This is a genomic window from Nocardia sp. NPDC052001 (genome assembly GCF_040680615.1).
Lineage (GTDB): Bacteria > Actinomycetota > Actinomycetes > Mycobacteriales > Mycobacteriaceae > Nocardia.
This window is the reverse complement of the sequence record NZ_JBFAXC010000003.1, coordinates 1-57671: the sequence shown is the minus strand read 5'-3', so window position 1 is coordinate 57671 and position 57671 is coordinate 1. Positions and strand designations below refer to the sequence as shown.

At 67.5% G+C, this 57671-nt stretch carries 48 protein-coding genes and 1 pseudogene (1 of these 49 running past the window's edge); 26 read left to right on the top strand and 23 right to left on the bottom strand.

The features are described 5' to 3' along the window. The 6 genes from AB0L82_RS15720 to AB0L82_RS15695 all read right to left on the bottom strand — a co-directional run. Positions 1-146 carry the start of an NRDE family protein gene (locus AB0L82_RS15720; protein WP_364636314.1) on the bottom strand. Its footprint begins 691 nt before the window's first position, so the window shows 146 of its 837 coding nt (coding positions 1-146); it begins with the start codon at positions 144-146; the stop codon falls past the left edge of the window. Between the two features lie 257 nt (positions 147-403). Further along, positions 404-1726: a S1 family peptidase gene (locus tag AB0L82_RS15715; protein ID WP_364637894.1), complete on the bottom strand. Its 1323-nt coding sequence runs from the start codon at positions 1724-1726 to the stop codon at positions 404-406. A 215-nt stretch (positions 1727-1941) separates the two neighbouring features. Next, positions 1942-3300, bottom strand: coding sequence for a S1 family peptidase (locus tag AB0L82_RS15710; protein ID WP_364636311.1), 1359 nt, complete (start codon positions 3298-3300; stop codon positions 1942-1944). Positions 3301-3404: 104 nt separating this feature from the next. Then, the gene (locus AB0L82_RS15705; protein WP_364636308.1) at positions 3405-4529 is read right to left on the bottom strand and encodes a hypothetical protein; all 1125 of its coding nucleotides are present in this window, start codon (positions 4527-4529) and stop codon (positions 3405-3407) included. Positions 4530-4574: 45 nt separating this feature from the next. Further along, on the bottom strand, positions 4575-7640 hold the full coding sequence (locus AB0L82_RS15700; RefSeq protein WP_364636305.1) for a LuxR C-terminal-related transcriptional regulator: 3066 nt from the start codon (positions 7638-7640) through the stop codon (positions 4575-4577). A gap of 23 nt (positions 7641-7663) precedes the next feature. After that, positions 7664-9391 carry an Hsp70 family protein gene (locus AB0L82_RS15695; protein ID WP_364636303.1) on the bottom strand — a complete coding sequence of 576 codons (1728 nt, stop codon included), beginning with the start codon at positions 9389-9391 and terminating at the stop codon, positions 7664-7666. Positions 9392-9709: 318 nt separating this feature from the next. Between AB0L82_RS15695 and AB0L82_RS15690 the strand changes: the two genes are divergently transcribed. The 3 genes and pseudogenes from AB0L82_RS15690 to AB0L82_RS15680 form a co-directional block, all read left to right on the top strand. Beyond that, entirely contained in the window at positions 9710-11563 is a 1854-nt protein-coding gene (locus AB0L82_RS15690; RefSeq protein ID WP_364636300.1) for an IniB N-terminal domain-containing protein, read from the top strand. A gap of 169 nt (positions 11564-11732) precedes the next feature. Further along, the gene (locus AB0L82_RS15685) at positions 11733-13529 is read left to right on the top strand and encodes a dynamin family protein (RefSeq protein WP_364637892.1); all 1797 of its coding nucleotides are present in this window, start codon (positions 11733-11735) and stop codon (positions 13527-13529) included. A gap of 225 nt (positions 13530-13754) precedes the next feature. Continuing rightward, positions 13755-15341: pseudogene (locus tag AB0L82_RS15680) on the top strand (dynamin family protein); the annotation flags it as partial. Positions 15342-15371: 30 nt separating this feature from the next. Here AB0L82_RS15680 and AB0L82_RS15675 read toward each other — a convergent pair. Further along, positions 15372-16532, bottom strand: coding sequence for a zinc-binding dehydrogenase (locus AB0L82_RS15675; RefSeq protein ID WP_364636297.1), 1161 nt, complete (start codon positions 16530-16532; stop codon positions 15372-15374). Between the two features lie 123 nt (positions 16533-16655). Next, positions 16656-18359 carry an MFS transporter gene (locus AB0L82_RS15670; protein WP_364636294.1) on the bottom strand — a complete coding sequence of 568 codons (1704 nt, stop codon included), beginning with the start codon at positions 18357-18359 and terminating at the stop codon, positions 16656-16658. A gap of 109 nt (positions 18360-18468) precedes the next feature. On the opposite strand from AB0L82_RS15670, the gene AB0L82_RS15665 reads away from it, so the two are divergent. The 3 genes from AB0L82_RS15665 to AB0L82_RS15655 all read left to right on the top strand — a co-directional run bounded on the left by AB0L82_RS15665 (position 18469) and on the right by AB0L82_RS15655 (position 20901). Continuing rightward, positions 18469-18993 carry a MarR family winged helix-turn-helix transcriptional regulator gene (locus AB0L82_RS15665; RefSeq protein ID WP_364636291.1) on the top strand — a complete coding sequence of 175 codons (525 nt, stop codon included), beginning with the start codon at positions 18469-18471 and terminating at the stop codon, positions 18991-18993. Between the two features lie 65 nt (positions 18994-19058). Next, positions 19059-19931: a haloalkane dehalogenase gene (locus AB0L82_RS15660; RefSeq protein WP_364636288.1), complete on the top strand. Its 873-nt coding sequence runs from the start codon at positions 19059-19061 to the stop codon at positions 19929-19931. Between the two features lie 103 nt (positions 19932-20034). Next, the gene (locus AB0L82_RS15655) at positions 20035-20901 is read left to right on the top strand and encodes an RNA polymerase sigma factor (protein WP_364636285.1); all 867 of its coding nucleotides are present in this window, start codon (positions 20035-20037) and stop codon (positions 20899-20901) included. Between the two features lie 9 nt (positions 20902-20910). On the opposite strand, the gene AB0L82_RS15650 is transcribed toward AB0L82_RS15655, so the two are convergent. Further along, positions 20911-21807, bottom strand: a complete 897-nt coding sequence (locus tag AB0L82_RS15650; protein WP_364636282.1) for an LLM class flavin-dependent oxidoreductase — start codon at positions 21805-21807, stop codon at positions 20911-20913. Positions 21808-21938: 131 nt separating this feature from the next. On the opposite strand from AB0L82_RS15650, the gene AB0L82_RS15645 reads away from it, so the two are divergent. The 7 genes from AB0L82_RS15645 (at position 21939) to AB0L82_RS15615 (ending at position 29785) form a co-directional block, all read left to right on the top strand. After that, positions 21939-23030 carry a DUF1707 domain-containing protein gene (locus AB0L82_RS15645; RefSeq protein ID WP_364636279.1) on the top strand — a complete coding sequence of 364 codons (1092 nt, stop codon included), beginning with the start codon at positions 21939-21941 and terminating at the stop codon, positions 23028-23030. Positions 23031-23037: 7 nt separating this feature from the next. Continuing rightward, positions 23038-23805 (top strand): DUF1707 domain-containing protein, encoded by a 768-nt coding sequence (locus tag AB0L82_RS15640; protein WP_364636276.1) that lies wholly within the window; start codon positions 23038-23040, stop codon positions 23803-23805. A 230-nt stretch (positions 23806-24035) separates the two neighbouring features. Continuing rightward, positions 24036-25874 carry a molecular chaperone DnaK gene (gene dnaK, locus AB0L82_RS15635; RefSeq protein ID WP_364636273.1) on the top strand — a complete coding sequence of 613 codons (1839 nt, stop codon included), beginning with the start codon at positions 24036-24038 and terminating at the stop codon, positions 25872-25874. Next, a complete protein-coding gene (gene grpE, locus AB0L82_RS15630; protein WP_364636270.1) occupies positions 25871-26467 on the top strand; it encodes a nucleotide exchange factor GrpE in 597 nt (198 codons plus the stop codon). The genes dnaK and grpE overlap by 4 nt, the downstream gene beginning before the upstream one ends. A gap of 111 nt (positions 26468-26578) precedes the next feature. Further along, positions 26579-27754: a molecular chaperone DnaJ gene (dnaJ, locus tag AB0L82_RS15625; RefSeq protein WP_364636267.1), complete on the top strand. Its 1176-nt coding sequence runs from the start codon at positions 26579-26581 to the stop codon at positions 27752-27754. After that, entirely contained in the window at positions 27754-28149 is a 396-nt protein-coding gene (locus AB0L82_RS15620; protein ID WP_364636264.1) for a helix-turn-helix domain-containing protein, read from the top strand. The genes dnaJ and AB0L82_RS15620 overlap by 1 nt, the downstream gene beginning before the upstream one ends. Positions 28150-28615: 466 nt before the next feature. Then, a complete protein-coding gene (locus tag AB0L82_RS15615) occupies positions 28616-29785 on the top strand; it encodes a globin domain-containing protein (protein WP_364636261.1) in 1170 nt (389 codons plus the stop codon). 67 nt (positions 29786-29852) lie between these two features. Here AB0L82_RS15615 and AB0L82_RS15610 read toward each other — a convergent pair whose 3' ends face one another. The 3 genes from AB0L82_RS15610 to AB0L82_RS15600 form a co-directional block, all read right to left on the bottom strand. Next, positions 29853-30638: an FAD-binding oxidoreductase gene (locus AB0L82_RS15610; protein ID WP_364636258.1), complete on the bottom strand. Its 786-nt coding sequence runs from the start codon at positions 30636-30638 to the stop codon at positions 29853-29855. Between the two features lie 96 nt (positions 30639-30734). After that, positions 30735-31895, bottom strand: coding sequence for an FAD-binding oxidoreductase (locus AB0L82_RS15605; protein WP_364636255.1), 1161 nt, complete (start codon positions 31893-31895; stop codon positions 30735-30737). Positions 31896-32049: 154 nt separating this feature from the next. Next, positions 32050-33027: an NADP-dependent oxidoreductase gene (locus AB0L82_RS15600; protein ID WP_364636252.1), complete on the bottom strand. Its 978-nt coding sequence runs from the start codon at positions 33025-33027 to the stop codon at positions 32050-32052. 245 nt (positions 33028-33272) lie between these two features. Between AB0L82_RS15600 and clpB the strand changes: the two genes are divergently transcribed. The 7 genes from clpB to AB0L82_RS15565 all read left to right on the top strand — a co-directional run bounded on the left by clpB (position 33273) and on the right by AB0L82_RS15565 (position 41404). Continuing rightward, positions 33273-35828: an ATP-dependent chaperone ClpB gene (gene clpB, locus AB0L82_RS15595; protein ID WP_364636249.1), complete on the top strand. Its 2556-nt coding sequence runs from the start codon at positions 33273-33275 to the stop codon at positions 35826-35828. Between the two features lie 132 nt (positions 35829-35960). Beyond that, complete coding sequence (locus AB0L82_RS15590; protein WP_364636246.1) at positions 35961-36872, top strand: DUF5666 domain-containing protein; 912 nt, start codon at positions 35961-35963, stop codon at positions 36870-36872. Positions 36873-36922: 50 nt separating this feature from the next. Continuing rightward, on the top strand, positions 36923-38017 hold the full coding sequence (locus AB0L82_RS15585) for a hypothetical protein (RefSeq protein ID WP_364636243.1): 1095 nt from the start codon (positions 36923-36925) through the stop codon (positions 38015-38017). Positions 38018-38216: 199 nt separating this feature from the next. After that, the gene (locus AB0L82_RS15580) at positions 38217-39017 is read left to right on the top strand and encodes an SDR family oxidoreductase (protein ID WP_364637890.1); all 801 of its coding nucleotides are present in this window, start codon (positions 38217-38219) and stop codon (positions 39015-39017) included. An 8-nt stretch (positions 39018-39025) separates the two neighbouring features. Continuing rightward, entirely contained in the window at positions 39026-39571 is a 546-nt protein-coding gene (pyrE, locus tag AB0L82_RS15575) for an orotate phosphoribosyltransferase (RefSeq protein ID WP_364636241.1), read from the top strand. Positions 39572-39656: 85 nt separating this feature from the next. After that, entirely contained in the window at positions 39657-40715 is a 1059-nt protein-coding gene (locus AB0L82_RS15570) for a beta-ketoacyl-ACP synthase III (protein ID WP_364636238.1), read from the top strand. Continuing rightward, a complete protein-coding gene (locus tag AB0L82_RS15565; protein ID WP_364636236.1) occupies positions 40715-41404 on the top strand; it encodes a lysoplasmalogenase in 690 nt (229 codons plus the stop codon). The genes AB0L82_RS15570 and AB0L82_RS15565 overlap by 1 nt, the downstream gene beginning before the upstream one ends. A gap of 14 nt (positions 41405-41418) precedes the next feature. Here the strand turns inward: AB0L82_RS15565 and AB0L82_RS15560 are convergent, their stop codons facing one another. The 6 genes from AB0L82_RS15560 to AB0L82_RS15535 form a co-directional block, all read right to left on the bottom strand. Further along, positions 41419-42519 (bottom strand): phosphotransferase, encoded by a 1101-nt coding sequence (locus AB0L82_RS15560; RefSeq protein ID WP_364636233.1) that lies wholly within the window; start codon positions 42517-42519, stop codon positions 41419-41421. A gap of 4 nt (positions 42520-42523) precedes the next feature. After that, a complete protein-coding gene (locus AB0L82_RS15555) occupies positions 42524-43864 on the bottom strand; it encodes a cytosine permease (protein WP_364636231.1) in 1341 nt (446 codons plus the stop codon). Positions 43865-43942: 78 nt separating this feature from the next. Beyond that, positions 43943-44389: a hypothetical protein gene (locus AB0L82_RS15550; RefSeq protein ID WP_364636228.1), complete on the bottom strand. Its 447-nt coding sequence runs from the start codon at positions 44387-44389 to the stop codon at positions 43943-43945. 93 nt (positions 44390-44482) lie between these two features. Next, positions 44483-45085, bottom strand: a complete 603-nt coding sequence (locus AB0L82_RS15545; RefSeq protein WP_364636225.1) for a Uma2 family endonuclease — start codon at positions 45083-45085, stop codon at positions 44483-44485. A 53-nt stretch (positions 45086-45138) separates the two neighbouring features. Continuing rightward, complete coding sequence (locus AB0L82_RS15540) at positions 45139-45798, bottom strand: response regulator transcription factor (protein WP_364636222.1); 660 nt, start codon at positions 45796-45798, stop codon at positions 45139-45141. Between the two features lie 46 nt (positions 45799-45844). Further along, the gene (locus tag AB0L82_RS15535; RefSeq protein WP_364636219.1) at positions 45845-47230 is read right to left on the bottom strand and encodes a sensor domain-containing protein; all 1386 of its coding nucleotides are present in this window, start codon (positions 47228-47230) and stop codon (positions 45845-45847) included. Positions 47231-47322: 92 nt separating this feature from the next. Here AB0L82_RS15535 and AB0L82_RS15530 point away from each other — a divergent pair, with 92 nt between their 5' ends. The 3 genes from AB0L82_RS15530 (at position 47323) to AB0L82_RS15520 (ending at position 49638) form a co-directional block, all read left to right on the top strand. Then, a complete protein-coding gene (locus tag AB0L82_RS15530; RefSeq protein WP_364636216.1) occupies positions 47323-47646 on the top strand; it encodes a DUF4190 domain-containing protein in 324 nt (107 codons plus the stop codon). 58 nt (positions 47647-47704) lie between these two features. Beyond that, positions 47705-48418: an RNA methyltransferase gene (locus tag AB0L82_RS15525; protein WP_364636213.1), complete on the top strand. Its 714-nt coding sequence runs from the start codon at positions 47705-47707 to the stop codon at positions 48416-48418. A 77-nt stretch (positions 48419-48495) separates the two neighbouring features. Beyond that, positions 48496-49638, top strand: a complete 1143-nt coding sequence (locus tag AB0L82_RS15520; RefSeq protein WP_364636210.1) for a glycoside hydrolase family 76 protein — start codon at positions 48496-48498, stop codon at positions 49636-49638. Positions 49639-49643: 5 nt separating this feature from the next. On the opposite strand, the gene AB0L82_RS15515 is transcribed toward AB0L82_RS15520, so the two are convergent. Together AB0L82_RS15515 and AB0L82_RS15510 are read right to left on the bottom strand one after the other, a co-directional pair. Further along, on the bottom strand, positions 49644-50354 hold the full coding sequence (locus AB0L82_RS15515) for a DedA family protein (protein WP_364636207.1): 711 nt from the start codon (positions 50352-50354) through the stop codon (positions 49644-49646). 8 nt (positions 50355-50362) lie between these two features. After that, complete coding sequence (locus tag AB0L82_RS15510; RefSeq protein ID WP_364637888.1) at positions 50363-51052, bottom strand: VTT domain-containing protein; 690 nt, start codon at positions 51050-51052, stop codon at positions 50363-50365. A gap of 174 nt (positions 51053-51226) precedes the next feature. Here AB0L82_RS15510 and fbaA point away from each other — a divergent pair, with 174 nt between their 5' ends. Together fbaA and AB0L82_RS15500 are read left to right on the top strand one after the other, a co-directional pair. Then, positions 51227-52264, top strand: a complete 1038-nt coding sequence (gene fbaA / locus AB0L82_RS15505; RefSeq protein ID WP_364636204.1) for a class II fructose-bisphosphate aldolase — start codon at positions 51227-51229, stop codon at positions 52262-52264. A 101-nt stretch (positions 52265-52365) separates the two neighbouring features. Further along, positions 52366-53484: a BTAD domain-containing putative transcriptional regulator gene (locus AB0L82_RS15500; protein WP_364636201.1), complete on the top strand. Its 1119-nt coding sequence runs from the start codon at positions 52366-52368 to the stop codon at positions 53482-53484. Between the two features lie 13 nt (positions 53485-53497). Here the strand turns inward: AB0L82_RS15500 and AB0L82_RS15495 are convergent, their stop codons facing one another. After that, positions 53498-53773: a hypothetical protein gene (locus AB0L82_RS15495; protein ID WP_364636198.1), complete on the bottom strand. Its 276-nt coding sequence runs from the start codon at positions 53771-53773 to the stop codon at positions 53498-53500. A gap of 176 nt (positions 53774-53949) precedes the next feature. Between AB0L82_RS15495 and AB0L82_RS15490 the strand changes: the two genes are divergently transcribed. Continuing rightward, positions 53950-55416 (top strand): DUF4185 domain-containing protein, encoded by a 1467-nt coding sequence (locus AB0L82_RS15490; RefSeq protein WP_364636195.1) that lies wholly within the window; start codon positions 53950-53952, stop codon positions 55414-55416. Between the two features lie 55 nt (positions 55417-55471). Here AB0L82_RS15490 and AB0L82_RS15485 read toward each other — a convergent pair whose 3' ends face one another. Beyond that, the gene (locus AB0L82_RS15485; protein WP_364636192.1) at positions 55472-56518 is read right to left on the bottom strand and encodes a fused (3R)-hydroxyacyl-ACP dehydratase subunits HadA/HadB; all 1047 of its coding nucleotides are present in this window, start codon (positions 56516-56518) and stop codon (positions 55472-55474) included. Between the two features lie 249 nt (positions 56519-56767). Continuing rightward, positions 56768-57253 carry a nuclear transport factor 2 family protein gene (locus AB0L82_RS15480; RefSeq protein WP_364636189.1) on the bottom strand — a complete coding sequence of 162 codons (486 nt, stop codon included), beginning with the start codon at positions 57251-57253 and terminating at the stop codon, positions 56768-56770. Positions 57254-57671: the final 418 nt, after the last annotated feature.

Genomic DNA, 57671 nt, shown 5'->3' with positions numbered 1-57671 from the left:
CCCAGATCGCGCCCGGCCAGCTGGCCGGGCACTTCGTCCCACCACCGCAGCGATTCGGTTGGGCGCGAGAAGAACTCGTCGCGGTTGGCGGCGACGATCAACCGGTACTCCGGATGCGCCCGCCAGCCCAGCAACACCAAACACATACCTCCCAGCATGCCGGAAGATCGCCAGCGCCACGCCCGCCTTCGGATGCCACAGTCCTGCCACTGCCCGCCCCAGCACTGCCCGTGTGGATCCCAGCCGAAAACGCGCCGGGATGACGGTGGGGGTGCGCCGGGACGACGGGGGAGGCCCGCGCCCTCGTCATCCCGGCATGCTTTTGGCCGGGATCCACACGGCGGCAGTTGAATACGCGAAAAGGGCCGGTAGCGATTGCTACCGGCCCTTCACGTGCTCATGCTCAATTGGTGCGGACGCGCAGTCCCGGGTTGTCCGACAGGACCGTGCTGATCGGCTGGGCGAACAGCTGGGGTGCGTTGCCGGTGATCAGGCCGATCAGATTGGGGATCTCGCAGATCGGGTAGTCGGCGACCGAGGAGGCGCTGGAGATGCCCAGGGCCAGGGTGCCGGTCACGATCGGGCCGCCACTGTCGCCGGGCAGGGCGCAGATATTGGCGGAGAAGCTCTGGGTGAGCTGGTGATCGCCGACCTGCACGGTCTGATCGACCGCGTTCACCACGCCGCAGCTGAAGCCGGTGCGCGAACCCGACTTGCAGACCGGCGCGCCGACGACCGGCACGGCCACGCCCGTGATGGCCACCGGGGCCGCGTTCGGGACGCGAACCAGGTTGTTGGACAGGCGATCTCGCGCGCCGTCGGCGACCGAGATGATGGAGTAGTCCTGCGCGCCCAGAATCGACTTCTGGAAGTTGCCGAGCTGGGTACCGATGTGATCGCTGCCGACCATCTCGAACACGCCCGGCGAGTTGGCGCCACCGGTGGCCGGAATGTTCGGGTTGCAGTGTCCCGCAGAGATATTCACGACATTGTCGTTGCGATCGAGGCCGTTGAAGCCGAGCGAGCAGCGCAGCGACATGCGACCGGCCACCGACGCGTAGGCGTCACCGGCGGCCAGCGGGCCGTTGCCGTTACCGGCGATGGCGCTCGCCTGCGGCAGGTTCGCGTCCTCGCCACCGGTCGGCGGCACGGCCATCACGATGACGCGGGCCGGGTCGACGAAGCTGGGCAGTGCCAGGCCGGGCTGATCGACCCGCACCGCGATGCTGTTGTTCATGGTGTCGACCGCCACGCCGCGCACGGCCTTGGAGACCGCGTCGGGCTGGCCCTCGAGCCACTTCTGGAAGGCGTTCTTCTCGCCGCGCAGGGTGGATTCGCTCTTGGCGACGTCCTTGACGGTGAATCCGGCGTCGGCGGCGGCCTTGCGGGCGGCGTCGATCCCCGGGCCGTCGGCCAGCGCGATGACGGCCTTACCGGCCTCGTCCAGCCAGGAGCCCGCGAAAACCTGCGGGAACTGGCGCTGCGCGGTGGTGGAGAAGGCGGCCACCTGCTGGGCGAGGGTGGCGCGGTTCAGATAGTCCTGCGGGGAGATCTTGAGGTCGCGCGTGATGGCGGCGACCAGCTCCGCGGGCAGATCGGGAGTCGCGGGCTCCGCGTGTGCGCTTACCGCCACCGGTCCGGCGATCAGCAGCGCACTGGCCGCGATCGCTGCTGAACGGACAAGGGACCGTGGCCTGCGGCCCACGGGCGGCGAGGAATTGCGCATACGTGGCAGGAGCATGAGCCGACTATATGGTGTCGGGACCGTTATGCCTACTTATTGCAGCGTGGCTGTGCGGAATTCGCGGGTGTTTCACTCCGACGAGTTCGTGACTTCGCACGCTCGCTAACGCCCTGTCCGGGCAACTCGCTCCCGAGACTCGCCGGGCCGGCGAACACCTGCGTGTCGCGGCCCGGTCCGAGTTCGTCGAGTGTTCAGCTTCAGTTCGTCTTCGGGCTGGTGCGCACCTGAATGCCACTGCCCAGAGCGCCACCGGAATTCGCGTCGATATCCGCCAGGATGGCGCGGACCGGAATGCCGAGCGTCGCGGTTCCACCGTACTGCGCGAGCTGGGTATTCGCCTCGTTGCAATTCGGCGCGTCGGCCGCATTCGATCCGCTGGTGATGCCGAGCGCGAGCGTGCCGGACACGATCGCGCCGCCGCTGTCACCGCCCAGGGTGCAGGCGCTGCTGGCGAAACCGCGGACCGTCTTGGACTGGCCCTCGGAGGTGAACAGCTGCGTCTCCACCCGATCCGCCACCACGAAACCGCAGGTGAACGTGGATGACTGGCCGGACTTGCAGATCGGCGCGCCGGTGATCGGATCTGCGGTGCCGGTGATGGTCAGCGTGGTGCCGTTGGCGCCGCGCACCGAGGGCTGATCCATGCCCGCGCGCACCGCGGTGTCATTCAGCTTGATTACCGAGTAGTCCAGCGCATTGCCGCCGCCGAGTTGTGAACGGACGAAACTCCCCAGCGGTGGGGAGGCCGTCAGATTGCGAATATTGGGCAGATACACATCGGCCGCCTGATTCGACTTGCCGATATTCGGATTGCAGTGCCCGGCACTGATGTTCAGCGCGTTACCGGCGGCATCGACACTGTTGAATCCGAACGAGCAGACATCGACGCTCTGCAATGACGAATCATTGAGCGAGGTGGGCGCGCTGATATAGGTGTCGCCACCCATCGGGCGGCGTTCCACCGGACCACCGCTGTCCGGTGAGAGCACCACCTTGATATTCGCGATCAGGGTGGGCAGATTCAGCAGATGCCCGGCCGGGGTGTTGGCCACGCTGAGCACCAGCTGGCTGTTCAGGAAATCGATCGCGACCGAATTGATGGCGCCGGAGATCTCGCGCGGCAGGCTGGTGATCCAGCTGTTCAGCTGATCCACCGACCCTTCCAGATTGTCGGCGCTGATCGGGGCCAGCCGGGTCTGGTAGCCGTCGGCCGCGACGATCTGGGCGGCGTCGAGGGAGGTCACCGCGAGCACCGGCTTACCGTCGGCCCCCATCCAGGCGCCGGCGAAGTCGTCCGGGCGCTCGGCGCGGAAATCCCTTGCGTAGTTACGCAATTGCTGTGCCTTCGCGGCGCGGTCCAGATACTCGGCCGGCGACATCTTCAGATCGCGCTGGATCGCCTGGACGAGTTCGGCCGGAAGTTTGTCCGCGGCAAGCTGATCGACAGGTTCCGCACTCGCGGGAATCGCTGCGAACAAGGGGCCGACTAGGACGGTCGAGGCGAACGCGACGGTTGCTGCTCGGACCGCGGCGCGGCGCGCCATGAACTTGCGCATGGAGTCCCTTCGTAGTGCACCAGCAGACCGACTATCCCGTTACATGACGGAACATCGGTCAGCGCACCACTTTAGGGCACAAATCACAAAAGGGGGTTACGAACTCATCCCGGAACCTGCGGCCACGGATCCTCGAACACGGGCGGCGTCGGGAACGACCACGTCGGTACCGGCGGGTACTGGTAGTACGGCGGTTTGGTGGTCGTCGTCGGCGGCGGAGTCGTGGGTCGCGTGGTGGTCGGCGTCGGCTCCGGGGTGGTGGTCGGCGGCGGCGTCGTGGTGGGCGGGGGCGCGCTGGTGGTCTGCGAATCGACCGAATCAGCGGGCGGCGGAGGCGCTTCCGACGCGGGCGGTGGTAGCAGCGGCGGAATCGCGCCGGCGGTGGCCGCCGGTTGATTCGCCACCTCACCGCGCGGCGGTCCGGGCGCGGAATCGTCCTGCCGCAGTACCGCGGCGACCCCAAGGCCACCCAGCAGCAAACCGATCACGGCGGCGGCCGCGGCGATGATGTACGGACCGCGACTCGCGCTCTTGCGGGGCCGGACGATCGGCTGTTCGGCGGTGATCGGGCCGACCGACTGCTCCACCGAGGTGGCCGCCGGCATCGCCGCCGAATACGCCTGCAACAGCGGCAGGGCGTTCGGCAGCGCGGGCAGGATATCGGTGACATCGGCGGCGTTCTGGGTGCCCGCGTCCGGATCCGGCGGGGTCAGCCCGGCGGGCGTGGCCAGCACCGCCGCCAGCGCCGCGCGAGCCGCGTTGTGGGCGAACGATTTTCCGGTATCGCCCTCGGGCTGCGGCAGATCGCGCTCACTGACCAGCACCACCGACTTCAGGCCCAGGTAATCCAGGGCCTCGCGCAGCGCCTGCACATTCTCGTCCGGCCAGCCCGTGGGATGGGTCGCGTAGAACTCGGCTGGGCCGTTGAGTTGATCGGCGGCCAGATTGATGAGGCAGAAGGCGGCGGTGGCCATCAGATCCTCGGCGCGATACGCCTCGCCCTCGTCCACCGGCATACCCGCCGGATCGCCGACGGCCGCCACGAAACCACTGATCGCGTGCGAATTCTCCGGTATCGAATCGCCACCGAGGACAGCGTCGCCGTCATCGGACATGTGCAGGATCGACTCGCGCACGATGTAGGTCACCGGGAGTGCGGCGTCATCGCCGGTGACGACAGCGACGACCGATTCGTCGTCTGCTATCCGCAGGCCCACCCCAGTGGCCATGTCCATTACCTCACTAGGTGCGTCCGAGTCCTCTCCGCGCCGAGGTCATACGAGGAGGGAACCGTGACCCATGGCGCGGAGCATTGACAATAACTCCGAACGCGAGCTCGCACCGATCCGACGCCGTATCCGGGCCACATGGTGCTCCACCGTTTTCGCGGAGATATAGAGGCGAGCCCCGATTTCCCGATAGGTCAAGCCCAGAAGTACAAGCTCGGCGACCTCCCGCTCCCGTTCACTCAGGACGGTATCGGTGTGCGGTTCCGGACGCACCGGCGGGGCGGTCGGAACGGGTGTGCGCACCGGTGCCTCCGGGGGCCGCGACTGCGCGCGCACCGTGCGCGCCAGCTTCAACAGGGCGGTCGCGGTGCCCGCGTCGGCCGCCGCGAGGGCCGCCTCGCTCGCCAGTCGCGCCGCATCCCAGCGCAGGCCCAGCCCCGCCAGCCGGGCGACGGCGGCCTGCACCGGCTCCCGCTCCACCTGACCGCGCAGCACCAGCACCCAGGTGCGGCCCGCGTCCGCCAGCGCGGCGGCCTGCGGATCGCCCGCCTCGGCGGCGGTCTTGAGCCGATGTGCGTGCGGCAGCAGCTCATTCGGGCTCTCATGCGCGAGGGCGGCCTGAATCGCGTACCAGTGGAAGGCGTTCGACCACGCGGGCGGATCGCCCAGCCCGCGCAGCAACTCCCCGGCGGCGGTCACCAGCGCGGCGATCCGGGCCTCATCGCGCAATCTGATTCCGGCGAGCCACAATTCACCGATCGGCAGCAGCGCCAGCAGATCCGCGCCCACCTGATCGAACAGCGGATAGGCGGCCCGCCACGCCACCGTCAGTGCGGTGTGATCCCCGGCGCGCCGGGCCAATCCGACGATCACGCCGTGCGCGAGCAGTCGGTCCCGTGCATCGAGCCGCGTCATATCGAGACCGTCAAGCGCGGTGGCCGCGGACTGCTCATCCCCGCCCAGCATCGCCACCCACGCGGCCAGTACCGCACCCTGCGGACTCCGGACCGAACCGCGCAAAGCGTCTGCGGCCCTGCGTGGTTCACCCATGCTCAAACTCAGCAGCACCGCGATGGACACCGCCGAACAGGGCAGAAACCTGTCCCCGCCGTGCTCACCCGGGGCGACCCCGGAATGCGCCGCGTGAATCAGCGCCGAAGCCGCCGCGACGGCCGAACTCCGTGCCGCGTCCACGCCGCGCACCTGTGCGCGCCGCACCGGCGGGGTATCCCGCAACGCCGCGAACCCGGCGGTATCGATCGCCCGCGGCGCGGTGGTCGGCAGTGCGCCGGTCGCGGATCGGCCCGGATACCCTGCCGCCCACTGTGTTTCACCCAGATAGTTGCCGACTCTCGTCCGGTCGAGATGCTCGGTGGCGGCTGCGGGGTTCGCCGCCGGAGAATGACCCGCTTCGGGCCGGTCGTCGCCCACCGGCTGGGCGCCGACCGGGTGTGCCGGGCCGCCGTTGTTCGTCCCTGGACCGAGGTCGTCGCCGGTCACAGCGGGCCAGGGACCGCCGGAATGCGTTGCGACTGCCGGATAACCGGTCATGCGCGGCTGGATGTCGCCGGGGGACGGCGTATCTCGTCGAACGGGCGCGGCCGTCGGCTGGGGCGCGGATGCTCCCGGGGCCGCAGCGGTGGTCGTGCCCGTGCGTGCGGCGAAGGCCGCGGTTACGGCGGGGTCGGGGCGCAGGCTCGGAAGCGGCGGTGCGGGTGCGGGTTTGGGGGATTCGGTCGAACCGGCGAGGGCGTGTGCGATGAGGGCGGCTCGGGCGGTCGCCTCGGTGGGGGGCCAGTTGGCGGCCGAGGCGGACAGGGCGCGGGCGGCGGGGGCGTCACCGGCCAGGTGCTGGACGGTGGCGGCGACGGCCCAGTCCGGGCCGACGCGGTCGGGGCCGAGCCAGGTGTAGAGCTGGGCGGCGCGGGCGGCCAGGCCGCGGCGGGTCCAGACGCCCGCGCAGATGCGGACAGCGGCGGCCAGATCGGCGGGGGAGGAGTTACGGGCCAGAACGGGTTCGGCCAGGCGCAGGGCGGTATCGCAATCGCCGGTGCGGGCGGCGGCGTCGGCCCAGCGCAGGGCGATGGACTCCGGGTTCGCGCCCGCCGCCGCGGCGGCGGCATAGTGGCGGACGGCTTCGTCGCCCGCCTTTTCGGCTGTGGCGCAGAGGAATTCGGCGAGGCGCGGATCGCGGACGCCGGATTCGGCCATCTGCAGGGCGGTGTGATCGCGGAGCAGACCCGCGTCCAGGCGGGCCTGCAGCAGGCGGCGCTGCACCGCCAGCAGGCGGCGGTCGCCGACCAGGGTGCGCAGCGGTGCGATCGCGGGCGCCAGCAGCAGATCCGCGTCGGTGATCAGGGCGCTGGCGCGGGCGCGGTCGACCAGATCCTGTGCGGCCGCGGGGGTTATGTCCAATACCTCGGTGAGTTCGCCGGTGTCCAGACCCGCACCGATCGCCGCCACCACGTAGGCGTCGAGCAGTTCGGGGTCGGCGTCGTCGAGGCGGGCACGCGCCCAGGCCGCGACCGCATCGTCGACGGCCGTCATTCCGGCGTCGAGGCGGGTCGCGCAGGCGGCGATGAGGGCGGCCACCACACCGCCGTGGATACCGGCGGTCTGGCGGTGGATGTGCTGCGCCAGGCCGCGCGGCACCATCATGCCCAATTCCCTTGCGAACGGCGCGATCTCGGTGACGCCCAGGGCGCGCAGATCCACCACGCGGCCGCGCCGCGCGATCAGATCGGTGAGTGCGCGCAACTGGGGATCGTGCGGTCTCGCGCGGGTCGCCAGCACCACCGTGCAGGCACCGGATTCGATTACGGCGCAGAGTGCTTCGTGCTCCGGCGCGCTCAGTCCGAGGACGTCGTCCACCACCAGGGCGGCCGGACTCGGGTCCTCGCGACCGGCCGGCGCGTCGGCCGGGTTGTCGTGCACGGCGACGCCCCGGCCGCGCAGCCGCGCCCGGATGGCGGTCAGCAGGATGGATTTGCCGGTGCCGGAACGGCCGCGGATCAGATAGCACCGGGGCGCGGCGTCAGCGGAGTCCAGCTCGCGGAAGATCTCGCGCGCGCAGGGCAGGGAATCGAGTGCGACTGGGGGATTGGCTATCACGGGGTACCAACTCTCATCCGCCGTCAGTTGGGCAGGATCTTGGGCACGGACGGGACGGTCAGCTGGCCCGGATCGGGGAGCGAGATCGACGGCGGCGCGATCGCCGGAATCGTCGGAAGCTGCTGGGGCGCGGGTTGCGGCGCGGGCGAATTCTGCTGCGCCGGAGCGGGGGCCGCTGCCGCCGGAGCCTCGGCCGTCGTGGTCGGCGCGGGAGCGCCGGGTGCGGTGCTGCCCGGGGTGTTGGCGCGAGCCTGCGTGGTGCCCGGATGCAATGCGGGCACCGCCTGCCCGCCGGTATTCACTACCGTGCCGGGCGCTTCCAACGCGGCCGCCGACGTCGCGGGTGCCTGTGGCACAGGCGATTCCGAAGGCGCGGACTGCGCGCCCGTTCCCATGGCGAGCGTGCCCGTCGCGAGCGCCGCCACCGCGATAGCGGCCGCGCCGATCACCGCGACCCGCCGCCAATGCGCGAAACCGGTCGGCGGTTCCGTTGCCGGAAGCGGCGGTAGTAGCGGAACTCGTTCGTCCACAGAGTCATCGGCCGCGTCGCCGCGAAAAGTATTCGGCTCCAAGCGATTCGAATCGCCCTGGGCCGGGGGGGTATCGGCGAATAGGCCGCCCCGCGGCGTGGCGGGACCTTCCGGGCGCGCTGCGGGAACCCCGTCGGAGTGCCGTGCCGGTGTACCACCGGATCGCGGTGCGCTCGTTTCGTCACTGTCGTGACGAGCGATCAGTTCGGCGATGGCGGGCTGGGCTTCGGTCGCGGTGGTGTCGGCGATCAGGTCGGCGGCGAGCAGGGCCGCGCCGTGCGCGCTCAGGTGCGCGGGATCGGTGGCGGCCGCGACCGGAATGCCGAATTCGGTGGAGAGCACCTCGGTGACCAGGGGGATCGCCGCGCAGCCGCCGGTGAGCAGGATGCCGTCCACATCGTCGATGGTGAGTCCGGCGCGGTGCACGGCCTCGCGGACCAGATCCGTCGAGGTGAGCAGCGGGCCGCGGAACAGATCTTCCACCTCATCGCGGACCAGGCGTACGTCGATCGCTCCGATTCCGGGCAAACGCACCGGAACCATAGTCGCGGTATTTTTGGAGAGCGTTTCCTTCGCCATTCCGCAGCGCACCCGCAAACCGGACAATTCTCGTTCCACGGCCGGGTCGAAAGGATCGAAATCCTTTTCCCCCACCGCGAAAGCCAGCACATAGCGGGTGAGCAGCAGATCGAATTCCGCGCCCGCCACCGCCGTCGAACGCACCGGTTCGCCGAGCATGCCGGACAGTGCGCCGGTACGGGCCAGGGAAACCGTCAAACCCGTTGCGCCCAAGTCGTACACGATCATCGCACCGTCATGGGTGGACTCGTGCACATCCTGCAGCCAGCGCATGGCGGCGGCGGGTTCGGGCACCAGCGCCACGCCATCGAGTCCGGCGGTCTGTAGCGCACTGCGCTGCACCTCCACCGTGTGCTGGGTCCACCAGGCCGGATAGCAGCACACCATGGCCGCGGCGGGGCCGGAGTCGTCCACGGCTCGGCCGACCGCCGCGGCCACGAGATCCGCTGCGCGCACAGCGGATCCGTCTCGCATCCGAATGTCCACCGGATCCCCCACCCGGGCCAGCAGACTCTCCGGAACCTCATGCTCCGCACCGAGGCGACTCGGCCGGACGTGTATTTTTCGCTGTCCCCCGGAAGACGTCACGGCGACCGTATTCGACGACCCGACGGTAATGCCGAGCGCCATCCCCTGACTCATTCGAGATCCCCTGTCGATTCGAAACACGCGACGGGTGAATCGCGTGCTGCTCGAAAGCTGTTCAGTCCGATTTGTACGAAAACGGTGGTGCCGGGCCGGTTGACCCATGGGTGCTGTCGGTTGCTGGGGGATCGTCGTTACCGATTCCCACCCAGGTGTGGGGAAATACCCCTAATGGCCATAAACCCCCTATTGGGGCAACACGCCCAAGTGGGGGGCGACTCCCCGTTTCGGCGTAACGGGTGGCGTTCCTAGCGTGAAAGGCAAGTCGAGCAGGGCGGGCCAACCGGGCCCGCCGCACCCAGGAGACGATTCGCCATGAGCCCCAACGCAATTCTCGAGTTCATCCTCAACCTGCTGCGGGATCACGAAGCCGCCGTCGGTTATTGCGCCAACCCGGCCCAGGCCCTCGCCAACGCCGGACTGGAAAACGTCACCCCCGAGGACATCACCGCCGTGGCACCCATGGTCGCCGAATCCGCACTGGTTGCCGGAGGTTCGCAGCTGTCCGCCATCATCGCCGCGGGCGGCGGCGGCGAGGCCACCGGAACCGGTGCGGGGGGCCTGAATGGTTCGTCCGGCCTGAACGGTTCGGCCGCAGTGAACGGTGGGGCCGCTGTGAACACAGGTGCCGGTGTGAATGGTGCCGCGGGCGTGAACGGTTCGGCCGCCACCGGCACCGCCGTGAATCTCGGCACCGTCGCCGCCACCGATATCTGCCTCACCGGCGACGCCGGATCCGGCCTGGAACTGGGCCTCTCCACCGGCATCGACGCCGCCGTCGACGCGGCCGCCAACCTCGGCACCGGCCTCTCGGCAGGCATCGGCGGCGCGCTCTCCTCGGCGGCCTCCGCCGCCACCGGTCTGGAAGCCAACCTCTCCGGCGTCATCGGCACCCAAGCCGCCGCCGACCTCTCCGGCGCCCTCAACGGCGCGATCGGCACCGGCGCGAACCTCGAACTCGGCCTCCAATCCGCCGTCTCCGCCGCCACCCAGGCCGGCGCGGCCCTCAACGGAGCCGTCACCGGCGCGATCGGCGCGGGCGCGAACCTCGAAACCGGCCTCACCACCGGCGTCGACGCCGCCATCAACAGCGCCCTCGGCGCGGGCGCACAGCTCGGCGGCGGTCTGGGCACAGGACTTTCCACCGGCCTCGGCGCGGCGGCCAACGCTGGCGCGCAACTGGGCGCGGGCCTGGAGACCGGCTTGAACGGGGCGGTCGGCGGCGGTGCACAGCTCGGAACCAACCTGGGAGCAGGACTTTCCGGCGGCATCAACACCGCGATCGGCGCGGCCACCAACGTGGGCGCGCAGGTCGGCGGCGACCTCGGCGCGGGACTGTCCACCGACCTGGGCGCGGCCGTAAGCGCAGGTGCCCAGCTGGGCGCGGGCCTGGAAACCGGATTGAATGGCGCGGTCGGCGGTGGTGCGAATCTCGGCGCCCAGCTCGGAAGTCAGCTCGGCACAGGACTTTCCGGCGGTATCGATACCGCGATCGGCGCGGGTGCGGGTTTGGAGACCGGCCTGAACGGTGCAGCGAACCTGGGCGGGCAACTTGGAAGTGGGCTTGGCACAGGACTTTCCGGCGGGTTGAACTCCGCGCTCGGTGCCGGTGCACAGGCGGGTGCGAATCTCGGTGGCGATCTGTCGGGTGCTGTGCATAACGCCGTCGGAGCGGGTGCGGGGCTCGAGACCGGGCTCAATGGTGCCGTGGATGGCGGGTTGAGTGCCGGTGCGCAGCTTGGAAGCGGTTTGGAGACAGGGCTTTCCGGGGCGCTGAATGGGGCTACCAGCGGTGGGGCGCAGTTGGGGGCCGGGTTGAGCAGTGGTGTCGACTCCGCCGTGGGGGCCGGTGTGCACGGCGGGGGTGACCTCGCGGCGGGGGTGACCAATGGTGTGGGCGCGGGGTTCTCCAGCGGTGTGGGGACCGTCGGCGATCTCGGCGCGCAGGTGGGGAGTGAGCTGGATGCGAGTGTGCACGGTGCGGGGGACGTGGGGATCGGGGCGGGTGCCAATCCTTGGGCGGGGGTGGATGTTTCGCAGGCGTTCGGGGAGGGCGTGCATGCCGGGGGTGTGGATGCCGGGCTGTATGGGGATGGCGGGGTGAATGCCGGGATGGAGCTGGGGACGCATCCGATGGGGGACATCATCGGGGACATGTTGCATTCGTGATCCAGTGGCCGGTGCGACCCGCTGTCGGCGGCGCACCGGTCATTCCGCGCACGGGCAGGCCCTGAGCGGACGGCGATACCTTGGCGGACCGCGCCTTTCACGAGGTGCGGCGATCGGAACTGTGAGGACTGGCGTGACTGGGATCGTGGCGGTGCAGCCGCTGGCCGGAATGTTGGCGGAGGCGATCTCGGTCGCGCGGGAGGCGGGGCGGGGGGATTTGGCCGGGCGGCTGGAGAACGTGGCCGCTCGGGTGCGCGATCCGCGGCGGCGGATCGTGGTGTGCGGGTTGGGGAATCAGGGCAAGAGTCAGTTCGTCAACGCGCTGCTCAACCTGGAGATCTGTGCCGTCGGAGATGATGCGACGACCATGGTGACCACCACGCTCGCCTATGCCGCCGAGGCGAATGCCGCGCTGGTGGTGACCGCCGCCGACGGGGAGGCCATCCGGGTTCCGGTGCCGATCGAGGCCATCGGGGCGGGGGTGTCGCGGTCGCAGTACGCCGAAGGGCGAGCGGTGCTGCGGGTGGAGATCGAAGCGCCGAATCAGCTGCTCGCCGATGGCATCGTGATCGTCGATACGCCGGGCATGGGTGCGCACGGCGGCAGCGGGGCGGCGCTGGGGGCCGCCCCGACCGCGGACGCGGTGCTGATGATCACCGACGCCTCCACCGAATTGACCGATCCGGAAGTGGAATTCCTGCGGCAGGTGCGCGAATTGTGCCCGGCCGTAGCGGTATTGGTCGGCAAGATCGACCTGTACCCGCACTGGCGGCAGGTGTTCGAGGCCAATGCGGAACATCTGCGGCGGGCGGGCATCGAGGTCCCCATGCTCGCGGTGTCCTCGGTATTGCGCACACACGCACTGCGATTGCAGGATGTCCAGCTCGGACTGGAGTCCGGATTCGGCGGGGTATTCCAGTTCCTGCGCGATCACGTGGTGGCCCGGGATCAGGCCGCGCTGCAGCAGACCATCGCCACCGATATCGGCTCCGCGGCAGAGCATTTGGCCCTCGCCCTGGGCAGTGAACTGGTCGCCCTGCGCGACCCGGAGCGCGGTGCGGCCGCGGTCCGCGAATTGCGTTCCGCCAGAACGGCCGCCGAGGAACTGCACAAACGCACCTCGGTATGGCAGCTGACGCTGTCCGACGGCATCACCGACCTGGTCGGCGATGTCGATCACGACCTGCGCGACCGGCTGCGGGATATCTCCCGCACCGCCGAGGAATGGATCGACGACAACGATCCCGGCCGCCACTGGGACCGCATGGAGGAATGGCTCACCGGCACCGTCGGCACCGCCGTCGGCGACAACCTGCTGTGGACCCGCACGCGCGCGGTGAAACTCGCGGAAAAGGTCGGCGCGCATTTCACCGAACTCGGCGCGGTGGATCTGCCCGATGTGCGGGAAACTCTGGACGGCAATGCCTCTCGCGCCGGATCCTGCACACTGTCGGATCTGGAACCCGATCTCGGCCTCGGCCACAAACTCCTGGTGGGTGTGCGCGGCTCCTACGGCGGCGTGATCATGGCGGGCATGGTCGGCACCATGGCCGGACTCGCGCTGATCAACCCGCTGTCCCTCGGGGCCGGAGTTCTGCTGGGCGGTAAGGCTTTCCGTGACGATAAACAGGCCCGCCTGGCCAAACGCCGCGCCGACGCCAAAGTGGCGGTGCGGCGCTACCTCGACGATATCGCCTTCCACACCGGCAAGGAGACCAAGGACCGCCTGCACCGCATTCACCGCCTGCTGCGCGACCATTTCACCGCCATCGCCGACCGCACCCTGCGCTCGCTGGACGAATCCCTGCGCGCCGCCCAGGAAGCCGCCACCCTCGAATCCACCCGCCGCGCCGACCGCATCACCGCCCTGGAACGCCGCCTGCACACCCTCGCCGACCTCCGCCGCCGCGCGAACCTCATCCTCGGCCCCGCACCCACCCCCACAGCACTTCCCCAGGGTTCCTGACCACAATTCGTCTACCGGACCCGGTGCTAACGCCGAGCCCGGTTCCGCCGAAAGGCTGGCGATGCGTGGAGGTGCGAAGTGGTTCGAGAACATGAGCCGGTGCGATATGACGTGGGCACGGCCGGCTACGGGGTCGGAGCCGAGACCCGCGGTCTGCTGGCCGCGGCCCGCCGCGCCTTCGTCCAGCACGGCCGGGTACGCGCCCAGCTCGAGGAATGCGTGCGCCGCCTGGACGAACCCCTGCGGGTAGCCCTGGCCGGACAGCTCAAAGCAGGCAAATCAACCCTGTTGAACGCCCTGGTCGGCCAGGACATCGCCCCTACCGACGCCACCGAATGCACCCGCCTGGTCACCTGGTACCGCAACGGCCCGTCCCCTCGCGTCACCGCCTACGCGACCGATGGCGCGCGAGCCGACGTGGTGGTGCGCCGCGGCCGCGGCGCGGAGGGCCTCCCCGGCGCCCACGGCCTCACCTTCGACCTGTCGGCCCTGCGCTGGAACCCGGGCCAACTCCGCGCCGCCGAGCACCCTGCGCACCAGGGTCAGGCCGGCGAGGTTGGGCACCACACGAACCCGGGCGTGAGCCGTGATTTCGAGCGTCGCGCGAACTCGGGTGCGGGCAGGGAGGTCGATCACCTCGCGGTGGAGTGGCCGTCGGAGGAATTGGCGCAGACCACGATTATCGATACGCCCGGGATCTCGTCGCTGTCGCGGGATGTGTCGGCTCGCACCTCGCATCTGCTCGCGCCCGGTGGGAACGGTGTGGAGCTGCCCAATGCCGACGCGGTGGTGTATCTGCTGCGGCGACTGGACAACTCGGATGTGGAGTTTCTCGAACGGATCAGTACGGCGTCGGCCGCGCAGGGAACGGCCGGGGGTGGGACCAGCGCTCCGCTCGGGGTGATCGGGGTGGTGTCGCGGGCGGATGAGATCGGGGCGGGGCGCATCGACGCGTTGAATTCGGCGCGGGATGTGGCGTCGCGATTCGCGACCGAGTTGGAGCGAACGGGGTTGTGCCAGTCGGTGATTCCGGTGGCCGGGCTGCTGGCGTTCGCGGCCGCCACGCTGCGGCAGCGCGAATATCAGGCGTTCGAGGCATTGGCCGGGGTGCCGACCGATACGCTCGCCGCCGCCCTGCTGTCGGCGGATCGGTTCGCGCGGCCCGATCTACCGCTACCGCTGCCGCCCGAACTGTGCGCCCATCTCGCGGCGAGGTTCGGCCTGTTCGGAATCCGCTTGGCCGTCACGCTGATTCGGCTCGGTGTGCGCGACTCGGCAACGCTCGCGGCCGAACTCACCCAGCGCAGTGGACTCGATGAACTGCGCACCGTGCTGGATGTGCAATTCGCCCAGCGCGCGGAGGAATTGAAGGCGCATTCGGCGCTCACGGCACTGGCTCGAATCCTGGTCGCCAACCCGGGCACCGAGGCCGATGCGCTATTGCCGCGGGTACGGACCCTGTTAGCGGATGTGCATGGATTCACCGAGCTCCGCCTGCTCGGTCATCTGCGCGCCGAGGAACTTCCTTTCGCCCCGGCCGATCTCGCCGAACTGCATCGCCTGATCGGCGGCGCGGGCGTCGCCGCGCACCGCCGCCTCGGCCTGCCGTCGCACACCGACGTCAACACCCAGCGGGAGCGGGCGCTGGCCGCCGTTCAGAAGTGGCGGACCCGAGCCCGCCACCCGCTGGCCGATCAATTCATGGCGAACGCCTGCCTCACCGCCGCCCGCAGCGCCGAGGGCCTGCTGGACATCCTGCACGAGCCCCCGACGACACCGTTCGCCCGAATCACCTTGCCCCGCAACGCATAATTCGGAGGTACCGCACGGGTAAGGGGCGAATCAGGGTGTGGTGGCGGTGCTGCGGGGGTCGATCAGGATTTTGGCGTGGTGGTCCGGAGAAGCGAGCGTGGTGTAGGCCGCGTCCACGCCATCCAGGCCGACCGTGCCGGTGATCAGGGGCGTCGGATCGACCTTGCCGTCGGCGATCATATGCAGGGTGTCGCGGAATTCGCCGGGGTCGTAGCCGAGTACGAAGCGGAGTTCGATCTCCTTGTTGATGGCGGTGGCGGGGTGAATGCGGTCCGATTCCATACAGACGCCGACCACCACGATGCGCGACATGGGCGGGGCGGCCGTCAGCAATTGATCGAGAATGCCGGGGACGCCGACGCATTCGAAGATGACCGGCCCGGCCGGACCCTGATTGAGACTGTGCGCGGCACGAAACACATACCACCACGGGATATTCGGGATGCGGCGCAGCTTTTCCATCGCGTCGAAGCCGAGGTTCAGGATGTCGGAGGCCCCGGTGATGCGGGCCTTCTTCGGCGACGCCGTCCACGGCGAATCCACGCCGGGATCCACCACCACATCCGCACCGCAGGCGGCGGCGAGTTCGCGGCGGCGCGGGGAGAAGTCGCTGGCGATCACCAACCGCACCCCGGACGCCTTCAGCATGGTGATAACGGCCAAACCGATGGGCCCGCAACCGATTACGAACGCCGTCTGCCCCTTGCCGACCCGCCCCTTGCGCACCGCGTGCCATCCCACCGCCATCGGCTCGGTCAGCGCCGCGTGCTCGGCGGACAGACCATTGGGGATGGCGAAGGTCATGGATTCCTGCACCACCGTCTGCTCCGCGTACCCGCCCGGCGCGGACGCGGACAGTCCGGTCAGATGCGGCACCCGCCCGCCGCGCAGGATGGGCAGCGCCACCACCGGCGTCCCCGGCTTCCAGCGCCTGCGGGTGCCCGCTCCGTAATCGACCACCTCGCCGGAGAATTCGTGCCCGAGCACCACCTTCTGATCCGAGCGCATGAAGTGCTGGTAGCCGGTGGCGGCCGCCATATCGGCGAGTTCGTCGCAGTGCGTGCGCGCGTGCAGATCGGATCCGCAGATGCCGCAGCGCAATACGTCGATCACCAGCTGCCCCGGTCCCGGAATGGGTTCCGGTAGCTCCTCGACTCGGAATTCGCCCTTGGTTACCGTGACCGCCCGCATGGTGCACTCCTGTCGAAAGACGTTGTCAGTGCTGAATTCTTCCCGTCGCGGGCGGCGGCGGAAAGGGAACGGCCCGCGAATCCGGCGTTTCCACCGGATTCGCGGGCCGCATCGCCGGCGGGTTCAGACCCCGACCAGCTCGTCGTCCAGGTCGACGATCTCGTGCTGTTCCAGTTTCACGTCCCTGGGCAGTGCCGCGAAACCGAGGCAGACCAGCGCCATCAATCCGATGCCCCAGGCCAGCGTGTATCGGAAGGTGTGCGCGAAGTTGACCGCATTGGCCTCCGCGCCCGCGTCGGCGAGCGTGGTCGCGATGCGTGCGTCACCGCCGGTGCCGCGGCAGCTGTCCGGCACCGCGGACGGATCCACGGCCGCGGACCGATCCCGCACGCAGGCACGGAAGCTCGCGAGAATCTGCTCCTGCGCGGGGCCGGGCAGTCCGGCGGTGCTCAATTCGGTGCGGGTCTGCGCGGTCACCGCATCCACCCCGCGCGCCGAATCATGATCCAGCTGCCCGAAGAAGATGATGCCGACCAGCGCCACACCCAATGCCAAACCCAGCTGCTGACCGGTATTGAGCAGCCCGGAGGCCGCGCCCGCCTCCTGCTCCGGAATCTGGCCGAGCAGCATGTCGATGGTCGGCGCGACCACGATGCCGAAACCGGTGCCGGTCACGATGAGCGGCAGCACCATCTGCCAGGACGCGAAATCACTGCCGTAGTGCGTGGCCAGCCAGCCGTACAGGCCGAAACCGCCCGCGGTGATCAGCCCGCCCGCCATCAGCACCCAGCGCCCGAACTTCGGGGCCAGCACACTCACCGAGGTGCCCGCGCCGATACCCGCGCCGACCGCGAAGAACACCGAGGTGAGCCCGGCCCGCATGGGCGACCAGCCCAGTCCGGCCTGCATGAACAGGGTCCAGATGAGGAAGAACCCGCCCATGCCGATCCAGAACAGCAGCCAGCTGGACAGGCCCACGGTGAACGGGCGGGACCGGAACAGATCGAGGTCGATCAGCGGTGAGCCGACCGTGCGCGCCCGCCGCCGTTCGTAGACCACGAAGGCCGCGAAGGTCACGGCGGCCGCCCCGATCATGATGAATGTCCAAGCGGGCCAATTCTTCTGGCGGCCCTCGGTGAGCGGGTAGACCAGCAGCACCACCGCGCCGATGGCCAGGATCATGCCGGCGATATCCAGGCGCGGCGCATGCGCGGACCGCGAATCCCGCATGACGATGCTCGCCGCGATCAACGCCGCGATGCCGACCGGGATATTCACCAGGAAGATCGGCCGCCAGCCCAGATCGAACAGATTCCACTGCACCAGCAGCCCGCCCAGCGACAGCCCGACCGCCGACGCGGAACCGCCGACACCGCTGTAGATGGCAATCGCCTTGGCGCGCTCATGCTTCGGGAAGGTGACGCGAATGATGGCCAGGATCTGCGGCACCATGAGCCCGGCCATCGCGCCCTGTACGAAGCGCGAGCCGATGAGCAGGGTGGGGTCCGAGGCCAGCCCGCAGGCCGCCGAGGCCAGGGTGAAACCGGCCATGCCGATGAGGAACAGGCGTTTGCGGCCGTAGATATCGCCGAGCCGGCCGCCGGTGATGAGCACCGCGGCGAACGACAGCACGTAGGCGGCGATGATCCATTCGATCTGCGAGTACTCGGCCTCGAGGTCTTTCTGAATGCTCGGGACGGCGACGTTCACGATCGTCACATCGAGCAGGTCCATGAACCCGGCGGCCAGAATGACGGCGAAGGCGATCCAGCGGCGCGGGTCGAGGGTACTTGGGGGATTTTCCAGGGTGGGGGTGTCGGAAGCCACGGCGAGCTCTCTTCGATTGGTGGGTGGTGCGACCCTTCAAACTATGCACATGAAGTGATTATCAAGCAAGAGGGCATTCATATTTTGTGCATTGCTGTATTCTGGCGAGGTGAGCGATGACGCCGGAACCCAGTACCCGCGGCTGTTCGATTCCCCCGCATTCCTGCTGGGGCAGTTGGGCTCCCACTCCGCGTACCGATTCGCCGAACTGCTGACCCCGCTCGGCATCAAACCCCCGCAGTTCGGCACGCTGCGGATTCTCGAGGCCAATGACGGGCGGTCGCAGCAGCAGCTGTGCGAGGCGCTCGGGATTCACCGCAATGTGATGGTCGGACTCGTCGACGACCTGGAGAAACGCGGGCTCGTCGAACGCCGCAGGCATCCCGCGGATCGGCGCGCGCACGCCGTGCACCTGCTTCCGGCGGCCCGGGAACTGCTCGCCGAGGCAACCGCGCTGGCGCGGGGACTGGACGCGGAAATCCTGTCGGCGCTCGATGAAGACGAACGGGCGGTCATGGTGAAGCTGTTACAGCGCGCGGCCGTCGGCAACGGACTGACCCCGGGTATCCACCCCGGTCTCACCGCCGCGCCCGGTACGGCCGCGGCCTGTGAGGTGGATCACTCGGCTCGGTAGTCACAGGCGGCGGCTGTGCGTGTCCAACCAGGTGAAGGCGAAAAACACTCGGAAGGACAACCCTCATGGCCACCGTCGACGTGCTCGACTCGTTCATCAACTACAGCGACACCGGCAGCGGGGCCATCCCCGTGGTGTTCCTGCATGGCAATCCCACCTCGAACTACATCTGGCGCAATGTGATTCCGCATGTCAGCGGCGAAAATCGCGCGCTGGCACCGGATCTCATCGGTATGGGCGCTTCCGGTAAGCCGGACAGCGACTATCGGTTCGCCGATCACGCCCGCTACCTCGACGCCTGGTTCGACGCGCTCGGGCTGGATCAGGTCGTCATCGTCGGCCACGACTGGGGTGGTGCGCTCGGAATGGATTGGGCTGCAAGGCATCCCGGCCGGGTGCGGGGCATCGCGGTGGTCGAGACCTTCCTGCGGCCCATGCTCTGGTCGGAGATGCCGCCCGCGGGCGCGGAACTGTTCCGGCGCTTCCGTTCGCCCGAGGGCGAGGAGATGGTCCTGGAACGCAATATGTTCATCGAATTCAACCTGCCCGCCTCCACCCGCTCGCTGACCCTGGAGGCCCTGGACGCCTACCGCGCGCCCTACCCGACCCCGGCCTCGCGCAAGCCGATGCTGGTGTGGCCGCGCGAATTCCCGCTCGACGGCGAACCCGCCGACGTCGTCGCCGCCATCGAGAACTACGACCGCTGGATGGCGGACACGCCTGCAGTGCCCAAACTCGTCATGGCCGTCCAGGACGGCGTCGGCCTCGGCTCACCCGAGATCATCGACTGGGCCGCAACCACATTCGCCGCCGCCGAGGTGGCGAATATCGGTCCCGCCGGACACCACTGCCCCGAGGACCAGCCCGACGCCATCGGCACGGCCGTCGCCGACTGGATCCGGCGGCACGCCCTCACCACCACCCCGGCGGTAGCCTGAATCCGCCGTGGCAGGGCTGATCACGGGGCGCGCACTCGGCACGCCCCGTGATCCCCACCGGCAACGCTTGCGCCGCGCCGCCGCCCGTTCCAGGCTGACGGTTATGGAGACCGACGAGAGTGCTGTCCAGCAGGGGCCGGATGCGGATGAGCTCGCACTGGTCGCGCGGGCCGTCGCCGGGGATCGGACCGCTGTCGGCGAAGTGGTGCTGCTGCTTCAGGATCCGATCTACCGGCTGGCGCTGCGCATGGTGTGGCGGCCCGCCGACGCCGAGGACGCCACCCAGGAGATCCTGTTGCGGGTGGTCGGGCACCTCGGCACCTGGCGGGGTGAGGCGAAGTTGTTCACGTGGGCGTATCGGATCGGCGTGAATTACCTGCTGAATCTCGAGCGCAAGACGGTCCAGGAGCAGCGACAGGTCAGCCTGGACGCGTTCGGTGAGGATCTGCGAGATGGCCTGTCGGAGGCGGATTACCGCGGCCCCGAGGGCGAATTGCTCACCCACGAGGTGCGGCTGAACTGCACCCAGGCCATGCTGCAATGCCTGGCGCGCGATGAGCGGATCGCCTTCGTACTCTCCGATATCTTCGCGCTGTCCTCCGCCGAGGCGGCCTGGATCACCGACTCCACCCCCGCCGCCTATCGAAAACGCCTGGAGCGAGCCAAGAAACGCATCGGCAACTTCCTCACCGACACCTGCGGCCTGGCCAATCCCCAAGCCCCCTGCCGGTGTTCACGTCGTGTCGACAAGGCTCTCGAACTCGGTCGTATAGATCCCCACCGCCCCGCATTCGCCGGACACCAGGTCACCCCCGGCGGCCGCGACGTGGCCGCCGCCGCCAAGCAGATGTCCACCCTCCGCGATGCCGCCGCCATCCTCGGCGCACACCCGGATTACGCCGCGCCACAGGCGAAGATCGACGCCATCGCCGGACTGATCGATTCGGGTCGCTTCCCCCTCCTGGACTGATCGGGAGGTTCAGGTGGCTGCCTCGAGCAGCTCTCGGGCGGCGGGGACGACCTGGCGGGCGAAGCGGTGGATTTGGTCCACGTCGAAGCCCGGGGGCCAGTAGATGAAGGTGTCGAAGCGGGCGTTCCTGTGCAGGGCCGCAATGATTTCCGCCCATTCGCGGGCGGAGCCCTGGATGGGGTCCCTACCGCGGGGGTGGGGGTTGAGGGAGCGGTCGCTGATGACGCCGGGGAGGGCGGCCATGCGGGTGATGGCGGCCGGATCGCGGTGTGCGGCGCGGGCGGCGGCGTCGATGCGGTCCTGGGCGGCGTGCCAGTGTTCCCAGGGGAGCCAATTGGGCAGCGGCGCAACCCATCCGTCGCCGGTGCGGCCGATCAGGTCGAGGGCGTGCGGGCCCATAGCGCCGATCCAGACGCCGATATCGTGCGCCGGGGCGGGTCCGCCCGCGATGCCCTGGACGGTGTATTCGTCACCTTGGACGGCGACCAGGCGGCCGGGCCGCCATTCCGCGCGGATGATCTCGATACCTTCTTCGAGGGCGCGCAGCGCCGCACGGCCCTTCAGCACCGGACCGCCCATGGCGACGATACCGTCCTCGAAAGCCCCCGCGCCGACGCCCAATTCGAAGCGCCCGCCACTGAGCAGGTCGAAAGTGGCGGCCTGTTTCGCGATCATGGACGGTCGCCGCAGCGGCATATTCGCCACCCCGGGATAGACGGTGATCCGCCTGGTCGAGCTCAGACAGGCCCCAACGACGGCGAAGGTATCGCCGAATTCCGGCGCGTACGGATGATCCTGAATACCGACCAGATCCAGCCCCTCATCCTCGGCAGCCTTGGTCATATCGAGAACGTCTTCCAGAGCCGCCGCGGTGGGCGGGATCGAAATGCCGAAACGCACATCCATCGGGCCTCCTCCGGTCGCAGCGGTCCAAACGTCTAGATCTTGCCCGCCAACCTGCGAAAACCGGGTATTTCGGACATAGCGCGTGTCCAGGTTGCCGCCCTATCCGCTGCCCGGGCGGATACGATCCGCGTGTGAGTGCGAGATCGTCCGATGCGTCGGGTTCCGCCAGCGCCGGGCGATTGCGGGCGCGCGATATCGACCGGGTGAACGCCCGGGCCCGGCTCGACGCCGCCTATGAGGAAGGGCAGCTGGGGGCTGATGAATACGAGCAGCGGTCGCAGCGGGCGCAGGCGGCGCAGACGCTGGAGCAGCTCGCGCGGCTGACGGGGGATCTGCAACCCACGAAGGGGGCGGCGGGGGTGACCGCGCCGCCGACCAAACCGGCCGAGACGAGCCGGTACCCCAACCGCACTCGGGCGCGGGACAGCGATCGTGCGGCAACCTGCCTTTTGCTCGACGCCGGACTCGCCGACGGGCAGCTGAACGAGGCCGACCATCGCGCCCTGACCGAACTGGCCGGGGAGGCAAGGACTCTGGGGGAACTGGCCGACCTCACCTCCGATCTGCAACGGGCCGCGAACGCGCCCGGTCCGGCGCAGCCGCCACGGTCGTATCGCGGGAAGCTGTTCGGGGTGGGCGTGCTCGCGGCCTGCGCGGCGCTGTTCATCGCGGGATTCGCGGCGGTGAATCGGCCCGCGCCGATTCCGGTCGCGCCGCCCGGGGTGAACCTCGGCGTGGTGGAGCCGGTCGTGGTCAAGATCCCGAATCTGCATACGGGAGAAGGGATCGCGGCGTTCTTCGCACTGTACAAGGCCAAGTTCGGTGATCTGTCCGTCGATGAGCTGAACCTGTATCCCGACTACGCGATCTTGAAGCGCATGGTGCCGGGGCAGTCGAATCGCCAGGCGGAGTACGACTATCGGGGCGGATTCCAGCAGCGCTCGACGCCGACCACCCGCAAATCCGACGCCCCGGTCTTCGACCTGGGTGCCGTCGATACGACGGCCATCGGCGCACTGGCCGCCCGGGCGCTCACCGACCTCAATGTCGCCCAGGGGACGATCAGCTATATCGGGTTCGAAACCGATTCGGTGTCCTCCCCGCGCGGGGTGCCGCCTGCCCCGATCATCCGAATCTACGTGGGTAACAAGGCGAGTGAGAGCGGCTTCCTCGAGGCCACCCCGGCGGGTGTGGTCACCCGCACTGCGCCGTTCAAGGGATAGGACGGACATGGCCGACTACCGGAACCAGAGCATGCGCGTCCGCGACGCCGACCGGGTCGACGCCTGCGCGCTGCTGGACAATGCCAAGGCCGAAGGCGAATTGACCGAGGCCGAGCACGCGTCACGCACCGCCGCCGCGATGCAGGCGCGCACCTTCGGCGATCTCGACAAGCTCATCGACGATCTCCAGATTCCGGCGAATCTCGTTGGCACCGCGCTGCTTCGGCCGCAACGCCGAGATGACCTGCGGCGCTGGAAGATCGCCATCGCCGCGCTCTGCGTCGCGACCGTGGTGGGCGCACTCGGCGGCTGCATCGCCCGCAATACCGTCTCGAAGCCCGAGATGCCCGACGCCACCACCGGTGCGGGCCTTGCGAGTTTCGTTGCGGCATACCGGGATCACTTCGGCGACACCACCGTCGATCGAGTGGTGCTCTACCCCGGCTATGTGTCGATTCAGCGACCTTCGGCAAAGGACGGTCGTGCGGACTACTACCGCTACGACGGCACTTTCCACAGCAGCAGTGATACCTCGCGCAGCTCCAGCGTCCAATCGCTGGATCTGTCCACCATCGATCTGCCGAAGCTGGCCGGTCTGATCGCGGGCGGCCCCGCCTCGGCCGGATTGCCCGGCGTTCCGATCTCGCACATCAGCATCGAGCGCAGGACCGGTGAGGATCCGGCCGTCTCCATCTATACGACGCAGGGTTCGCGCAGCGGCTACCTGGTGGTTTCGCCGCAGGGTGAACCGCTCATGGTCAACGTCGCGAAGTAACCTCACTTTCGGGAGATTTCTCCGCTCCCCGGGAATAGATGTCGTGAGTCGCCAGTTGGTGCTGTTCAGACAAGGTTGAGCGCGACGGACTCAAGTTCAACTTGCACCGATCGGATATCGGGTGCAGGATTGAGCCGACCACGCTCAGTGTTGCTGAAGATTCCTGCCCGCCGGACGGGCAGGGATCTCGCCGCTAAGACACATAGGTACGTCAACCAGGAGGAATCACCATGGCTCGTGCGGTCGGTATCGACCTCGGGACCACCAACTCGGTCATCGCCGTTCTCGAAGGCGGTGAGCCGGTAGTCGTCGCCAACTCGGAGGGGTCGCGCACCACTCCGTCCATCGTCGCTTTCGCGAAGAACGGCGAGGTACTCGTGGGTCAGCCCGCGAAGAACCAGGCCGTCACCAACGTCGATCGCACGATTCGGTCCGTCAAGCGCCACATGGGCGAGGACTGGTCCGTCGAGATCGATGGCAAGAAGTACACCCCGCAGGAGATTTCCGCGCGCACGCTCATGAAGCTCAAGCGCGACGCCGAGGCGTACCTCGGTGAGGAGATCACCGACGCGGTCATCACCGTCCCCGCCTACTTCGAGGACGCGCAGCGCCAGGCCACCAAGGAGGCCGGGCAGATCGCGGGCCTGAACGTGCTCCGTATCGTCAACGAGCCCACCGCGGCCGCACTGGCGTACGGCCTGGACAAGGGCGACAAGGAACAGACCATCCTGGTCTTCGACCTCGGTGGCGGCACCTTCGACGTCTCGCTGCTGGAGATCGGCGAGGGCGTCGTCGAGGTCCGCGCGACCTCCGGTGACAACCACCTCGGTGGCGACGACTGGGACGAGCGCGTCGTGACCTGGCTGGTCGACAAGTTCAAGGCGTCTTCGGGCATCGACCTGACCAAGGACAAGATGGCCCTGCAGCGGCTGCGTGAGGCCGCGGAGAAGGCCAAGATCGAACTGTCGTCCTCGCAGTCGACCTCGATCAACCTGCCCTACATCACCGTCGACGCGGACAAGAACCCGCTCTTCCTCGATGAGCAGCTCACCCGCGCCGAGTTCCAGAAGATCACCTCCGATCTGCTGGACCGCACCCGCAAGCCCTTCCAGTCCGTCATCAAGGACGCGGGCATCGCCGTCGGCGACATCGATCACGTTGTCCTCGTTGGTGGTTCGACCCGTATGCCCGCCGTCTCGGAACTGGTCAAGGAGCTGACCGGCGGCCGCGAGCCCAACAAGGGCGTGAACCCGGACGAGGTCGTCGCCGTCGGCGCCGCCCTGCAGGCCGGTGTGCTCAAGGGTGAGGTCAAGGACGTCCTGCTGCTCGATGTCACCCCGCTGTCGCTGGGTATCGAGACCAAGGGCGGCGTGATGACCAAGCTCATCGAGCGCAACACCACCATCCCCACCAAGCGGTCCGAGACCTTCACCACGGCCGACGACAACCAGCCGTCCGTGCAGATCCAGGTCTTCCAGGGTGAGCGCGAAATCGCTTCGCACAACAAGCTGCTCGGTTCCTTCGAGCTGACCGGCATCCCGCCGGCCCCGCGTGGCGTGCCGCAGATCGAGGTCACCTTCGACATCGACGCCAACGGCATCGTGCACGTGACCGCGAAGGACAAGGGCACCGGCAAGGAGAACACGATCAAGATCCAGGACGGCTCCGGCCTGTCCAAGGAGGAGATCGATCGCATGGTCAAGGACGCCGAGGCGCACGCCTCGGAGGACAAGGCCCGTCGCGAAGAGGCCGAGACCCGCAACCAGGCCGAATCGCTGGTGCACCAGACCGAGAAGTTCATCAAGGACAACGAGGACAAGGTCCCCGGCGACATCAAGGAAAAGGTCGAGGCCGCGATCGCCGAGGCGAACGAGGCGCTCAAGGGCACCGATATCGCGGTCATCAAGACCGCGGTGGAGAAGCTCGCGACCGAGTCGCAGGCGCTGGGCCAGGCCATCTACGATGCGAGCGCCGCGGATCAGGCCGCCTCGAGCAATGGCTCGAGCGCGCCGGACTCCGATGACACCGTCGTCGACGCCGAGGTCGTCGAGGAGCCGGAGAAGAAGTGACGAACCCGAACCCGGAACAGGAACCGGTCACGGGTGAGGTAGGCGATGTCGCGGCGGAGGATTTCGCCGCGGCTTCGGCCGCCGACGTGCTGAGCGAGGATTCCCTCGCCGACGCCATCAGCGCCGAACTCGCCGAGCGCACCTCGGATCTGCAGCGGCTCACCGCCGAATACGCCAACTATCGTCGCCGTGTCGAACGGGACCGCAAGGCCACCATCGACAATGCCAAGGCCACGGTCGTCAGCGAATTGCTCGGTGTGCTGGACGATCTGGACCGCGCGCGTGCACACGGCGATCTGGAGGGACCGCTCAAGGCGGTCGCCGACAAGCTCGCCACCGCCCTGCAGAAGCAGGGCCTGGAGGAATTCGGCGCGGCGGGCGATCCTTTCGACCCGACCCTGCACGAAGCCGTCCAGCACGAGGGCTCCGGCCATGAGCCGGTGATCGGCATGGTCATGCGCAAGGGTTACCGCTTCGGCGATCGGGTGCTGCGGCACGCGATGGTCGGGGTCACCGACGCGCCCGAGGATCTGAACGGCCCGGCCGCATCGGATACGACGAACGCCGGCCCCGATGCCGCTGGTACCGAGTAACACACCGATGGCCCCGGCCGGGGCCGTTCGGGCGGTCTCTCGCGAGACCGCGAAGCCGGTGGTCCCGAATGGGACCGCGGCGCCGAGGAATTCGAGAGGAGGAGATGCCCGGTGAACCGGGAGTGGCTCGAGAAGGACTTCTACAAGGAGCTGGGTATCGCCTCCGGCGCCAGCCAGGACGAGATCAAGAAGGCGTACCGCAAACTCGCCCGCGACCTGCATCCGGACAAGAACCCGGGTGACGCCAAGGCCGAGGAGCGGTTCAAGCTGGTCAGCGAGGCGCACGCCGTGCTGTCCGATCCGGAGAAGCGCGAGGAGTACGACGAAGCGCGAAAGCTTTTCGCGGGCGGCGGTTTCGGCCGCGGCGGCTTCACTCCGGGCGCCGGTTACGGTCAGCCCGGCGGCGGGTTCTCACAGGAATTCAACCTGGGTGACATCTTCGGCGGGCAGCAGGCCGGCGCCGGTGACGGCGGACTGGGCGATCTGCTCGGCGGACTGTTCAACCGGGGCGGCACCCGCACCTCATCGCGGCCGCGGCGCGGCAGCGATGTGGAAACCGAGACGACACTGGGCTTCCGCGAGGCCGCCCAGGGCGTGACGGTTCCGCTGCGCATGACCAGTCCGGCCGCCTGCACCACCTGCCACGGCAGCGGCGCCAAGCCGGGCACCAGCCCGCGCGTATGCCCGCACTGCAATGGCGCGGGTGTGGTCAGCCGCAATCAGGGCGCGTTCGGATTCAGCGAACCGTGCGAGGACTGCCGGGGCACCGGATCGATCATCGATGATCCGTGCGTCGACTGCCACGGCACCGGTATCCAGAATCGGACCCGCACCATCACCGTGCGCATTCCCCCGGGCGTGCGCGATGGGCAGCGGATTCGGCTGGCGGGTCAGGGTGAGGCGGGTCTGCGGGGCGCACCGCCCGGCGATCTGTTCGTCACCGTGCACGTCAGTCAGGACAAGGTCTTCGGCCGCAATGCCGACGATCTGACCCTGGTGCTGCCGGTCAGTTACAGCGAACTCGTTTTGGGTACAACGGTTTCCGTGCCAACACTGGAGGGACGCGTCGGCGTCAAGGTGCCCCCGGGCACCGCCGACGGCCGCACCCTGCGCGTACGCGGGCGGGGTGTGCCCAAGCGCGACGGCGGGGCGGGCGATCTGCTCGTCACCGTCAAGGTCGCCATCCCGCAGAAGCTGGACGACAATGCCGCCGAAGCGCTCCGGCGCTATGCGGAGGCGGAGAAGACCAGTGGATTCGATCCGCGTGCAGGCTGGGCAGGTGCGTGATGAGTTCCGATCCGAAGAAAGCCGCCGAGGCACAGTACTTCCTGATCTCGGTGGCGGCGCAGCTGGCGGGCATGCACGCCCAGACGCTGCGCACCTATGACCGACTGGGTTTGGTTTCGCCGCAACGTACTTCGGGCGGCGGGCGGCGCTACTCCGATCGGGATGTGCAGCTGCTCCGCGAGGTACAGCGCCTGTCCCAGGACGAGGGCGTGAATCTCGCGGGCATCAAACGGATCATCGAACTCACCAATCAGGTCGAGGAACTCCAGCAGCGCGTGGCCGAACTGAGCGGTGAGGTGGATCGGCTCCGTGCGGGATACCGCCCGGATCTGACTCCGCCGCAGCGCAGTACGGCGCTGGTGGTGTGGCAGCCGCGGCATCGCCGCACGCAGTAGTCGGGCAACGCCGCACGCGATAGCCAGCGGGAAACGGGAAGCAGCGCTCCGAATGTCGGGGCGCTGCTTTTTTATTGCGTTGGCGGGCCGTGAAATTAATACAGACCGCTCGGTTGTATTGTTTGCTAAATGTATGTTTTGTCCAGCTGTGGCATGGGAATTCATCGCCTGTCATGGTTGCGGCAGGATCGCTCCCTTACTGAAGATTGCAAAACGAATCCCCCAAGATCGGTAGCCGAAAGCCGGTGTCCACCGGCGTTTCCCAGTTGAACAGTCTGTTTTCGTGCAGGTTTGGTTGCAGCAGGATCGTTTTCGGGGAATTACAGGCATGTTGTTGAAACGACTCATTCCGTTGCTGGCAAACCTCGCCTATAGTTGCTCAGCAACGGCTGCTGTCGAGTGTCCCGCAGCACTGCACTCACCGGCCCTGGCTTGTGTTCGAGTGCGAAATGGGGTTGTGACACAAATGGATTCGCGGACCGTCGCATTGATAAGAACGACGTTCAAGGCGGTAGCTGCGGAGGATGGTGGCCCCGAAAAACTCGCTCGATCGTTCTACGCCATCCTCTTCACGGAGTACCCCCAGGTTCGAGACTTCTTCCCGGCAGCGCTGGACGCCCAGCGCGATCGGCTGGTGAAGGCCATCGCCTATGTGGTGGACCGCCTGGAGGAACCCGATAAGCTGCTGCCCTTCCTGGCGCAGCTCGGCCGCGACCACCGCAAATACGGTGTGATCGGCGAACACTATGCGGCAGTGGGGAAGTCACTCAAGGCCGCACTCGAGTCGTACGCGGGCACCGAGCTGTGGACCGATGAGATCGGCCGGGCCTGGGACGAGGGTCTCACGGTCATCGCCTCCACCATGATGGAGGCCGCGGACCGGGAGACCACACCACCGGTCTGGACCGGCACCGTCATCGAACACCGTGAGGTACTGCGCAATCTCGCGATCGTGCGGCTCAAACTGGATCAGCCCATCCAATACGCGGCCGGTCAGTACATGAGCGTGCAGATCCCCTCGCGCCCCCGCATGTGGCGCTATCTCTCCCCGGCGATTCCCGCGAATCCCAGCGGCGAGATCGAATTCCACATTCGCGGCGTCACCGGCGGCTGGGTCAGCCCGGCCATGGTCGGGCACACCAAGGTCGGCGAGAAGTGGCTGATCGGCTCACCGCTCGGCGGTCTCGGCGTGCCCCGCAATACCCGGCGCAAGATGCTCATGATCGGCTGCGGCACCGGAATCGCCCCGCTGCGAGCACAACTCATGGCCATGACCCAGCGTCGCTCCAATCCCAAGGTCGATCTGTTCGTCGGCGGTCACTACCCGTGCGACCTCTACGATCTGGAAATCCTCGGACAGCTCGCGCAGTCCAATAAATGGCTCACCGTCACCCCGGTCACCGAGAGCGATGAGGATCCGTGGTGGCAGCTCTCCAATTCCAGTGAGCCCAAGGAACATCCGGGCCTGCAACCGCGCGTCGTCGGCCAAATCGGCAAGGTGGTCGCGAGTTTCGGCGCCTGGGACGACCGCGATGTGCAAATCGTCGGGTCGCCGTCGATGGTGCAGACCACCAAGTTCCGGCTGATGGCCGCGGGGACCTCCACCAAGAACATCCGCCACGATCCGCTCTTCTGACCCCTCCCGAAAAGACCCCCGCGCCGCTGCCTGTCGCTCGGCAGCGGCGCGGGGCACCACTCAACTCTCAGAACCCTTCGTAGCGAATGAGTTCGCGTGGGGTGCCGGTGGCGATGAGCATTTCCACCGTGGACTGCACCATGGCCGCGCCGCCGCAGACCAGGATCTGCTGGAGGTCCAGCGGGCCGAAGCGGTGGACCACCTCGGCGAGGGTGCCGGGGATCAGTTCCTCGGGCTGGAAGCCGATGTCAACGCGGCAGGATTCGTACCAGTCGTCGATCCACTCCGGATCCTGCTCGTCCAGCACCACGGGAATGATTGTCAGCCAGGGCAATTCGTTCGCGAGCAGAGCCAGCATATCGGCGGCGTAGAGATCGCGCGGGAAGCGGCCGCCGACGAACAGGTGGGTGCGCGGGGGCTGCTCGCGGCGTGAGATATCCAGCAGCAGCGCGCGGAACGGGGCCAGGCCCACACCGTCGGCGATCATGATCAGGTCGGTGGCATTGTCGGCCACCGCCAGCCAGCCCGCCGGATTGCGGATCTTCCACTCGTCGCCGGTACGGGTGTCGGCGACCATGGAACCGCTGCACCAGCCGCCGGGCACGGTGCGAATGTGGAACTCCAGCTTGCCGTCCAGCGACGGCGGCAGCGCGGGATACAGGCGGCGCACCATATTCGGATGCTGCGGGGTGCGCACCTCCACCGACTGGCCCGGCGCGAACGGCACGAACTCGCCGATCAGCCGGACCACCGTGAGGTCCTCGCGCAGGCGGTGCGCGCCGACCACGGTGGCGGGCCACTCGGTCGGGCCGTCGATCCGAATCGGGCCGGTCTGATCGGGGTCGAGGGTCACCGCACACTCCTGCTCATCGAAAAACCTTGCACCGCACTATCTCTCATACAGACCGCGAGACCATCATCCCGGCGCGCTCGCGGCCGGGATTCCGGTTCACACCGGATCGGAGTTGATCGCCGATTCGGGTGTGCCCACCGCCAGCAGGGCCCGTTTGGTGTCCGCGATCATGCGCGCCGACCCGGCGATCTGGATCTGCCGGTCCGCCCACGCGCCGAAACTGGCCACCACCGCGCCCAGGTTACCGATCAGCCGCCGGTGCATGCCGAACGGCGGATCCGCGGGCGGGTACGGATGCCACCACGGGTTGGTCTCGTTCTCGCACACCGGGATCACCGTGAGCCACGGATTGCTCTGCGAGAGCTGCCACATGTTCTCCACGTCGTACAGATCGCACGGGTAGCGCCCGCCCATGAACAGGTGCACGCGCGGATTGATACCGCGCCGCCCCATCTCGATCAGCTGGGCCCGGATCGGCGCGATCCCGGTGCCGGAGCTGATCATCAGCACATCGCGGCGGCTGCGCAGATCCACGTGCAGCCCGCCCAGCGGGGACGCGATCATCCAGCGGTCGCCGACCTTGGTCTCATTGATGATGGCCGGGCTCACCCACCCGGTGCGCACCTTGCGGACGTGGAATTCGATCTCGCCGTATTGATTGGCGGGAATCGCGGGCGAGAGATACCGCCACATCTTGGGCCGCTGCGGAATCGCCACCGGCACATACTGTCCCGCCTGATAGGGGATCGGCGTATCGGATTGCAGCCGCACGATGGCCAGATCGTCGACCACCCGCCGGTGCCCGACCACGGTCGCCTCCCAATACGGTTGTGACGTATCGGAATTCGCGCCGATGGCCATGGACGCCGAAATCAGGATGGTGATATCGCGCCACCCGGACTCCAGCTCCCTGCTCCAATTTCCGACCCCGTTATAGGAGCGGAACGCGGCGAGCAGCGCACGACCGGCAATGTCGTAATGCGCCGCCTCCACACCGTACTTGCGGTGATCGCGCGCGAGCTGCTCCAGGAATCGCTGCGCCCGGTCCCAATCCTCCAGATTGTCGAGCACGAACTGCACGGCCGTCACCAGCCGCTTGGGCTGCATATCCATGGCGGAGGGGAAGAGTTCCCGCAGGGCGGGGATCTCCGCGAATAGGTGACCGTAGAACGCGCTGATCAGTCGTTCGGGCCCGTGCGGGGCCTCGACGACTGTCCGGAAGTTTGCGCGGACCAGCGCTGCTGAACGCGCATCCACGACGTCGAGCTTTCCTTTCCTTGCTACTACCCCGGACGCGCCTGGTTCCAGGCGGTCCTCCGCGTCAAGTATCCCTGAAAAAACCGTGGTCGCACGGATATAGCCGAGGGTTGTGAATTTGCCGGTGATCGGACGGCGGCGACGCACCGGGGGTTCAGATAACCAACACCGTCTTGCCACGTGCGCCGGAGGCGCCGATAACTTCCGGGGCGGCGTCCAGGGGCGGGGTGTTGTCGATCGGGACCACCAGATCGCCATTGCCGACATCGCGCAGCAGTTCCCGCAATTCCGGTGCGCCGCCGCTGGATTCGAAGTTCCCGCCGGTGATGCCGCGCGCTTTGAGCGCTTCCTCGTCGGCGGACCAGACGGTGGTGTACGCCGCACCGCCGGACTTGACCACACTCGCGTTGTCGGCGAACAGCGGCGGCGGGCTCACCAGATCGAACAGCACGTCGACTCCGGCGGGCACTGTGATCCGCACCGAATCCGCGATCGAGAGCGGCGCGCCCTCGGCGTGGGTCGGCGAGTCGGTGACGGTGATCCGCCCGTAGTTGACCACCTCGGTCGCGCCCAGCCGGATCATCCGATCGGTGTCGTCGGGCCGCGCGGTCGCGATGACGTGCGCGCCCGCCAGTGCCGCGAGCTGCACCAGATAGGAGCCGACGCCGCCGGACGCGCCGACGATCAGCACGCTCTGCCCGGCCGCCACTTTCGCGGCGTGAATGAGATCGAGCGCGGTGATGCCCGCGGTGGGCAGGGCGGCGGCCTGGATGGAGGTCACCTCGTCCGGTATCCGGGCGATGATCGAGGTCGAGGGCACCACGATGTATTCGGCGAAGGTGCCGTGCCCGAGCGGCGGATTGAGCCATTTGCCGACCACGCGTTCGCCTATCTCGACATCGGTGACATCGGCGCCGATGCCGACCACCCGGCCCGCGCCGTCCACGCCGGGGATGAGCGGAAAGTCGTGCGGCAGTTTGCCGTCCAGGAAGCCGTCGATGATGCGCTGGTCGAAGGGGTTGACGCCCGCGGCCTCGATTTCGATCTTGAGTTCACCCGGTCCGGCTTCGGGGACGGGCATATCGGCGGTCTCGGGGCGGCCGCCGAATTCTCGAACCACGATCGCGCGCATTGCTGCTCCATTCGTCCGGATGTCCGAGCTTGGGATGAGCGGGTGATGCGTCAACGAACCCGGTTCATCGTAGGCAGGGTCACCGTGGAACCGGTGTGATTCAGGCCATTCGGTTTTGTTCGTGGCGAGTAGCCTAACGGGGACCTTCGGCACTGGTGGTCGCACCGGAAATTCGTCAGACTTGAGCGGAACAGACTCAACTCCTGTCGCGTTGGTTCGAGTAAGCGACTAGTAGGAAGGTGAACGTGGACTCGTTCAATCCCACCACCAAGACCCAGGCGGCCCTGACCGCCGCATTGCAGGCGGCCTCCGCCGCGGGCAACCCGGAAATCCGTCCGGCGCACTTGCTGGTGGCGTTGCTGGATCAAACCGACGGCATCGCCGCTCCCCTGTTGAAGGCCGTCGCCGTAGATCCGGCCACGGTCCGGCGCGAAGCGCAGGACATTGTCGACCGGCTGCCGCGCGCCACCGGCGCCACCACCCAACCGCAACTCGGGCGCGAGGCGCTCGCGGCCATCACCGCCTCGCAGCGGCTGGCCACCGAGATGGGCGACGAATACGTCTCCACCGAACACCTCATGGTCGGCCTGGCCGCCGGGGATTCGGACGTCTCGCAACTGCTGCTCAAATACGGCGCGACCGCGGACGCGCTGCGTGAGGCGTTCACCGCCGTGCGCGGCAACACCCGCGTCACCAGCCCCGATCCCGAGGGCAGCTACCAGGCGCTGGAGAAGTACTCCACCGACCTCACCGCCGCGGCCCGCGACGGCAAATTGGATCCGGTCATCGGGCGCGACACCGAGATTCGCCGCGTGGTGCAGGTGCTGTCCCGGCGTACCAAGAACAATCCGGTGCTCATCGGCGAACCCGGCGTCGGCAAGACCGCCATCGTCGAGGGACTGGCCCAGCGCATCATCGCGGGCGACGTCCCGGAATCGTTGCGCGGCAAGAAACTCGTCTCGCTCGACCTGGGCGCGATGGTCGCCGGAGCCAAGTACCGCGGTGAATTCGAGGAGCGGCTCAAGGCCGTGCTCGAGGAGATCAAATCCAGTGCGGGACAGATCATTACGTTCATCGACGAGCTGCACACCATTGTCGGCGCCGGCGCGACCGGCGAATCCGCCATGGACGCCGGGAACATGATCAAACCCATGCTGGCGCGCGGTGAACTGCGCCTGGTCGGTGCGACCACGCTCGACGAATACCGGCAGCACATCGAGAAGGATCCGGCCCTGGAGCGCCGTTTCCAGCAGGTGCTGGTCGGCGAGCCGTCGGTGGAGGACACCGTCGGCATCCTGCGTGGGCTCAAGGAGCGCTACGAGAACCACCATCACGTGCGCATCACCGATTCCGCGCTGGTCGCCGCCGCTACCCTGTCGGACCGGTACATCACCTCCCGGTTCCTGCCGGACAAGGCGATCGACCTGGTCGACGAGGCCTCGTCCCGGCTGCGCATGGAAATCGATTCCCGCCCCGTGGAAATCGATCAGGTGGAACGGGCCGTGCGCCGCCTCGAAATCGAGGAGGTGGCCCTGGCCAAGGAGACCGACGAAGCCTCCAAACAGCGTTTGGAGAAGCTGCGCTCCGAACTCGCCGACGACCGCGAGAAGCTCAATCAGCTGATGACCCGCTGGCAGAACGAGAAGCAGGCCATCGATTCGGTGAGCGCACTCAAGGAGCAGTTGGAGGATCTGCGCGGAGAGTCCGAGCGCGCCGAGCGCGACGGCGATCTGGGCAAGGCCGCCGAACTGCGGTACGGGCGAATCCCGAAGCTGGAGAAGGAGCTTGCCGAGGCCGAGTCCAAAGCCAAGGGCGCGTCCGACGGTGACGTCATGCTGAAGGAGGAGGTCGGCCCGGACGATATCGCCGAGGTCGTCTCGGCGTGGACCGGTGTTCCGGTCGGACGCATGCTCGAGGGCGAGACCCAGAAGCTGCTCCGGATGGAGGACGAACTGGGCCGCCGGGTCATCGGTCAGAAGGCGCCGGTGCAGGCGGTGTCCGATGCGGTGCGCCGGGCCCGGGCGGGCGTGGCCGATCCGAATCGGCCCACCGGTTCGTTCATGTTCGTCGGACCCACCGGCGTGGGTAAGACCGAGCTGGCAAAGGCGTTGGCGGACTTCCTGTTCGACGATGAGCGCGCCATGATCCGCATCGATATGAGCGAGTACAGCGAGAAGCATTCGGTGGCTCGCCTGGTCGGTGCGCCCCCGGGCTACGTCGGATACGACCAGGGCGGCCAGCTCACCGAGGCGGTGCGCAGGCGGCCGTACGCGGTGGTGCTGTTCGACGAGATCGAGAAGGCGCATCCGGATGTCTTCGACATCCTGTTGCAGGTGCTCGACGAGGGGCGGCTCACCGACAGTCAGGGCCGCACGGTCGACTTCCGCAACACCATCCTGATTCTCACCTCGAATCTGGGTGCGGGCGGGTCGAACGAGATGGTCATGAACGCGGTGCGCTCGGCCTTCAAACCCGAGTTCCTGAACCGGCTCGACGATGTGGTCATGTTCCATCCGCTCGATGAGGAGCAGTTGGAGGAGATCGTCGACATCCAGCTGAACCAGTTGCAGAAGCGGCTCGCCCAGCGTCGCCTGAAGCTGGACGTCTCGGATTCGGCCCGGTTCTGGCTCGCGGTGCGTGGCTACGATCCGGCTTACGGTGCGCGTCCGCTGCGCAGGTTGATCCAGCAGTCCATCGGCGACACCCTCGCCAAGGAGCTGTTGGCCGGTGAGGTGCAGGACGGGGACACCGTGAAGGTCAACGTCACCCCGGACGGCGACAGTCTGATCGTCGGCCGCTAGTCCGGAAAAACGGGAATGCCGCACTTTTCGCTGTGGAAAGTGCGGCATTTTCATTTGCCGGTAGATGGCCGATTCGGAACCGCTCGGTCGAGTTCAAGCCCCGCAGGAGTCCGGCAGCTTAGGCTGGAGGCCATGACAACTCCGAGCGATCCATGGTCGCGGCGGCCTGAACCTGGCCCGGGGGAGGAGCCGACCCAAAAGGTCGAGCACCCCGCCGAACAGGTCGGGCACTCCTCGGAAGTCGCGGACAACCACGGCGGCGGCGAGCACATCTCGCCCACCGAATACTTCGGGCAGCAGCAAGGACCGGAAGCCACCCGGGTGCTGCCGCCGTACGACGCCAGCTGGGGCGGATACGACAGCGGCGCGGGCTACGCCCCACCCACCGCCACCTATCCACCGGGCTACACCCCGAACCCGGCGGGTTACGACCCGAGCGGCGCGGCCGGATACGGCCAGATGCCGCCCGGCGAAGGCGGACTGAGCTACGGGCAGACCGGAGGATATCCGGGTGGGCCCGGCGGCTATCAGCCCGCGGGATTCCCGCAGCAGCCCGCCCCGCCGCAGCCGCCGCGCAAGACCGGCCTGTGGATAGGTGTGGGCATCGCCGCCTTCGTACTCGTCGCCATCGCCGGGGTACTGCTGGGAGCGCTTCTCGCGAACAAGGATTCATCCGATACCGCGGCCGCCACCACCACCCGCACCAGCGGTTTCCCGATGCCGAACCTGCCCGGGAACACCTCGTCGCAGCCGCTGCCCAGTGGTATTCCGCAGATTCCGGGCCTCGGCGATATCGACTCACTCGGCGCGAATATGGGCACCGTCGCGAGCAATGACGGCACCACCCTCACCATGACAACACTGTCCGGCACTACGGTGACCGTGCACACCGACGAACGGACGCAGGTCATTTCGCTCGGAAGTACGAAGGTGGCGGATATACCGGTGGGTGAAATGGTGATGGTGCAGGGCGATAAGGCCGCCGACGGAGCGATCCAGGCCAAGCTCATCATCAGCACGTCATTGCCCGGCGGAACCCGATGAGTGCAGGCATACCGGGCATACCCCCGCCCGGCTGGATAGGGTAGGCGGCGATGACGGCTATATGGTTCGGGTTGGCGGCGATCGCGCTGGTGGGTGCGATCGTGCTGCTCTATTTCGATCGGCTGCAACGGCAGCGCACCGGGCATGTGCGCCAGGTCTGGGCGAAATCCCAGGGGTACACCTATGTTTCGGTGGAACCGGCGCTGGCCTCCACCTGGCGGCGCGGCGCGCTGGCCAAACTCGGGTACCTGTCCGCGGTGGATGTGGTGTCCGGAAATCGCAAGGGCGAGAAGTTCGTGCTCTTCGATCTGGAGGACGCCGCCACCCTGGTCGCGGTGCGCCGGCAGATCGGCTCGGACATCGATATCGATCTGCGCATGAAGACCGCCGCCCCGCCCAAGGATCACGATCTGGAAATGCTTGGCGCCATTGGTGATCGGGTGGTCTTCGCGACCAATCCGGACATCGCCCGGCACGCGGTGGATCAGCGCATGGTGGCGTTCATCGAATCGCTGCCCGATACCGTGCAGCAGCTGTGGAGTGAGGGCAACTGGACCCTCGGCATGCTGCACGTGAGTTCGGTCGCCAAGGATTGGGAGATGGCGATCGACGCCGTGCTGCGCCTGTCCGGGCTGCTGCACGTGTTGCCGCCGGTGATCAACTCCGAACGCGGCCGCGATGAACTGCCCGAACCCGGTCGCTCGCACCCGGTTCCGGAGGACGAGAACTACGACGGCTACGACGAGGACGGCGATTTCGAGCGCGGCCGGGGACGCACCCGCCCGCCCGGCGCGGCCGAAATCGAGGCCGATGACGACGAACTCAGTCCCCTGCTCGGTGACATCGCCGGTGGCGAAGGTGAGGGCGAGCCCGAAAACTGGCGTCCCGCACTGAAAGTCGTGCCGGATCCGCGAAATCGCCCGCGCCGCAACTGGCCTCCCGCCGAAGAGGGCGACGACTGGGCCGACGCCGAGGACGCCCCGCGCCGCCCCGCCGCCGAGGACGACTGGCCCGAGGACGAAGCCGAGCCCCGCCGCGACGAGGAACCCGAAGAAGGCTGGCGCAAGGATCAGGGCCGCAGCGCCCCGCCCGGCGGCCCCTTCCACCCCGGCTTCCGCCCGTATCAGGGTCCGACGCCGAGGTGATGCGCGGCGGTCGATCGGTTCGATCCGCCGAAACCGTCGAGACGCGGCCAATTGCACGGGTACTGCCCTCGGGCCCGCGTGCGAGGGGCCAGAATGGTTGCGCTGTCCCGGTCATCGCCGACCGTTCACCAGTCGTGCGAATGATGGGTTGCCGATGACCGAGAGCTCTCCCGAGCTGTCCCCGAGCGCCGAGCTGCCGATGAGCGCCGCGCGCCTGCCCGGTGCGCATCGGCCGGTGGCCTTGATCACCGGGCCGACCTCCGGAATCGGTAAGGCGTACGCCACCCGGCTGGCCGCGCTCGGCTACGACCTGGTGCTGGTGGCGCGCGATGAGCAGCGGCTCGCCGCGCTGGCGCACGACTGCGAGGTGCGATTCGGGGCGCGGGCACAGGTGCTGCCCGCCGATCTGGCCGTGGCCGCCGACCGGGAGCGGGTGGCCGCCCGGCTGGCCGAAGGCGTCGAATTCCTGGTCAACAACGCGGGATTCGGGCTCTCCGGCGAGTTCTGGGAAGCCACGCCGGAGACATTGCGGTCGCAACTCGACGTGAACGTCACCGCGGTGGTCGAGCTCACCCGCGCGGCCGTGCCGCCCATGCTGCACGCCGCCAACGGAACCGTGGTGAATGTCGCCAGCATGGCCGGGCTGATACCCGGGAGGGGCTCGACCTATTCGGCCTCCAAGGCGTACGTCGTATCCTTCTCGCAAGGGCTGGCGAGCGGGCTGGCCGGGACCGGCGTCCGGGTGCAGGCTCTATGCCCGGGATTGGTCCACACCGAATTCCATGAACGTGCCGGTCTGCCGACCGAATCGTTTCCCCGGCCGCTCTGGCTGGAGGTGGATCAGGTGGTCGCCTGCTCACTGGCGGATCTGGAGAAGAACCGGGTGATCAGTGTGCCCGGCATGCAGTACAAAGCGATCGCCGCGGTCGCCGGACTGATCCCGCGGTCCCTGGTGACCCGCCTGAATCGGGCCTTTTTCAACGCACGCGGAAGGACATAGACACAGCAATGCAGGTAACGACGACCGACCGGGACAGACTGGCCGAACTGGTACGTGAACTCGCCGTCGTACACGGCAAGGTCACCCTGTCCTCGGGCAAGGAAGCCGACTACTACGTGGACCTGCGCCGGGCCACCCTGCAGCACGAGGCGGCGCCGCTCATCGGCAAACTGCTGCGGGAACTCGTGGCGGACTGGGATTTCGAATCCGTCGGCGGGCTCACCATGGGCGCGGACCCGGTCGCGGCCGCGGTCATGCACGCGCCCGGCCGTCCCATCAACGCCTTCGTGGTCCGCAAGGCCGCCAAGACGCACGGCATGCAGCGGCAGATCGAGGGCCCGGACATCGTCGGCAAGCGCGTACTGGTGGTGGAGGACACCACCACGACCGGAAACTCGCCGGTCACCGCCGTGCGAGCACTGCGTGACGCCGGAGCCATCGTGGTCGGCGTGGCCACCGTGGTGGATCGCGAAACCGGCGCCGACAACATCATCGCGGCCGAAGGTTTGGAGTACCGCTCGATTCTCGGGCTGAAGGATCTGGCGCTGGGCTGAACTGTCGCCCTGAGTTAGCCTGTTGTTGGTCTTATGTCCGACAACGTTGTCGAACTGCTGTTGTGAAGGGTCGTGTGAGTCACCTGTGGTGAGCATTGCAATCAACAAGGGTCCCCAGAATGTTGCGATGCTCGGCATCGGTGCTTACCGGCCCGAGCGCATCGTCAGTAACGCCGAGGTGTGCGAGACGCTCGACTCCACCCCCGAGTGGATCTTCGACCGCACCGGTATCCACAACCGGCGGTGGATCAGCGGCGACGAGACGATCCGATCGATGTCGGTGGCGGCGGGCGAACGCGCGCTGAAGAACACCGGCATCGATCGCTCCAAGATCGGCGCGCTGGTGCTGTGCACTTCCAGCTGGCTCAAGCTCACCCCGCACGGTGCGCCCAGTATTGCCGCGGACCTCGGCATGAACGGCATTCCGGCATTCGATCTGGTCTCGGGCTGCGGCGGCTTCTGCTACGGCCTCGGTGTGGCCACCGATATGATCCGCGCCGGTTCCGCCGAATACATCCTGGTCATCGGCGCGGAAACGATGACCGTCGGTCTGGACCCGACCGATCGCGGTACCGCCATGATCTTCGGTGACGGTGCGGGCGCGGTCGTGATCGGTCCTGCCGAGGAGAACGGCATCTCGCCGACGGTGTGGGGCAGCGACGGCGAGAACGCCGAAGCCATCGCGCAGGATGTGGATTTCCTCGCGTACATGAACAAGGCGCAGGCAATGCAGGGCACCGACCCGCAGGTCGAACCCATCGGCCGGATGTCGCTGCATATGGAGGGCCCCAAGGTTTTCCGGTGGGCCGCGGTCACGCTGCCGCGCGCGCTCTCCAGCGCCATCGAACTCTCGGGTGTGGCCAAGGAGGACATCGAGGTGTTCGTTCCGCATCAGGCCAATGCCCGCATCAACGAACTCATGAAGAAGAACCTCGGCCTCGCCGACGATCTGCCCATGGCCAACGACATCGAGAACACCGGCAACACCTCCGCGGCGTCGATTCCGCTCGCCATCGAGGAAATGCTGGTCACCGGTAAGGCCAAGGGCGGCCAGCTGGCCCTGCTGCTCGGCTTCGGCGCGGGCCTGTCGTACGCCGGTCAGGTGGCGGTGCTGCCCCCGGCCCCGGCCGAGCCCTCCTTCTGATGCCGCGGCCGTTCCGCGCCGCCTTCGTCGGCGCGGCGGCCGTGACAGTGTTCGGCGCTGTCACCGGCCGCCACAAATTGCAGTGGGCCGCAAAGCCTTTGCTCATGCCGCTGCTCGCGGTCGATATCGCCACCAATGACGACGGCATCGAATCCGCCGACCGCGCAGTACTTCTCGGCTCCCTGGCGGCCGCCACGGTCGGCGATATCCTGCTTATCGACCCGGACAACGATCGCCGGTTGATCGCGGGCGCTTCATCTTTCGCCCTCATGCAGACGGGCTACTCCCGCCTGTGGTGGCGGCGCGGCGGCCGCCCGCAACCCCAGATCGCCGCCCAGCGCCTGGTGGCCTGGCTCGGCGCGGCGGCCCTGATGCGGGCCAAGGCCCCGGCGGTGGCCCTGCCCCTCACCGCCTACGGCGCAACCCTGGGCACGGCCGCCACCCTGGCTTCCGATCCGGGTATCGCCCCCGGCGCGAAAGCCATTGCGGGCCTGAATATCCCGGGATCCGATCCGCGCACCCGCCTCGGCGTGGGAGCTCTGCTCTTCACGGTCTCCGACGGACTCATCGTGCTGCGCAAGATCTTCGCCCGCACCCCCCGCTCCCAGCGCATTACCGAGGGCGTCATCCTCACCACCTACGCCGCCGCCCAGTACCTGCTGGCAGACCCCCGCGCCCACCGCCCCTGAGCGACCGTACGAGGTCAGGGAAGCCGGGACAGTAGGGCGCGGCCTTCGGCTGCCCACCATGCGGTGTGGCCGAGAAAGTAATGGCGGTAGGCGATTTCGGCGTTCTCGGGGTTGCCGCCGGGTATTACGCCGAGGAAGTAGTCGATCTCGGACAGCTCGTATTCGGCGTGTACCAGCGGGAGCAGTTCGGGAAGGGCCGCGGCCTCGGTGGGACCGAGCGGGCGGACCGATCGGTAACCGTTCAGCAGGGCTTCGACCTGCTCGAACTGGATGTGGGCCGGGCCGCCGTCGCGCAGGGAGATCCAGTCGACGGCGCAGCGTTCGATGGCTATCGCCAGGTCGTGGATGGCGACGGTGCGGTCGCAGAGGCCGAAATCTATGACCGTGGAAGGGGATTCGACTCCGGGTCCGGTGGATTGCCAGAGCAGGTTGGTGCCGTGCCAGTCATTGTGCGTCCACTGGGGTTCCAGGTGGGGGAGCAGGCGGTGCAGGCGGGTGTGGAAGGGCAGGTGCAGGCGTTGCACCTCGGTGCGCCAGTCGCGGGTGGCGAGGAAGGCCGCCAGGGCCGGGCGAACGGCGGCGCGGGCCTCGATGGCGGCGATCGGGTCGGGTGCGGAGAAGATCGAGAAGCTCGCCAGTAGGGGGCGGGGTGGACGGGGTGGGGCGTCGTAATCCCTTGCGGCGAGATGCAATCGGGCCAGCATGCGGCCGGAGGTGCGGGCCTGGTCGGTCGAGAGGTAGGGGGACCATGAGAACGCGCCGCGGTAGAGATCCGCGCCGATGCCGAGTTCCTGTACCTCGTAGGTGAATTCGCCGATCTCGCGGGTGAGCGCGATGGCGGGGATGGGGATTCCCCTGTCGCACAGGTGATCCATGAACGCGTGCTCTTCGGCGAGGGCCGTCGCATCGCGCAGGGTGCGAGGGAGTCGTTTGACGATGACCGATGTGCCGTCCGCGGTGCGGACCCGGGCCGTCGCGGAAAGCGGCCGGGGACTGCGCCATTCGATGACGGCGTCGGGGCCGAGCAGGGCCGCGATCTCCGGCGGGGTCAGGGGTGGCCAGTCGGGGGCGACCAGCTCTTCCTGACCCATGCCGAAGACGCGGTCCCGGGTCATCGGGTCAGGCCCGCCGGCGCTGGACGACCACCAGGATGGCGGTGACGAAAGCCGCTGCGAGCCACGACAGCAGTGAAGCCGAAGACCACCATTGCGGGTGGAAGCCGATGGCGTCCTGGACCTTTGTCCACAGGTTCGCCCACCACGGCACCGAGCCCGGATTGCACAGCTGGTACACCACGAAGCCGATGATCCAGGGCAACAGCATGAATGGGCGAGGGGGCGCGGTTTGCGACAGATTCCAGCCTTGCCTGCTGGTGCCGAAGAAATAGTCGATGATCAGCACGGCACTCAATGGCACGAACACCGAGCCGATCAGATAGAGGAAATTGCCGTAGTCGGTGAAATCGCGCACCGGCAGAGCCAGCAGCGTGACCAGCACGCCGACGCCCAATGCCAGCAGTCGGCGATCCACGCGCGGCAGCAGATTCTGGATCGACATGGCCGTGGAGTAGACGTTCGCGAAGGACTGATCCGATTCGCGCAGCACCAGCACCGCGAAGAATGCCCAGCCCGCCGTCACGCCGAGCAGGGTGTCGAAGATATGGTTCACATCCCCGCCCGCCTGGAGTATCGCGAGGATGCCGAGCAGGTAGCACCAGAACTGCCCGATGGAATAGCCCAGCGTCGCCGCGCCCGCCGCGCCGCGTGCCGAACGCGAATGCCGGGTGTAGTCGGCGGCCAGCGGTACGAACGACACCGAGACGGCGAGGGTCGCGTCGACAGCGGGGAAGAATCCGCTCCAACTGGTGTTCGGAAGTTCCGGAACCGGTTGCCGCAGTAGCTGAATGGTGAAGTACACCAGCGCGATGCCGACCGCGATCGAGACGTACTTGCGCAGAATGTGCAGTACGCGCAGCGGCCAGATCGCCATGACTGTGCAGAGAATGCCCGCCGCGATGATGACCAACGCGTGCGGAGCGCGGTCATCGGTGAGCGCGGAGACACCGAGTGCGATGACGGTCAGTTCGAAAACGCCCCAGCCGATGCACTGCACGATGTTCGCGGCGGTGGGCAGATAGGAGAGCTTGGTGCCGAAGAGCCCGCGCAGGACCGCCATGGCGGGCGCACCCGTGCGGGTGCCGACGGCTCCGGTTCCGGCGACCATGGCGATACCGGCGACGGTGCCGACCAATGTGGCCAGCAACGCGCCCGCGATCGACAGCGGCGGGTGCCCGTTGGGTAGCAGCACCGTGGCCGCACCGCTGAACCCGATCAGACTGACGCCGAGATTCAGCCAGAAGGCCGCCTGGTCGCTGAAGCTCAGCGTGCGCGGCGGCTCGGTATCGAGCAGCAGCGGCGCTTCTCGGCGGTCGGGCGGTACAGCGGGTATAGCGGTGGTCATGACCAGTGATGCTACGGGTCATCCCGGGCAAATCGGGCGGCTGCCTGCGGCGACGGATTGCCCCGGCCCGCGCTGCCGCTACAGGCAGACCACTATCCGGTCGCGGTTGTGCGGGTCGACGCGGATCGAAAGTATGCCGCCCACAGTGATTCTCGGGCGGATGACCGGTTCCACATCGAAGACGATGCTGCCGCGATAGGTCTCGGATCCGGGCACCACCAGTTCCAGATCGAGTTCGGTGATCTCGGTGCAGTGGTCGGTGCGCATGAGCCGATGTACGCCCTCGATGGTGGCCCAGCCCTCCAGGCCGTGCCGCCGGAGTTGACGGTCGCTGTGCGAGGGGCGCTGTGCCAGCAGCATTCCGATGCCGAGGAAGGTGCCGAACATGCCGACCAGCACGACGATCTGGAGCGGCAGCGTGCCGGGCGGGGTGAGCGGCACCAGCCAGGCCAGCCAGACGCAGAGCGTGACGAGGTACGCGACGGTGACGCCGAGTACGGTGCGAGAAATACGCGCGTGGTCCATCGAGACCCTCCAACCACGGCTTGCGGAACTCCAGGATAGTCCGAATATTCCGTATGGGTGGGGGATCGGGCGAGGTCAGACTGTTGTGCGGACTCAGGCGGTGGTGCGCAGCGCGGTGAGCGCGTCGAGGTCGAGGGGCAGCGCCATGCCGTCCAGTTCGAGGGTTATCTGCCCGGTGTACGTGCCGGTCGTCTCGTAGCGCCCGTCGCGCAAGCCGAAGGTGGTCAACCGCACCGACCCGTCGGTCTCCAGCAACCAGTAGTGCTCGATACCGCTCTCGGCGTACTCGGTGAACTTCATGATCCGATCGGTGCGCCGCGATCCGGGCGATACGATCTCGATGGCCGCCAACACATCCGGGGGATACACCCGGGTCGCGTGCGTCGCCCCCGCCGCACCGCCCACCACCAGCACATCCGGCACCCGCACCGTCGGCGGATGGGTCTCCTCGATCACCAATTCCACCCGGGCCAGCGCCGCCACCCGCCGCGGCAGCGCCGGTTCCAGCTGAGCGGCCAAGCGCCACACCGCGAGTTGATGCCGCGGCGGCTGCGGCGCCACCAGCAGCACCCCGTCCACCAGTTCGCGGCAGGAACCGCGCTCATTGGGTAGCGCCGACCACTCCGCCAGCGTCAATAGGTGATCGGGCCAGGACACAACGACTTTCACCGTCTCCGCGGAACTCGACCGAACCATGGAACCAGTGTTCCACGGTCGGCAACCGTACAGCGACGTTTCAACACCGCCGTCTAACCCTTGAGTCGCAGCACCGCCAGCACCCGCCGATGATGCAGATCCGACGGCGGCAACTCCAGCTTGGTGAAGATATTGCCGATATGCTTCTCCACCGCTCGCTCGGTCACCGTGAGCGCCTGCGCCAGCGCCGAATTCGACAGCCCCTGCGCCATCAACTCCAGCACCTCGCGCTCGCGCGGGGTGAGCCGGGCGAGCGAATCCTGTTGCCGGGCCGCACCCATGAGCTGACTCACCACTTCCGGATCGAGGGCGGTGCCGCCGGTCGCGACCCGCTGCAACGCGTCGACGAAATCGCCGATATCGGCCACCCGATCCTTGAGCAGATAGCCGACGCCACCCGCACCGGAGGCGAGAAGTTCGGTGGCATAACGGGTTTCGATCCACTGCGAGAACACCAGCACCCCCGTCTCGGGATGGCTGCGGCGCAATGCCAGCGCCGCCAGCAGGCCCTCATCGGTGAAGCTGGGCGGCATGCGCACATCCACCACCGCCACATCGGGCCGGTGCTCGGCCACCGCGGCGGACAGGCCGTCCGCCGCGCCGACCGTGGCCACCACCTCGTGACCGCGATCGGTGAGCAGCGCGGTCAGCCCGTCCCGCAGGATCGCGTTGTCCTCGGCGATCACCACGCGCAGTCGATCGGGGGTGCTCATGCTGTCCTCTCGATTGTCGTACGGGGCGGCCGGTTTTCGACGGGCACTACGGTCCCGCCACCGGCAACACCATGGTGACCACCGTGGGTCCGCCGACCGGGCTGTCCACGAGCAGCGACCCGTCGACCGAGCGGGCGCGCGCCGCCAATCCCGAAAGCCCGCCCGCCACAGCGGTTTCACCCGGGCGCTCCACCGGTTGCAGCGCACCGCCCTGTCCGTTGTCCCGCACGCTCACCGCCAGCGCGTCCGCGCCCTGCGGCAGCACCGCCACCCAGATGCGGTTCGCGCCAGCGTGTTTCACCACATTGGTGAGCAGTTCCGCGACCGAGAAATAGGCGATGGCCTCGATCGCCGGACTCGGCCGGATCGGCAGCAGCACCCGCAGTTCCACCGGAATGGCGCAGCGCGCGGCCAAGGTCTCCAGTGCCGGTTCCAGACCCAGATCCAAAGCGGGCGGATGGATACCGCGCACCAGTTCGCGCAGTTCGGTCAGGGCTTCCTTGGATCCGGTGCGGGCCTGCGCGATGAGTTCGGTGGCATCGCCGCCGCTCGCGAGGCGCTCCTCGGCGCGCCCCAGCATCATGGCGATACTGACCAGGCGTGCCTGGGTGCCATCGTGCAGATCCCGCTCCAGGCGGCGCAGCGTGGCGGTGGAATCGTCCACGGCGGCCCGGCGGCTCTCCTGCAATTCGAGCACCCGGCGATCCCCCGCCGTCGGCGCGAGCAGCCAGAGCGCGAACAAGCCGTGCAGCCAGCAGACGAATCGGAACAGCCACGGCAGCAGGAAACAGCCGAGCACACCCACCGCGGCGAAACCGAGTACGCGCGGCCAGGTATCGATGAAGTACTGGTTGAACTGGATCATCGAGTGATGCTCGACGCCGTTCTCATCCACATTGGTGGGATTGAGCAGGGCCCACAAAATGGGGGAGATGGCGGTGAATCCGACTATCGCCACGACGATCAGCAGCCCGTACCCCAGCACCATGCCGAACAGGCACTGGATGAGAAGGAAAAGCAGTGCGCGCCACGAGGTCCGGTCGGTGTAGGCGCTGCGGAACCAGCCCAGCACCCCCGGCCGGTAGGTGAACGGCTGCGGTTCCGGCATCGGATTGTTCAACAGCACCGCGTTCAGTACGCGATAGATCCGGCCCCAGACCCGGCCGCCGAGAATCACGCAGGCCAGTACGGGAATCCCGATCAATACGATGATCGAGTACACGCCGCCGGCGAAGCCGATGAAAAGGTATGCGGCCGCGATACATCCGAGTACGAAGGCGATGATCAGGTACGCGAATTCCTTCCACGCCCGCGCCTGGAACGGGGCCAGCAGAAAGGCGCGCAGCATTTCTCCGGGGCTCGCGGGTGGCGGTGCGGGTTCCGGGTCGGGCATGCCGAGCACGATAGTGGGGAGGGCGGCCGTCTCGTTCATACCTCTCATCGTGGCCGGTCAGCCGATTCGGAACGAGGGAGCAGGCCCGTAAATCCGGGGTGTGGCCAGCACGAAGACCTAGCATCATGTGCATGAGCTATCAACCGCCGCCGCCGGGGTATCAGCCCCCGCCCGGCTATTACGGCGCACCGCCGCCGGACCATCCGCAGGCCGTCACCGTGCTGGTGCTCGGCATTCTCAGCCTGGTGCTGTGCCAGGTCATCGGCCCCGTCGCCTGGGTCATGGGCCGCCGCGTCCGCGACGAGATCGACGCCTCCCGGGGCACCATCGGCGGTCGCGGCATGGTGAACGCCGGATACATCTGCGGCATCATCGCCACGGGTCTGCTGGTGTTCGTCGTGCTGATCGTGGTCCTGAGCATCGTGATCGGCGTCGTCGGCAGTACGACGAATTAGGCACGACCTCCGGACAGCGCGGGAAGGGCAGTGCTGACCTGCCATTACGATGGCGCGAGTGAGTTCCGCCAGTACCGACGATCCACTCGCCCCCGCAGCCGACGGCCCCGAGGGCGATCCGGCCGGTCCCACCGAATGGGGTGAGCATCCGCACGGCGTCGGCCCGTGGCGGGACGAATACGGCACCGAACCCCCGGACGATCCGCGCCTGGACCCGGAACTGCTCGCACACGGCGACCGCCGCAATGTGGTGGACGCGTACCGCTATTGGACCCGCGAGGCGATCGTCGCCGATATCGACAGCCGCAGGCATTCCTTCCACGTGGCCATCGAGAACTTCGGGCACGACGCGAATATCGGCACGGTGGTGCGCACCGCGAACGCCTTCGGCGCGGCGGCCGTGCACATCGTCGGGCGCAAACGCTGGAATCGGCGCGGGGCCATGGTCACCGACCGCTATCAGCACATTCACCATCACGCCGATACCGCCGAACTGCTGAAGTTCGCGATCGACCGTGACCTGACAGTCGTGGCCGTGGACAACGTCCCGGGTTCGGTTCCGCTGGAAACCGCCGACCTGCCCCGCGATTGCCTGCTGCTCTTCGGCCAGGAGGGCCCGGGCGTCACCGAGGCCGCCAAAGACGCCGCCCGGCTGACCGTTTCGATCGCGCAATTCGGTTCCACCCGCAGTATCAATGCGGGGGTCGCAGCCGGTATCGCGATGCACGCCTGGGTTCGGCAACACGCCGACCTGCGAACGGCGTGGAAGTGACTACCGCCACGGCAATTGGACAAGGTTGGTAACAAATCAGCCACGGGGTGGGGTGTGGCCCTGGCACGATATGTCCTATGACTTCGCGGACCGGGCGCAATATCGAGCCGACGGCCGCGCTCTGGGCGGAGCGCGCCGATCTGGCGGAGTCCGCGATCGTGTCTCGGCACCTGCGGACGCTGTGGGGTATGCCGGGTACGGCCCTGGGCGTGGTCGGCTGGCCCGCGACCAAGCGGGAACGCGGGTTCGCGAACTGGCACTACTGGTGGCAGGCGCATCTCATCGACTGTGCGGTGGACGCCGCCAATCGCGCGCCGACCCCGGTTCGGCAGAAGCGGATCTGGTCGATCGCGCACGCCATGCGGTTGCGCAATATCAGCGGGTGGACCAATAACTACTACGACGATATGGCCTGGCTGACAATCTCTTTGGAGCGGGCCGAGCGCACCCAGGGTGTCGAGGAGGTGCGCGGCGCGCTGCTGCAGTTGAGCAATGAGCTGTACACCGGATTCGAACCGCAGTTCGGCGCGGTGCCGTGGCGGAAGGGTTCGGACTTCTTCAATGCCCCCGCGAACGGTCCGGTCGGTATCGCGATGGCCCGGCTCGGCCGCTACCCGCGCGCCCAGGAAATCTCCGACTGGCTCGACGACAACCTGCGCGACAAGGACTCCGGGCTCATCTTCGACGGCATCCACCTGCCCTCCGGTGAGGTCGAACGCCCCACCTACAGCTACTGCCAGGGCGTGGTGCTCGGCCTGGAAACCGAACTGGCCGTGCACACCGGCGAACCCCGGCACGCCGATCGCGCGGTCCGCCTGATCGCCGCGATCGAGGAACATATGGTCGGCGGCGGCATCGTCATCGGCGGTGGTGGCGGCGACGGCGGGCTGTTCAACGGCATTCTCATCCGCTATCTGGCGCTGGCCGCGGTCATGCTGCCCGGCGATGAGACCGAACAGGTGAACGCGCGCCGCACCGCGGCCGCGATCGTGCGCAAATCGGCCACCGCGGCCTGGGAGAACCGTCTGGAAGTCGAGGGCGAACCGCTCTTCGGCCCGGATTGGCGATTACCCGCGCGACTACCCGGCGTTTCGGGTGCGGGCCGCTTCGAAGGCGGTTCGGTCTCGGCCTCGCGCACTCCGGAACGTGATCTGTCCGTACAGCTTTCGGGCTGGAAACTCATGGAGGCCGCGCACACGGTCACCGCCGCGGGACTCTGAGGTTCTCAGTCGTTGCGGCCGATGACATGCATCGGGACCGTCTCGCACTCCGCGTCGAGCTCGAAATCCTCAGCGGGCCGCGACATTTCCGCACGGTACTGGCGCACGCCCAGGATCGTGCCCAGGATCAGCCCGACCACCAGCGTGCCGATCACCGCGGGCATCAGCCAGGACACGTTCTCCAGGAAACTGCCCGCGTAATACCCGATCAGCAGCAGCACCGGGGCCCAGATGATCGCGCCCACCGTCGAGGCGATCGTGTACTTGCGATGGTCCATCCCGGCCGCACCCGCGACCAGCGGGCACAGCGTGCGCACCCACGGAATCCAGCGTGCCACCAGCACCGCCATGAATCCGTGGCGATGTAGTAGCTCGGCCACCCGGGCCAGATTCCGGGTGTTGATGTATTTACCGTTCTTGCGCGCCACCAGGTGATGTCCGGTGCGCTGCCCGATCACATAGCCGACCTGATTACCGGCGATGGCCGAGATCATGGTGCCGACCGCCAGCGCCCACACGTGCATCTCACCGGTGACCTGCGAGGCCAGTACGACACCGGCGGTGATGAGCATCGAATCACCGGGCAGGAACAGCCCGATGATCAGCGCGCATTCCAGGAAGACAAACGTGAGGACGACGGTCCACACGAGCACCGGCCCAGCTGTCTCGAGCGGCCCGAAGGCGCTCAGAGCGTGGGTTAGCGGGGTGGTCGACACCGATGGCTCTAGCGGTTCGGCTCGTTCGACGTGGCGGCCAGCTCCGCCTCGGCGCCGCGATTGCGCAGGTTCTTCACCACGGTGGCGATGCCCGGCAGGATCGACAGCAGCACGATGAGCAGGAAGATCGCCTCGACATTCTTACGAATGAATTCCACATTGCCGAGGAAGTAGCCGAGCACGGTGACGCCGCCGCCCCACAGGATCGCGCCGACGATGTCGAAGGTGACGAACTTGCGGTAGTCCATCTTCGACACGCCAGCCAGCACCGGCATGAACGTGCGCACGATGGGGACGAAGCGAGCCAGGATGATGGTCTTGGGACCGTGCTTCTCGAAGAATTCGTGCGTCTCGGTGACGTACTTCTTCTTGAAGAAGCGGCTGTCCTCCTTCTGGAACAGCGCGGGCCCGATGGCCCGGCCTATCCAATATCCGGACTGGTCACCGAGGAAAGCGATCAGCACGACCGCGGGCAGCAGCACCCAGATGGAGACCGGCGGATTCGCCTGGGCGCTCAGCAGACCGCCAGTGAACAGCAGCGAATCGCCCGGGAGAATCGGGAACAGCAGGCCCGTCTCGATGAAGACGATCACCAAGATCGCCGGGAGCACCGCGTTCTTCAGCCAGGTCTCCGTAAGGAGATGCATGGGATCGAGAATCGCGGGGAGCGCGACGTTGGTCGTCACGGCATCGGACACGGCCAGCAAGGTCACGGGCACCACCCTACCGGTGAATGCGGTCCATCACAGAATGTCTCACAGCGTCCGCTCAGGATGTTCGGTCCGAGGCCACCGACTGTGTCGAAACCACACTGCCTTAGGGTGTCGCCTGACAGAATTTGTTGTACACAGCACACCACTACGGAGGTCATTGTGCCCATCGCGACTCCGGAGATCTACGCCGAGATGATTGCTCGGGCCAAGGAGAACTCCTTCGCGTTCCCCGCGATCAATTGCACGTCGTCCGAGACGATCAACGCCGCGATCAAGGGCTTCGCCGACGCGGGCAGTGACGGCATCATCCAGTTCTCCACCGGCGGAGCCGAATTCGGCTCGGGCCTGGGCGTGAAGAGCATGGTGACCGGTTCGGTCGCGCTCGCCGAATTCGCGCACGTGGTGGCCGCCCAGTACGACATCACAATCGCGCTGCACACCGACCACTGCCCGAAAGACAAGCTGGACGGGTTCGTTCGCCCGCTGATCGCGATTTCGGCGGAGCGCGTGAAGTCCGGTCTGAACCCGCTGTTCCAGTCGCACATGTGGGACGGCTCCGCGATTCCGATCGACGAGAACCTGGAGATCGCCAAGGAACTGCTCAAGCAGTGCCATGCCGCGAACATCATTCTCGAGGTCGAGATCGGCGTCGTCGGCGGTGAAGAGGACGGTGTCGAGGCGGAGATCAACGACAAGCTCTACACCTCTCCCGAGGACTTCGAGAAGACCATCGACGCGCTCGGCGCGGGCGAGAACGGCAAGTACCTGCTCGCCGCCACCTTCGGCAATGTGCACGGTGTGTACAAGCCGGGCAATGTGGTGCTCAAGCCCGAGGTGCTCGCCGAGGGTCAGCGCGTGGCCGCCGCCAAGCTGGGCCTGGGCGCGGACGCGCAGCCGTTCGACTTCGTCTTCCACGGCGGTTCCGGCTCGCTCAAGTCCGAGATCGAGGACTCGCTGCGCTACGGCGTGGTGAAGATGAACGTCGACACCGACACCCAGTACGCGTTCACCCGCCCGGTCGCCGGTCATATGTTCGCCAATTACGACGGCGTGCTGAAGATCGACGGCGAGGTCGGCAACAAGAAGGTGTACGACCCGCGCAGCTACCTGAAGAAGGCCGAAACCTCCATGGCCGCGCGCGTGCAAGAGGCGTGCAACGACCTGAAGTCGGCTGGTCGCTCCATCAGCGCCAAGTAAGGTAGCTCCGAGGCCGGAAAACTCCGGCCCAGTGAGCAGAGCCCGCCGTGGTGGCCAGGTGCTGCCGCGGCGGTTCGCTTTTCTATACGAGGTGCAGCGCAATGACTCTCGATGTGCGGGTCCTCGGGCCTGTGCAAGTGCTGGTCGGCGGCCGTCCAGTGCTGGTCGGCGGCCCCAAGCCACGTGCACTGCTGGCCGCGTTGACGGTGAACCGGCGGCGTGCGGTGTCGTCGCAGGCGCTGGCGGACATCGTCTGGAATGACGAGCCGCCGGACTCCTATCAGGCCAGCCTGCAGGTGTTCGTCTCCAATATCCGCAAGACGCTGCGCAACGCGGGCGTCGATCCGGGCACGGTGCTGCGCACCGAATCGTCCGGATACCGGCTCGAAATCTCCGATGAGCATTGCGATCTCGGACGGTTCGAGAGCATCCGGCGTTCGGGTACCGAGGCCGCGAACCAGGGCGATCATGAGCGCGCCGCGCGGCTGTACGCGGATGCGCTGGCGCAGTGGACCGGTCGCGCCCTGGACGATCTGTCCGGGCTGTCGTTCGCCGAAAGTTTCGCCACCGCAATGGATGAGGAGCGGCTGCTGGTCGCCTCCGCGCGCGTGGACGCCGAAATCGCCTGCGGGCGTGCGTCCGCCGTGGTCGGCGAACTGGTCGCGATGACCAACGCGCATCCGCTGCGGGAACCGCTGTGGGCGCAGCTGATCACGGCGCTGTACCTGTCCGGGCGGCAGGCCGACGCGCTCGAGGCGTGCCGCCGGGTGCGCGGGGTGCTCTCCGATGAACTCGGCATCGATCCGGGTCCGGCGATCATCGCGCTGGAACAGCAGGTGCTGCGCCAGGAACCATTGCAGACCGGGCAGATCGCCGAGGTCGAGCGGATGGCCAAGGCCATGACCGAGACGGTCACCGAAATGCCGCGCGCGGTGCGGGCCGGGCAATTGCTGACCGCCGAGGGCCGGATGATTCCGATCGCGGTGGGCGGTATGAAGATCGGCCGCATGACCGATAACGATCTGGTGCTCGACGATCCCAAGGCCAGCCGGTACCACGCGCAGATCACGCCCAGCCGGGCCGGACTGCTGATCAAGGATCTCGGATCGGCGAACGGGGTCTACATCAACGAGCAGGCCATCGAGAGCGCCGCGGTGCTCGCCGACGGTGACGCCATTCGGATCGGGGCGACGGTGTTCGTGTTCCAGGCGGTGCGCTGAGGGTCGCTGCAGGTCAGGCTCCGGCCTTGGCCAGTAGCTCTACCGCCTCGCGCAGCGCCTGCCGGTCCTCGGTGTCGGGTGGTTTGTAGCCGCCGCTCACCGTGACGGTGACGATATCGCCCGCGCGTAGCTGGAGATCGTCCAGGCACATGGGTAGCAGGCCGACGAAGAGCCGGTGTTCCTTGCAGGTCAGGATGATGTGCGAGGTATGCCTGCTGGTGAGGTAGGCCAGCTCCTCGGCCAGTTCGGCGCTGATGGTCCCGGTCAGGGTCACGTCCTGCACGTACACCTCTCCACTGTATTACCCTGCTGCCCAGTTGGTTTCGGTTCGCGGAGATCCGGGCCGCGGCACGCCGGATATCGATTTCGGTTGATCTTGGGCGAGTGCCCGCTGTTCGCCGCCCGCCGCGGGTAGGGTCTCCTGCCGGATGTGTCCGATGAGCCCGAATGGCGAGAGGTTGGTGCATGGCCGAACGGCTGCTCGCCGCGGTGGGAGCAATGGTGTTCGGGGCCGGCGCGCTGGTCGGCGCGCACCCCGCGACCGCCCTGGCGGCCCCCGCGGAACACGGTGCGGTGGAAGGGATTCCGGGCACCGGACCCTGTCACACCGATCCCGCCCCGGTACACGAATCGCTGGTGCCGAAAACCGTCGAGGTGCCGATCACCTATCCGGTCGTCACCGTCGACCCCGGACCGCCGGTCGAGAACACCAAGCGGATCGATATGGAGCTGCCCAGCGATCCGTGCGTGAACCCCTGCCCGGATCTCACCGATCTGCCCGCCCCGCCGCCGAGTCTCAATGAGCAGCTGGGCATTCCGCGCCTCATCCTGCATCCGCAGCCGTTCAATTTCGCCTTCCCCAACCCGAATCCGCCCGCCGTGCCACCCGGACCCGAACCCGCGCACCCCGGCGTCGAAGCCGCGCCGCTGACGCCCGCCCGGGCCATGCCGCAGGTCACCGACGTCCGCGAGGTCGCCAAGCTGACCGGGGCCAATTCCATCAACCGCACCGATAAGCGCTGGCAGGTGCAGGGCACCGACCTGGGCATCATGTGGGAGAGCGCACCCGGCGAGATCGCCATGGCCTTCGGTGACACCGTCGGCCACGACTTCCATCCGCCCGGCGGTATGGGCGAGGACTGGCGCAGCAACCTGCTCGCCTTCAGCACCGACAAGAACCTCGCGGACGGCGTCACCTTCGACAGCATGGTCACCGACTCGCGCTGTCACGCCACCGAACTGCTGTCCAGCAAGAAGCTCGACAATATCGAGATCACCACCATCCCGACCTCCGGTTTCGCACTCGGCGACCGGCAGTACATGAGCTACATGTCCATTCGCACCTGGAACAGCATCCCGGGCACCTGGTACACCAACTACGGCGGCATCGCCTACTCCGACGATCACGGCCGTACCTGGACCAAGGACGCACACGCCAAGTGGGACAACATCTTCGGCGTCTCCAACTTCCAGGTCTCGGCCATGGTCCCGGCGGGCGACTACGTCTACATGTTCGGTACGCCCAATACCCGCCTGGCCTCGGTGGGCCTGGCGCGGGTGCCGAAGGATCAGGTGCTCAACACCACCGCGTACCAGTACTGGCGCGATGGTGAATGGACCCCGGTCGGCGGATACACCTCCGCCACACCGATTGTCGACGCTCCGGTGGCGGAACTGTCCGTGCGCTACGACGCCGTGCGCAAGATCTGGCAGATGAGCTACCTGGACACCGCGAAGGCGGCTCTCGTTGTGCGCGAATCGGATTCACCGCAGGGCGTCTGGTCCCCGGGCGCGGCGACGGTGAGCGCGATGCAATTCCCGGAACTCTACGGCGGTTTCATTCACCCCTGGTCGACCGGCAACGAGCTCTACTTCACCATGTCGACCTGGAGCGACTACAACGTCTACCTGATGCACGCCACCCTGAACTGACGCGAAAGGCGGCACCGCGATCCGATCGCGATGCCGCCCAAGCGGTTTCAGTGCGTCAGGAGAGCCGGACCTCGGCTACGGCGCGGCCGAAGAGCTTCTTGCCCTCCGAGGTCGCGCCGAGAACGATGGTGGCGGAACCGGTTTCGGCGTCCACCGACTTCACCTTGCCGGTGAAATCGACGAAGGTCGGCGCGGTCGGCTCCACCGGGACGAAACCGGAGAAGCGCACGCTGAACTTGCTCAGCGCGGCCGGATCGCCCAGCCAGTTCACCAGGTAGCTGGCGGTCAGGCCCATGGTGAGCATGCCGTGCGCGACCACGGTCGGCAGGCCGACCAGTTGGGCGGCGGCATCGCTGAAGTGGATCGGGTTCGGATCGCCCGAGACGCCCGCGTAATTCACCAGATCGCCGCGGGTGACGGGCACCTTGCCGGGCGGCAGTTCGGTGCCCGCGGCCAGCGTCGCGGCGGTCGGGGTGGTCTGCACCGGCAGCGCGGGGGCGGGATCGCGCAATTCCGCGACATCCTCCGGCGCGAGCAGGATGAGCCCGGTCGGATCGGTGGCCTGATCCTCGGGAACATGGCCGTGCATGAGCACGCCCGAAACGGTCTCCACGGCGGCCGGATCGATCTCGACACCCTTGCGGGCCACGATGGTGGTGGTCGCGACCAGCACCGGCAGCGCGTCGGCATCACTCATGGTCACCTTGACGGTGAGGAAGTCGTTATCGCCGTAGGAACGGATCTGCTCGATCAGCACATCGACCGACAGCAGGTCGTTGTCCAGGATCGGGCGGTGGTACTCGAAGATCTGATCGGTCTGCATGAACTGCGAGACGTCGTACTCGGTGAGCACGGAGCCGATCAGCGAACGGGTGGTGGCGGCGCCGATGACGGACGCGAAGGTCGGCGAGGCCAGCAGCCCGGCGTAACCGAGCGCGAGCGCATCGTCCTCGCGGTGGTGGGCGGGGTGGTGGTTGCGCACGGCGCGTGCGAACTCGCGGATCTTCTCCCGGCCGACGTCGTAATGGTCACGTACGCGAAAATGCCGACCGACCAGATCGGTGGCGGTGGTGGCGGCAATCGCCTCGGCCGTCTCCGGCATGGTTCAGCTCCCTGCACAATCGAAACCCGGTAGGACCGTGCCCGATCGGTGTCAGCACAAAACCACGGCTTACCGCCGGTGGAGGCGCCGACACCCCATCGTGGCTGGCCCAGACAATCTGCGCCATATTACTGGCGAGTCGGACTGTTGACCAGGTGTATGTGATGTTCGTCGCGGGCAGGGGCGCTAATGCGCCACCCGCCCGATCAGAACATCTGCGCGAGGGTCCGATCCGTTAGTCGAGATCCGCTATCCGTTGGCCGGATCACAGACCTTCCACCCATCGGAGGTGCGCTGCAGGTCGAACGTGCGCGCCGACTGCTTGGACGGATCCGCCTCGGTGTAGACGGTCGCCTGCGCCAGCGCGGCATCACCGGTGATCCGGATGGCATCCACACTCTTCACCACCGGAATGCTCTTCTGCTCCTTGGAAGTTCGATACACACCGGCGAACTGATCAGCCGAGATCTTCTGATAGAAGTCATGCTGCGCACCGCAGGTGATCCCGCGCAACTTCTCCAGATCCCCGGTCGCCAGCCCATCGGTGTACGTCGAAATAGCGCTCTTCACCTGCGTCTCCGGCGAATTGTCCGACCCTCCGGCCACCATCACCACGATGCCGATGATCACCGCGATCACCACCGCCGCCGCGATCCCCGCCAGCAACAACACCCGATTCTTGCTTCCCGCACCGGCTTTCGCGGGCGCGGCATCGCTCTCACCGGCCGCGGGCACCCGCTGCGGCGTGGCAATCGGCCGCGGCGCCCCCTGCCCATCCTGGGGCCGCTGCGATTCCTGAGCCCACTGAGCATCCTGAGGCCGCTGTCCAACCCCCTGAACACCCGCCACTCCCTGCGCACCACCGGCTGCACCCGCTGCGGCTCCGGCCAACCCCGGCGCCCCCACCCCACCCGGCTTGGTCATCGGCACGCCGCCCGGACCACCCTGGGCAGGTCCACCCTTACCCTGTGGCCCAACCTGCCCGGGTGCACCTTGGCCTTGCGGTCCACCCTGTCCGGGTCCGCTTTGGCTCTGCTGCCCGCCTTGTCCCTGTCCGCCCGGCGCCGATGCGACCCTGCTGGGCCGGATCGGCGCCGCCATTGAGCTCGTCGGCCAGTTTCGAGACGGCGGAGAAGGTTTGGCTGAGGCTCTT

What these genes read in the sequence shown, in the direction of transcription:
- AB0L82_RS15715 (WP_364637894.1), bottom strand. Translation starts at nt 1,726, where the DNA reads ATGCGCAATTCCTCGCCGCCCGTGGGCCGCAGGCCACGGTCCCTTGTC.
- AB0L82_RS15710 (WP_364636311.1), bottom strand. Translation starts at nt 3,300, where the DNA reads ATGCGCAAGTTCATGGCGCGCCGCGCCGCGGTCCGAGCAGCAACCGTC.
- AB0L82_RS15705 (WP_364636308.1), bottom strand. Translation starts at nt 4,529, where the DNA reads ATGGCCACTGGGGTGGGCCTGCGGATAGCAGACGACGAATCGGTCGTC.
- AB0L82_RS15695 (WP_364636303.1), bottom strand. Translation starts at nt 9,391, where the DNA reads ATGAGTCAGGGGATGGCGCTCGGCATTACCGTCGGGTCGTCGAATACG.
- AB0L82_RS15690 (WP_364636300.1), top strand. Translation starts at nt 9,710, where the DNA reads ATGAGCCCCAACGCAATTCTCGAGTTCATCCTCAACCTGCTGCGGGAT.
- AB0L82_RS15685 (WP_364637892.1), top strand. Translation starts at nt 11,733, where the DNA reads ATGTTGGCGGAGGCGATCTCGGTCGCGCGGGAGGCGGGGCGGGGGGAT.
- AB0L82_RS15675 (WP_364636297.1), bottom strand. Translation starts at nt 16,532, where the DNA reads ATGCGGGCGGTCACGGTAACCAAGGGCGAATTCCGAGTCGAGGAGCTA.
- AB0L82_RS15660 (WP_364636288.1), top strand. Translation starts at nt 19,059, where the DNA reads ATGGCCACCGTCGACGTGCTCGACTCGTTCATCAACTACAGCGACACC.
- AB0L82_RS15655 (WP_364636285.1), top strand. Translation starts at nt 20,035, where the DNA reads ATGGAGACCGACGAGAGTGCTGTCCAGCAGGGGCCGGATGCGGATGAG.
- AB0L82_RS15650 (WP_364636282.1), bottom strand. Translation starts at nt 21,807, where the DNA reads ATGGATGTGCGTTTCGGCATTTCGATCCCGCCCACCGCGGCGGCTCTG.
- AB0L82_RS15640 (WP_364636276.1), top strand. Translation starts at nt 23,038, where the DNA reads ATGGCCGACTACCGGAACCAGAGCATGCGCGTCCGCGACGCCGACCGG.
- dnaK (WP_364636273.1), top strand. Translation starts at nt 24,036, where the DNA reads ATGGCTCGTGCGGTCGGTATCGACCTCGGGACCACCAACTCGGTCATC.
- AB0L82_RS15620 (WP_364636264.1), top strand. Translation starts at nt 27,754, where the DNA reads ATGAGTTCCGATCCGAAGAAAGCCGCCGAGGCACAGTACTTCCTGATC.
- AB0L82_RS15615 (WP_364636261.1), top strand. Translation starts at nt 28,616, where the DNA reads ATGGATTCGCGGACCGTCGCATTGATAAGAACGACGTTCAAGGCGGTA.
- AB0L82_RS15600 (WP_364636252.1), bottom strand. Translation starts at nt 33,027, where the DNA reads ATGCGCGCGATCGTGGTTCGAGAATTCGGCGGCCGCCCCGAGACCGCC.
- AB0L82_RS15590 (WP_364636246.1), top strand. Translation starts at nt 35,961, where the DNA reads ATGACAACTCCGAGCGATCCATGGTCGCGGCGGCCTGAACCTGGCCCG.
- AB0L82_RS15585 (WP_364636243.1), top strand. Translation starts at nt 36,923, where the DNA reads ATGACGGCTATATGGTTCGGGTTGGCGGCGATCGCGCTGGTGGGTGCG.
- AB0L82_RS15580 (WP_364637890.1), top strand. Translation starts at nt 38,217, where the DNA reads ATGAGCGCCGCGCGCCTGCCCGGTGCGCATCGGCCGGTGGCCTTGATC.
- pyrE (WP_364636241.1), top strand. Translation starts at nt 39,026, where the DNA reads ATGCAGGTAACGACGACCGACCGGGACAGACTGGCCGAACTGGTACGT.
- AB0L82_RS15565 (WP_364636236.1), top strand. Translation starts at nt 40,715, where the DNA reads ATGCCGCGGCCGTTCCGCGCCGCCTTCGTCGGCGCGGCGGCCGTGACA.
- AB0L82_RS15560 (WP_364636233.1), bottom strand. Translation starts at nt 42,519, where the DNA reads ATGACCCGGGACCGCGTCTTCGGCATGGGTCAGGAAGAGCTGGTCGCC.
- AB0L82_RS15555 (WP_364636231.1), bottom strand. Translation starts at nt 43,864, where the DNA reads ATGACCACCGCTATACCCGCTGTACCGCCCGACCGCCGAGAAGCGCCG.
- AB0L82_RS15550 (WP_364636228.1), bottom strand. Translation starts at nt 44,389, where the DNA reads ATGGACCACGCGCGTATTTCTCGCACCGTACTCGGCGTCACCGTCGCG.
- AB0L82_RS15545 (WP_364636225.1), bottom strand. Translation starts at nt 45,085, where the DNA reads ATGGTTCGGTCGAGTTCCGCGGAGACGGTGAAAGTCGTTGTGTCCTGG.
- AB0L82_RS15540 (WP_364636222.1), bottom strand. Translation starts at nt 45,798, where the DNA reads ATGAGCACCCCCGATCGACTGCGCGTGGTGATCGCCGAGGACAACGCG.
- AB0L82_RS15535 (WP_364636219.1), bottom strand. Translation starts at nt 47,230, where the DNA reads ATGAACGAGACGGCCGCCCTCCCCACTATCGTGCTCGGCATGCCCGAC.
- AB0L82_RS15530 (WP_364636216.1), top strand. Translation starts at nt 47,323, where the DNA reads ATGAGCTATCAACCGCCGCCGCCGGGGTATCAGCCCCCGCCCGGCTAT.
- AB0L82_RS15520 (WP_364636210.1), top strand. Translation starts at nt 48,496, where the DNA reads ATGACTTCGCGGACCGGGCGCAATATCGAGCCGACGGCCGCGCTCTGG.
- AB0L82_RS15500 (WP_364636201.1), top strand. Translation starts at nt 52,366, where the DNA reads ATGACTCTCGATGTGCGGGTCCTCGGGCCTGTGCAAGTGCTGGTCGGC.
- AB0L82_RS15490 (WP_364636195.1), top strand. Translation starts at nt 53,950, where the DNA reads ATGGCCGAACGGCTGCTCGCCGCGGTGGGAGCAATGGTGTTCGGGGCC.
- AB0L82_RS15485 (WP_364636192.1), bottom strand. Translation starts at nt 56,518, where the DNA reads ATGCCGGAGACGGCCGAGGCGATTGCCGCCACCACCGCCACCGATCTG.